This window comes from Providencia sp. wls1922 (assembly GCF_009706505.1).
Classification (GTDB): domain Bacteria; phylum Pseudomonadota; class Gammaproteobacteria; order Enterobacterales; family Enterobacteriaceae; genus Providencia; species Providencia lanzhouensis.
In genome coordinates this window covers 1-53,778 of the sequence record NZ_WLUG01000093.1, presented here as the reverse complement: position 1 = coordinate 53,778, position 53,778 = coordinate 1, and the positions used below count along the sequence as shown (strand labels likewise).

The following is a 53,778-nucleotide window of genomic DNA, read 5'->3' as shown; positions in this document are numbered from 1 at the left end:
TGTTAGGCCTGCCGCCAGCGTTCAATCTGAGCCATGATCAAACTCTTCAATTAAAAAGCTTGACGCTCAAAGAATGTTACTGTCGTTTGATTTCCGAAGAAACCAAATTACCTATTAGTTCATATATATGAATTAACGTGTTAGTCACTCTTCAAGACTTAAAATCAAATATTTTTTTGATAGTGTCCTGTGAGTGCCCACACAGATTGTCTGATAAATTGTTAAAGAGCGGTGCGACTTAATCTTTTGATTATCGACTTTAGGTCGTTGTCGCGAGGTGTCGTATACTACGTTTTTTATTTAGAAAGTCAAGCGATTATTTTCAACTATTTTCTTTCTTCACCTCTGTTATCACGGGGCTTCGAGGTTTTCTTCGAGCCGGTTTGTCGTGACAACGGATGCGCATTATAGGGAGCTCGAAAAATCTCGCAAGTGTTTTTTTACATATTTATTTCGTTCGCGTTTTTTTTAGCCAAATATGACTTAATAGCGTAAATTACTACTGTTTTTTGACTATTTCAGCAGCAATAATTGATTTACTCACGTAACATATCATTGATTAGTATCTGTATGAGATGAATTATGGAATTGAGCAAGCAACAAAATGCCTCACAAAAAAACCTCTCTTTTATTATTGCGCGGAGTCTTGGACAGCTCATATTAAAAGGCACCTACTTATCTGACTCTATTCTTCCCAGTGAATTAGAATTATCAAAGCAGTTTAATGCCAGCCGAACCGCCATAAGAGAAGCCATTAAAACATTAGCAGCAAAAGGCATGGTTTTAGCTCGCCCTCGAATTGGTACACGAGTCATGCCCTCATCGAATTGGAACTTTCTCGACCAAGACTTATTAAATTGGTGGATTAACAGCGAAGAAAAGTCAGTGGTAATTACACACTTTCAAGTTGTTCGTCTCGCCATTGAGCCTCAAGCTTGCTATCTCGCTGCACTGAATGCCACAGAAGAACAAAAACAGTCTCTACAATTACTATCAAATGAAATGGTAACCTTAGAAAAAGAGTTCGATAGACCTCACTGGATAAAAGTTGATTTTCGTTTTCATCTCACTATCTATCGGGCGTGCTGTAATCCTTTTTTAATTTCGTTCGCGAATCTGTTTAGATCGGTGTACCAGCTTTATTTTGATGCAATAACAGAAAATGATGCGATTGAAGTGGAACTTCATCAACAACTTGCTGATGCTATTATTAATGGCAATAGTCGTGAAGCTTACGATCTCTGCTATACCTTATTAACGACAATGAACAAATAAGCTAACAGAACGAATTCGCTCACCAAATTTATCAATAGGTAACGGATGTTTAAAACTGCTAAAAATATGTCGGGTTTGCCATGGATTGCCGCGATGGCTTTCTTTATGCAAGCGTTAGATGCCACGATATTGAATACGGCACTGCCTGATATCGCCAAAAGTTTGCATCACTCCCCATTAGCGATGCAATCTGCCGTGGTGAGCTATACCCTAACAGTTGCACTGTTAATTCCGGTGAGTGGTTGGTTTGCCGATAGATTTGGTACTCGACGTATTTTTATTATTGCGGTTTCTCTGTTTTCTTTAGGATCATTGCTCTGCGCTCTTTCCCCTTCATTAACAGTGCTTGTTATTTCTCGCGTTATCCAAGGAATTGGCGGGGCGATGATGATGCCAGTAGCGCGACTCGCATTAATTCGGGCGTATCCGCGCAGTGAACTTCTACCTATATTGAATTTTGTCACCATCCCTGGATTAGTCGGCCCCATCTTAGGACCTCTATTAGGTGGTATTCTCGTCACCTATGCCACATGGCATTGGATATTCATTATTAATATCCCTATTGGTGTGCTTGGGATTGTGTATGCATTAAAACATATGCCTGATTTTAAAATGCCAAAACGTAAGTTTGATACCCTTGGCTTTCTTTTATTTGGGTTTGGCTTGGTCATGCTCTCAGTCAGTCTGGATCTGTTCGGCGATAAATCATTATCTAGCTATATTCCTTTGGCTATTGTTCTGGGCGGTTTTCTTTGTCTTCTTCTTTATATACTTCACGCAAGGCGCATTAAGCACGCTATTATTCCGCTCAACTTATTTAAGACAAGAACCTTTTCCATCGGTATTAGCGGTAACATCGCCACTCGATTAGGTACTGGAAGCATTCCATTCTTAATGCCATTGATGCTGCAAGTGGGATTTGGTTATGAAGCGGTGGTGGCAGGAATGATGATGGCTCCACTGGCCATTGGCTCGATTACAGCAAAATCCGCAGTCACAAGAATTCTAACCCGATTTGGATACCGTAATACGCTATTTACTGTCACGGTGATTATTGGGTTGATGGTCTCGCAGTTTTCGCTGCAATCTCCAGATATGTCGATTTATCTGCTTATAGTTCCGTTGTTTGTTTTAGGAATGGTAATGTCCACCCAGTTCACTGCCATGAATACCATTTGCTTAGCGGACTTAACAGATAATAACGCTAGCGCTGGCAACAGTATGCTAGCGGTGACTCAGCAACTTTCGATTAGCTTTGGGATCGCGGTGAGCGCCACCATTTTGAGCTTTTTTGATAACCAGCCAAATAGTAATGTCGTGGATAACTTCCATTACACCTTTATTACTATCGGGGCTATCACGTTACTTTCTGCCTTTGTGTTTTTATTACTCAGTAAAACTGATGGTGATAATTTGATTAAAGGCAAAAGCAAAAAATCTGAGAAAACGCAGAATTAGCGTTTCCTCACTGATTGGCGTTCCACGAGTTTTGGCGTTAAAACTAAAATAGAGGGTTCCGCATCTGGGTTATCCATTCGATAAATAAGTTGGTTAACCGCTTGCTGACCAAGTTCATCCTTTGGCTGATGAACAGTGGTAAGTGGTGGGATCATATAAGAAGAGAGTGCAATATCGTCATAACCAATAATGGAAATGTCGTCAGGTACTTTCATGCCTTTTTGGTAAATAGCTTGGTAAGCACCGACCGCCATCGCGTCATTCCCCGCAAAAATAGCATCTGGAGGATTCGATAACGCCAAAAGCTTATTCATTGAATCAAATCCACCTGAAAATTCAAAATCACTAAAGATAATATATTCTTCGTGGATTTTGAGGGATGCAGCCTTCATGGCATGAAGAAAACCTTGATAACGCGCTTGTGCGGGAGATTTATCTTGAGGACCGGCAATACAGGCGATTCGAGTAAACCCAGCATCGATTAAATGACGCGTGGCGATTTCACCGCCGAGGAACGAGTTATCCTGAATAATATCTCCGGCTGATTCAAACGGAGACCAGTCCATCATTACTGTAGGAACGGAGGGATAACGAGAAAATACCGCTTTGGATGGACCTTGCGCTTCGGTGCACATAATAAGAAGCCCATCGACGCGTTTTTGCAGAAGAGTTTCTAAGCTATGATCCATCCGCTTAAAATCCCCTTCGGTGTTACACAGGATCAAACTGTAACCCAATTCGTAGCAACTACGTTCTACACCACGCACGACTTCCGCATAAAACGGGTTATTACTGGCTGTCAGTAACATTCCAATGGTATTGGTGCGGTTCATCTTCAAACTTCTCGCTAAGGCCGATGGCGCATAGTTGAGTTGTTCGATGGCACTTTTTACCCGTGAAGTAACGCTTTCGCTAACATAGCGATTTTGATTGATAACATGGGAGACGGTGGATGTTGACACGCCAGCAAGGCGAGCAACATCTTTCATTGTTGCCACAAATTTATCCTATTGAAGAAGAAACTGGTCTATTTCATTACGCCATGGAACAGAAGGTTGTGCGCCGGGACGCGTCACTGCAATTGCAGCAGCCGCATGGGCAAAGACAATCGCATCTTCATCGGACTGACCTTCAAGTAGCGCGGTTACATACGCCCCATTGAATGTATCACCTGCTGCAATGGTGTCCACCGCTTTCACTTTAAAGCCCGGAATTATTTTGCCTTGCTTGCCAGATTCACTGAACCAAACCCCTCTGGCACCCAATGTAATCATCACTTTATTAATGCCTTTTTGATGCAGTGCTTGTGCTGCTTTTTGTGCGCCTTCTTCATCATTAACAGCGATGCCCGTTAAATGCTCCGCTTCCGTTTCGTTTGGCGTGATCACATCCACCAGCGACAGTAGCGAATCAGGTAACGCTTGTGCAGGCGCAGGATTTAAGATCACTTGGGTTTGATGTTGGCGCGCAATCTCAGCGGCCATTTGGACAGTTTCAATTGGGGACTCAAGCTGCATCAATAGCGCATCCGCATCGACAATTTTTTGCTGATACCCTGCCAGTCGCTCTGTGGAGAGATGACCATTAGCCCCAGCATTAATCCCAATAATATTTTCGCCTTGCCCGTTTACGTAAATAAGTGCAACACCCGTGGTTTCGCCAGCAACTGAGTCGATGCAATCAATCTTAATCGTATCTTTTTGCAGTTGTTTTTTGATGCTGACGCCGACATCGTCATCACCGACACAAGCAATAAATGTGATATCAGCACCACTACGACCTGCGGCGACTGCTTGGTTCGCGCCTTTACCGCCGAAAGCAACTTGGTAACTATCACCTCTTACTGTTTCGCCTGGCTGGGGAAACTGCTGCACATTGAGAATGTGGTCAACGTTGATACTACCTAAAACAACCAGTTTAGCTGCTGCCATCACATTTATGTCCTTTCGCTACGCAATTAAATAAACCGCCGCAAAGTTTCACGGCGATTTACCAATCTTATTGTTTTATCAAGGATAATTACTTTATATAGATTTATTGTTTTACCACGAGTTCTAATTCAACGGGAACTGTTGCTTCAACTTTCTCGCCTTTTAATACTTTATCTGCGATCTGCACCCCAACAATACCAATTTGATCTGGGCGCTGAGCAATCGTCGCGCCTAATTTTCCGCCTTGAACTGCTTTGATACCGTCATTGGTGCCATCAAAACCAACCACTAAAACGTCATCACGACCAGCAGTTTGTAATGCTCTTAACGCACCTAATGCCATTTCATCGTTTTGTGCAAAAACAGCTTGAACTGCAGGGTGCGCTGTCAATAAGTTTTGCATAACGTTCAAGCCTTTAGTTCTGTCGAAATCCGCAGGTTGGCTCGCTAATACGTTGAATTTATGCTCTTTCGCACCCGTATTGAAACCTTCACCACGTTCACGAGCTGCCGACGTTCCAGAAATCCCTTCTAATTGAATAACTTTGGCGTCATTGCCCGTTTTCTTGGCAATAAAGTCTGCCGCCATTTTTCCACCCATGCGGTTATCAGAAGCAACATGGCTCACCACTTCACCTTTGTTAGCGGCGCGGTCTAAGGTGATCACGGGGATTTTCGCTTTGTTAGCCATCAGGATAGAGTTACCCACTGCGTCAGAGTCAGTTGGGTTGATCAGCATTAATTTGGTACCACGTACCGTTAAATCTTGGACATTCGCTAACTCTTTCGCCGGGTTATCTTGAGAATCCAAAACAATCAGTTCATAACCCAGTTTGTCCGCTTCTTTTTGTGCCGCATCTTTCATAGTCACAAAGAATGGGTTGTTCAGGGTTGAAATAACCAGCGCAATGCTCTCTTTGGCCATCGCGTTCACACTGACGGTTGCTGTTAGTGCAAAAGCGGTAAATAAAGTCGCTAATTTGTTCAGTTTCATAAGAAAATTCCTGTCATTATCGGGTAGGGGTCAGAATCACTATTTTTTGTTATCAACAAGTACAGCTAATAAAATCACAACGGCTTTTACGATCATTTGGTAGTTCGAGGAAATACCGAGTAAGTTCAAACCATTGTTTAAGAAACCAAGGATCAGCGCACCAATCAGCGTACCTACAATGCGCCCTTTACCACCAGCAAGGCTTGTGCCACCCAGTACAACCGCAGCAATCGCATCCAGTTCATAACCGTTACCCGCCATTGGCTGAGCTGAAGATAAACGTGCAACTTCAATCACACTCGCCAGCGCTGCTAATAAACCACACAAGGAGTAAACGATAATTTTAATTTTATCGACATTAATACCGGATAAGCGGGTCGCTGATTCATTTCCGCCTAACGCATAGATATAACGACCTAAGCGAGTGTGGTGTAGCATGTACCAAGCCGCCGCAAAGACGATAACCATTAACCATACTGGGGTAGGAATACCTAATGGGCGACCAATACCAAACCAACCAAATAAATCGGCGTTATCACTAAAACCCGTATTGATTGGGCTGCCATCGGTATAAACCCGGGTTACACCACGTAGTAATAGCATCATGACCAATGTGGCGATAAAAGCTTGGACTTTACCTTTTGCAACAATCACCCCTGTACATGCACCAATTGCAGCACCGAGCGCTAATGCTCCTGCGACAGCAACAAAGGCATTCACTTCAGCTCCGACCATCGATGCAGCTACTGCGCCTGTTAATGCCAATAGTGATCCCACAGACAAATCAATGCCCGACGTAAGAATCACTAATGTCATTCCCACCGCCATAATCGCATTCACAGAAGTCTGTTGCAGGATGTTAAACAGGTTGTTGACCGTAAAAAAGTTAGGGCTTAGGGTTGAAACAATCGCAATTAAGACTAATAGGGCGATTAAGGATTTTTGCTCCATTAGCCATGCTTTGCTGAAGTAGCGTTTTGATGGTGCGGTTGTTGAACTCATGCTGTTAACTCCTGAACTGAGCCGTAATTTTTACCGACTGCGGCCGCCATTAAGGCTTCCTGCGTTGCTTCTTTGGCAGAGAATTCGCCGCTGATATGCCCTTCATGCATAACCAAAATGCGATCGCTCATCCCAATCACTTCAGGCATTTCTGAAGATACGAGGATGATACTCAGCCCTTCTTTTTTAAATTGGTTGATTAGTTGGTAGATCTCTTTTTTTGCCCCGACGTCGACACCACGGGTTGGCTCATCGAGGATAAGCACTTTCGGTCGTGTCATTAGTCCACGGGCAATAGCCACTTTTTGCTGGTTACCACCAGATAAGTTGCCAATAATTTGGTCCATGGATGGGGTTTTAATATTAAATAAGCGGATAAAATCCCCCACGGTCATTTGCTCTTCGCCATGTTTTAATGTGCCGCCAAAGTGGCTGAAGTAACCTAATGCCGTTAAGGACATATTTTCTTTTACTGACATCCCCAGCACTAACCCATCGCGCTTACGGTCTTCCGAAATATAAACGATGCCGTTATTCAAACCATCTTGCGGGGTTTTTAAGGTGACGTTTTTACCTTCTAACTGGATATTGCCGGATTTTTTCGAAGCTGCACCGTAGATGATTTTCATCAGCTCCGTACGTCCTGCGCCCATCAAACCTGAAACACCTAAAATTTCACCGCTTCTTAGCGTGAAACTGGCATTGGTGACACCGGGGCCAGAAACATTTTCAACTTGCAGGCGAATATCGCCAACAGGTACATCGACTCGCGGATATTGGTCTTCCAGTTTGCGTCCTACCATCATCTCAATCAGTTTTTCTTCTTCTAATTCACTGACTGGCTTTTCACCAATAAACTGGCCATCACGAAAAACAGTCACGTCGTCGCAAATTTCGAAGATCTCTTTTAAACGGTGAGAGATATACACAATGCCACAGCCTTGGGATTTTAAATCTTCAATCACGCGAAAGAGTGAGGCAGTTTCGGTATCGGTCAGTGCGTCTGTCGGTTCATCCATAATGATGACTTGAGACTGAAAGCTGAGAACTTTGGCAATTTCCACCATTTGTTGTTCACCGATAGATAATTCGGCGATAGTTTGGTGGCTATCGTAATCAAGGTTTAATCGCTGGAGCAGTTTGTCTGATTCGCTGAACATTTTTTTCCAGTCGATTTTGCCGAATTTGTTCACAAATTCGCGACCTAAAAAAATGTTTTCAGCGATGGTAAGTTCAGGAATTAAATTCAGTTCTTGGTGAATGATCCCGATCCCCGATTCTTGGGAACTTTTCGGACCATTAAACACGACTTCTTTACCAAGGTAACGGATCGCGCCCGCATCTTTGTTGTAGATCCCCGTGAGCACTTTCATCATGGTGGATTTACCCGCACCATTTTCCCCCACCAGCGCCATCACTCGACCAGGGTAGACTTTTAAGGCGGCTCCCGAGAGAGCTTTTACTCCGGGAAAGGCTTTATCAATGCCAATAAGTTCTAATAAAGGTTGCATAGTCACCTCAGAAAGTCACACCAGAACAAAGAATGATATTAGCGTATGGTGAACATTCCCCTGTTCGGATCACGGCTTTGCTTTCATGAGTGCGTTGCTTGAAATGTTCATGGCTGCAATAGATGACTTCAATATGGTTTCCCTGTGCCGCTTCCAATTCATGAAGATGGGCTAAAATGGCTTTTTCCATTTGAGGATTTATTTTGCTGATTTCTTGAGCAAGTATCGCTTTTTCTACCTGCATCTCTTGGGTAATCACTCGCAAAACAGACATAAAATCCGGTAGTCCTTGCGTCACAGCCAGATCGATACGTTCAGCGCTGGCAGGAATGGGTAAACCTGCATCTCCCAACGTGATATGGTCGGTATGACCGAGTTTTGCAATCACGGAAGCAACATTTGAGTTAAGCAACATACCTTTCTTCATTCTTTACCACCGTTTTTAGTCTGTTTTTTCTACTTTCGAGTTTTGGCTCTGCATGAGCGAAACGTTTCGCTTATACAATAATAGTAAAGAATAGTCACAACTCAATGTTCTTATCTTGGTTTTGTGATCACTATCGAAACGTTTCGTTAGCCTATTTTTACAAATAAAAAGCTAACTTATTGAATAAGTTGTCGCTGAATCGTTCCTGCTTAATTAATACTCAGTTGTTCGCTACAACCTAAATTTGTTGCTCTTTATCCGAAATAACATCAAAGAAAAATCACAAAACTGATTGCACAATGAATAAAAGGACAGCTAACCTAGCAATAGCTTGGCCAATAACCATCTCCCTCTAACCCTTAGAAGAGTTATTTAGAGAAAAGGAACACCTTATGCAATTAGCAGAACGGATAGCCCAATTAAGCAACTACCTTGAAGGTGGTTTGTATGAACGTCAGCAAGCTATTCGTTTGTGTTTGCTCGCCACGCTGAGTGGGGAAAGCGTGTTCTTGCTGGGTCCTCCTGGGATAGCGAAAAGCTTAATTGCCCGCCGCATGAAATATGCCTTCCGCCAAGCGAATGCGTTTGAATATTTAATGACGCGCTTTTCTACCCCCGAAGAAATTTTTGGACCGCTTTCCATTCAAGCCTTAAAAGATGAAGGGCGTTATGAGCGTTTAACCAAAGGATACCTGCCCGATGCGGAAGTGGTGTTTTTGGATGAAATTTGGAAAGCAGGCCCTGCCATCTTAAATACCTTACTAACTGCCATAAATGAACGCAAATTCCGTAATGGGGATGAAGAGAAAAATATCCCAATGCGCTTGCTAGTCACCGCATCCAACGAGCTACCGGATGCGGATAATAGTCTTGAAGCGCTGTTTGATAGGATGTTGCTGCGAATTTGGCTGGATAAAGTACAAGAGAAACAAAATTTCCGTGCGCTGCTGACTGGCAAATCTCAGCAAGAAGAAAATTTGGTTCCTGATCACCTAAAAATCAGTGAAGAAGAGTACCGAGAATGGCAAAAAGAAATTCCCAAGGTTTCGCTGCCCGATCACTGTTTTGAATTGATTTACCAATTACGCCAACAAATTGATGCCACAGAGAAGAATCTGTATGTCTCTGATAGACGTTGGAAAAAAGCAGTTTATTTATTGCAGGCTAGCGCATTCTTTAATGGTCGAAACTCTGTTTCACCGTTGGATATTGTGCTACTCAAAGATTGCTTATGGCACGATATGCAGTCAATGAACTTACTGCCCCAATTGCTCAAGTCATTAGTACAAGAAGATGGTTGGCAACAACGTAAATTTACACGAGAAATTGAGCAAGTTTACCAACAGTGGATGTCATCCACCCAAGATCAAAATAACCAAGATGCTTTTAAAGTTTTAAAAAATAACGCGATGTTTGCACGAAAAGCCTCTTATATGTTGCCTGAGAATATTAGCGAAGGGCGTGTAACCCTATTTTTGCATCGCCCATTACAGCTACATAATATGAAAGTGACCTTTATTACCACCGAGAAAAAATCACTGGCAAATTTCCTTAATAAAGGCACCACCTTATCCGCTCATCTTAATGGGATTGGTTTCGCGCAAGAGCTAGCCGCTGAAGTGAATAATTTAAACCAGATCCAACTATTAGATGTTAGCCATCAAGCATCAACCTTATATTTACAAGATAAAAACCCTACAGCGGCACCGACAACCAATAATAAAGAGTGGTTGGATAAGCTTGATGCCATCCAAAATGAGATCCAAGGGGCTAAATATCAGTTTGAGAAGCAGCAACCTAACCTGTTTATCGAGGCGCACTGGCTCGCGGATGTTGAAGAGAGCTTTATTAAGCTTAGCGATAAATTGACCCAACTCCGCCAGCAAATTATGGGAAAGGTGACTAACTCATTATGATGAGCCTAGCGTCCCTCGAATTATTGCTTTCGGTGAATGAAAGCCAGCTGATTGAAGAGATTATTATTTCTCTTCTCGCCACCCCACAGCTGGCGGTTTTCTTTGAAAAGCATCCTCGATTGAAAAAGGCGCTATTAAAAGATCTCTCCAGTTGGAAAAAAGACCTTAAACAGAAGCTGCAAGATGCGTTAGTTCCTCAGCAACTTTCTGAAGAATTTGGGCTATATCAGAAGTCATTGGGCATTCCCACTGATAAGTTTTTCACGCAATTACCCGATGTGATAGCACGGCTCGAGCAGTTAGATTCCCCGTTTTACCGTGAAGCCCTGCAACTGCAAAAGGGAAAAATTGAAAATCGCAGTGCGCGACAATCTTTGATTGTTCAGCGTTGGCGTATTAGTTTGATTTTGCAGGTGACTACATTACATAAAGAACTCTTAGAACAGGAAAAAGAGCAACTGCTGGCGGAATTACAGCGCCGTTTAGCACTGAGCGGAAATCTTGAGGATATTCTAGGGGAAAATGAGCGCTCTTCTGGGCGATTATGGGATCTGAGCAAAGGGTTTAGTAACCCAGCGGCTTATAATGATCAATTAATCGCGCGCTACAGTGATTTTTTGCGCCAGCAACCCGAGCTTGAAAAAATTGCTCAGCTACTGGGGCGTAGCCAATCAGCCAAATCTATTCTGGATGATAATGTAATCCTTGAGCCGATGACGGTGATGGAAAAAGTCCCGGAAACTGTACCTGAACAAGTGAATGGCTTAAACCAGAGTGACGATATTCTGCGGCTATTACCGGCTGAGCTTGCGATGTTAGGGCTTGAAGATATTGAATTCGAGTTCTACCGCAAGTTATTAGAGAAACAGCTTATTACCTATCGCTTACAAGGGGAAAGCTGGCAAGAACGCAAAGTTTTACGCCCTGTGACCCATCATCAACATGAAGATCAGCCCAGAGGACCATTTGTGGTATGTATCGATACTTCAGGTTCTATGGGTGGAATCAATGAACGCTGTGCAAAGGCGTTCTGTCTGGCTTTAATGAAAATCGCGCTGGCGGATAACCGAGCTTGTCACGTGATGCTGTTTTCCACTGAAATTGTTCATTATGACCTTCTCTCTGCGGATGGCTTAGAACAATGCATGCGCTTCTTGCATCAAACATTCCGTGGTGGAACAGACTTGGCAGCATGTTTACGAGAAACAACGGTAAAATTAGAGTCAAAACAGTGGAGTGATGCCGATGCGGTTGTCATTTCGGACTTTGTGGCTCAACGCTTACCGGATGAGTTAATTCAGAAGATTAAGTCCCTTCAGAAGGTTGGTAAATACCGCTTCCATGCGGTATCCGTCTCAAATTATGGGAAGCCCGGTATCATGAAGATATTTGATCATATCTGGCGCTTTGATACAGGGCTAAAAAGCCGACTACTACGCCGTTTTAATCGCTAATTACAGCATATCTTCAACTGTTTCAGCCATTTCTGGTGACCAAACACCACACTGAACTTGACCGATATGTTGACGTTGCAGCAGTAACATCACTAAGCGAGATTGGCCAATACCACCACCGATAGATTGCGGCATTTCACCTTTGACTAACGCTTGATGCCATTCCAGTTCCATACGTTTTTCATCACCTGTTAATGCGAGTTGGCGAGTTAAACATTCAGGACTGACACGGATCCCCATTGAAGAGATTTCAAATGCGTCTTGTAATACTGGGTTCCAAACAATAATGTCACCGTTTAAGCCTTTGAAGCCATCTTCGTTTTCGGTTGTCCAGTCATCGTAGTCTGGTGCACGTACATCGTGGGATTCACCGCTTGACAGTTTTCCACCAATACCGATTAAGAATACCGCACCCAATTCTTTCGCAATCGCACGCTCACGACCTTTCGCGTCTAAATCTGGATAACGTTTTAGCAGCTCTTCGCTGTGGATAAAGTGAATTTGGTCTGGCAGGAACGGTGCCAGCCCAAATTCTTTACTTACGGCAGCTTCTGTTTCTTTTATTGCCTTATAGATTTTACCCACTGTCTGCTTCAGATAAGGAAGCGTACGATCCTCATCTGCCATCACTTTTTCCCAATCCCACTGGTCAACATAGACGGAGTGGATTGGGGTTAAGCGATCCTCGTCCGGACGTAACGCTTTCATGTGAGTGTACAGACCTTGACCTTCGCTGAAACCAAAACGACCTAAGGTTTTGCGTTTCCATTTAGCCAAAGAGTGAACCACTTCAAACGTTGCACCAGGAATTGATTTCACTTTTACTTGAACGGCTTTTTCGCAGCCTGATAAGTTGTCTTGTGTACCATCACCTAAACGGCTCAGGATAGGACCTTGAACTTCGATTAAGCCAAGCTCTTTTTCAAGTAAACGTGAGAAATAGGATTTAACAAAGCTGATTTGTTGCTGATGTTCGATGAATGACTTGTCCATAATTTTACCCATAATTTGTTAGCTGTAATTAGCCGATGTGTAGATTAAGCAACAAAATGAGGTATAAATTCAATATCCATCATTAAAAAAAGCCTTTACTGTTTATTTTAATTAAAAAAATGGGTATAAAAATGAATAATCATCAAAATGAGGGCTAAATAATGCCAGAAAATTATCAAATCGATAATCTCGATCGTGACATACTTCACGAATTAATGGTCAATGCACGTACACCTTATGCTGAACTCGCCAAAAAATTCTCGGTAAGTCCCGGAACTATTCATGTGCGAGTGGAAAAAATGAAGCAAGCTGGGATCATAAAAGGAACCCGTATCGATATCAGCGCAAAACAATTGGGTTTTGATGTCTGCTGCTTTATAGGGATCATTTTAAAAAGTGCCAAGGATTATCATACTGCCCTCAAAAAGTTAGATGCTTTAGAGGAAGTCGTGGAGGTTTACTATACGACGGGTCAATACAATATCTTTATTAAGGTAATGTGCCGCTCGATAGATTCCCTTCAAGATGTACTTATCAACAAAATTCAGACTATCGATGAAATACAATCAACCGAAACGCTGATCTCCTTACAGAACCCGATCATGCGAACGATCACCCCGTAGAAAAAAATGATATAACCACATTATCCACAGGTAGATCCCAGCTCATTCACAGCGTACAATAGCGGCCTGTTAATGTGAAAGAGAGTGACCATGAGCGTAACAAAAGTAACCTTAATTAGTGGCAGTACCATGGGCAGTGCCGAATATGTAGCGGAGCATATGGCAGAGATTTTAGAAGAACTCGGCTATGAAACGGATATACAGCACGGTCCTGAACTAGATGACTTACCACTTGAAGGGTTATGGCTGGTGGTGAGCTCCACACATGGCGCAGGGGATCTTCCCGAAAATATCCAACCGTTAGCGGAAGCAATTCAATCTCAGTCACCAGACCTGAGTAAGATCAAATACGGTGCAGTGGGGATTGGTAGTTCGGAATATGACACTTTTTGTGGTGCGATCCATACCCTTGATACCTTATTACAGGATCATGGTGCAAAAAGGATCGGTGATTGCTTCGAAATTGATGTTCAGCAACACGAAATCCCTGAAGATCCCGCAGGTGTTTGGGTTAAAATTTGGGCAAACGAACTCTAATCTGTTCAAATTAACAGCAAACAACTGTGGATAACTCAGGTAAGATCATGGTATTAACCGGTAGTTATCCAGATTATAAGTTTTAGGTCGTCCAAGACCTGTGCATAAGTCCCTATTTTGATCCCAGCTTATACGCAAAAGGATCACGGATCATTCACAGTATATGATCCTTTACACTTTGATGATCTTTAAAGTGAAAATTCACTTATCCACAGAAACTGTCGATCCTAATAAAAGATCTAATAAAGAGATCTTTAAATAAAAAAGATCTTTATATTATATAGGCGAGAGGCCAGGGCTTGGTCTCTCCATCAAACTTGAGTAGAATTCACTCCTCGAATGCAGAATCCGCATTTTCTAACGTTAAGGTTCACACATGTTTTATCCAGAGCAATTTGACGTCATCGTAATTGGTGGTGGTCATGCCGGTACTGAAGCAGCAATGGCAGCTGCACGTATGGGGCGTCAAACCCTATTACTGACTCACAATATTGATACATTGGGCCAGATGTCTTGCAACCCAGCCATCGGTGGGATCGGTAAGGGACATCTGGTAAGAGAAATTGATGCCCTCGGTGGCTTAATGGCTACCGCAACTGACAAAGCGGGTATTCAATTTAGAACACTCAATGCAAGTAAAGGCCCAGCGGTTCGTGCAACTCGCGCACAAGCAGACCGCGTGCTATATCGCCAAGCCGTTAGAACTGCATTAGAGAACCAACCAAACTTAATGATCTTCCAACAACCTGTTGAAGATCTGATTGTTGAAAATAACCGAGTAACTGGCGCTGTTACCCGCATGGGCTTAAAATTTAAAGCCAAAGCGGTGGTATTAACCGTAGGTACTTTCCTTGATGGGAAAATTCATATCGGTTTAGAAAATTACAGTGGTGGTCGTGCTGGTGATCCACCCGCAATTACGTTATCTCAACGTTTAAGAGAATTGCCATTACGTGTAAACCGCTTAAAAACGGGTACACCACCACGTATTGATGCAAGAACTATTGATTTCAGTCAGTTAGCTCAACAGCTAGGTGACGACCCAATGCCGGTATTCTCATTTTTAGGTTCGCAAGAGCAGCATCCACAACAAGTGCCTTGCTACATCACCTATACCAATGAGCAAACTCATGATGTGATCCGTAATAATTTAGATCGCAGCCCTATGTATGCAGGGATCATTGAAGGGATCGGTCCTCGTTACTGTCCTTCAATTGAAGATAAAGTCATGCGTTTTGCGGATAAAAATGCACATCAGATCTTCTTAGAGCCAGAAGGTTTAACTAGCAACGAAATTTATCCAAACGGGATCTCCACCAGCTTGCCATTTGATGTTCAAATGAAAATAGTTCATTCCATGAAGGGAATGGAAAATGCAAGGATCGTCCGCCCTGGTTATGCCATTGAGTACGATTTCTTTGACCCACGCGATCTAAAACAAACTCTCGAAAGCAAATTTATCGAAGGTTTGTTCTTTGCGGGTCAAATCAACGGTACAACAGGTTACGAAGAAGCCGCAGCTCAAGGTTTATTAGCAGGTCTTAACGCTGCACAACATGCATTTGACCTAGAAGGTTGGTTCCCTCGTCGTGACCAAGCCTATGTCGGCGTATTAGTTGACGACTTGTGCACATTAGGAACTAAAGAACCGTACCGTATGTTTACTTCCCGTGCGGAATACCGTTTGATGCTACGCGAAGATAATGCAGATTTACGTTTAACCGAAAAAGGACGTGAATTAGGTCTTGTGGATGATATTCGTTGGGAGCACTTCAACCGCAAAGTCGAAATGATCGAAAAAGAGCGTCAACGCTTAAAAGATATCTGGGTTCACCCTAAATCTGATAATCATGAAGAAATCGACCAAATTTTAACCGTTCCATTATCGAAAGAAGCCAATGGTGAAGATTTATTACGCCGTCCTGAAATGACTTATCAAATGCTGACTTCTTTGAATTTGTTTGCTCCAGGAGTTGAAGATCCTCAAGCTGCAGATCAAGTTGAAATTCAAGTGAAATACGAAGGTTACATTGCTCGTCAGCAAGAAGAGATCGAGCGTCAACTGCGTAATGAAAATACCTTACTCCCTGTTGATTTAGATTATAAGCAGGTGAAAGGCTTATCCAACGAAGTCATGGCAAAACTGAATGACCACAAACCAACGTCAATTGGTCAAGCTTCTCGTATTTCAGGGATCACACCAGCAGCAATTTCAATTTTGTTAGTGTGGCTCAAAAAACAAGGCATGCTACGTCGGAGTGCATAATATGGATTTACTTAGCAAACTGACAAAGCTATTGGCAAAGGCCGACATTCAACTGACTGGCAAGCAAAAACAGCAGTTAGTTGATTATGTTGGTTTATTGCACAAATGGAATAAAGCGTACAATTTAACGTCGGTACGTGAGCCGGAACAAATGTTAGTTCGCCACATCATGGACAGCATCGTGGTGAACGATCACCTTAAGGGTGACAAGTTTATCGATGTAGGAACGGGCCCAGGGCTTCCTGGCGTACCTTTAGCGATTGTACGACCTGATGCTCACTTTGTTTTATTGGATAGCTTAGGGAAGCGTATACGCTTCCTAAAACAGGTTCAGCATGAGTTAGGGCTAACTAACATTGAGCCAGTTCAATCTCGAGTGGAAGAGTACCCTGTTGAAGATGGATTTGATGGCGTAATTAGCAGAGCCTTTGCATCACTCAACGATATGCTGAGTTGGTGCCACCATCTTCCTGCAAGGGAAGGGCGCTTTTATGCGTTAAAAGGTGTGGTTCGTAACGAAGAACTCACACAGCTACCTGAAGGATTTGAAGTTGAGTCCATTACAGAGCTAAAAATTCCAGAATTAGACGAACAGCGTCACTTAGTTAAATTATTCAAAAAATAACGTAGTTTCTAGTAAAATTATTTTATCTTTTAGAGCGGTAGCCGTACATTTACAATGTTACGGCTATTTTTATATATAATTAAAATAAAGATAATTTAAATTCACTTGTTATTTACAGAATATTAACGAATATATATCAAAAATAATCACATTAATCGTAATAATATTCCTAATCTAATATTATTACTAAATCGTTTTAGCATTAATAATGAAATATCCAAATTATTTTTTCATTTTTTTGCCTAAAAAATAACAAATTTAATTATTTGATTTATGGCTTAAAAATAGGGTTCTAACCGGATAAAGAGTGTGGTTATTAATCAAGAGATTAAGATTTATTGTGATCTTAATCACATAAAGTTATTTTTAGGCGACGAATCGTTAATAAATTATTAATCCTACCTGTCTTAATTCTGCGCTATCTCGAAAAAATTAAATATTTATTCACCTTTTCGCTACTTACTGATTGAATTCATTTCGCCTGCCCGTATAATTTGCACGTTTTTGTCTCTTGACACATTTAAGCAAAGGCAGTTTTATTACAACCCTTAGCGTTTCTTAGGCTGAGAGAGCTGGGAGTACACAAAGTTATGTCTGTTTCCCTTTATGGCAGTAATGCTTCTAAGCAACTGTCTATTCAGTTAATAACTTTTGTAATCCTCAGTGGGGCTTTCTGTGCAAATAGTATAGAATGGGGGGCCTCTGCTCTTGCTGGTGGGTTAGCATGCTGGTTACCTAATATCGTATTTATGCTGCTATCACGCTTTGAAAAAGCAAAAGAAGAGGATGAACCTGTCCGCATTGCCTGGTTCTTTGCATTAGGAGCAGGGTTAAAGGTTGTGACAACTATTACTGTCTTAGTTGTTGCTTTTGGTGTGTTTAAAGCGTCAATAACACCACTGGGTTTGACCTATTTAGCGGTGCTGATTGTTCAGATTGTTGCACCAGCCGTTGTAAAACGGTAAGTATTTTTAAACTACAAAAGGGTAAGAGGCATCATGTCTGCATCAGGAGAAGTGATGACTACAAATGAGTACATAGGTCACCATCTGAGAAACCTTCAGTTGGATCTACGTACCTTTGAGTTGGTCGATCCCCACGCTAGTCCAACGTTTTGGGCGTTAAACATTGACTCGCTTTTTTTCTCAGTAGTTCTCGGGGCTTTATTCCTGTGGCTATTTAGAAAAGTTGCTGCCAATGCGACTAGTGGCGTACCCGGTAAGTTACAGACTGCAATAGAACTGATCATTGGTTTCGTTGATAACTCAGTCCGTGATATGTATCACGGGAAGAGCAAAGTTATTGCCCCTCTGGCATTAACGGTGTTCGTCTGGGTATTTTTAATGAACCTTCTGGATCTACTTCCAATTGATTTCATCCCATACATCGGTGAGCACTACTTAGGTTTACCTGCTCTGCGTATTGTTCCAACCGCAGATGTGAGTATCACGATGTCGATGGCAATTGGTGTGTTTATCCTAATAATCTTTTACAGCATCAAGATGAAAGGAATTGGCGGATTCACGAAAGAGCTCACTATGCAGCCTTTCAACCATCCGGTATTTATCCCTGTAAACTTGATTCTTGAAGGGGTTAGCCTGCTGTCAAAACCTGTATCACTCGGTCTGCGACTGTTTGGTAACATGTATGCAGGTGAATTGATCTTTATTCTTATCGCGGCTCTGCTTCCGTGGTGGTCACAGTGGTTGTTAAGCCTGCCTTGGGCTATCTTCCACATACTGATTATTACGCTACAAGCCTTTATTTTTATGGTTCTGACTGTTGTCTATCTGTCGATGGCTTCTGAAGAGCACTAATTTTATTAATCAATAATTGTATTAACTGAAACAAACTGGAGACTGTCATGGAAAACCTGAGTATGGATCTGCTGTACATGGCTGCCGCTATTATGATGGGTTTAGCGGCGATCGGTGCTGCGATCGGTATCGGCATCCTAGGTGGTAAATTTTTAGAAGGCGCTGCTCGTCAGCCAGATTTAATTCCTCTGCTGCGTACACAGTTCTTTATCGTAATGGGTCTGGTCGATGCTATTCCGATGATTGCTGTTGGTCTGGGCTTATATGTAATGTTCGCTGTTGCCTAATTAACGTTCGGCACACATTAAGAACATTAACTAACTAATAAATAAGAGGTATTGTCTGTGAATCTAAATGCAACAATCCTCGGCCAGGCTATCGCGTTTGTCCTGTTTGTTTTGTTCTGTATGAAGTATGTATGGCCACCGATTATGGCGGCCATAGAAAAACGTCAAAAAGAAATTGCTGACGGTTTATCTTCCGCAGAACGTGCTAAAAAGAACCTGGAACTGGCGCAAACCGACGCAACCGACCGACTGAAAAAAGCGAAAGCTGAAGCTCAAATCATCATTGAACAAGCGAATAAACAACGCACTCAAATGATTGATGAAGCTAAAGCGGAAGCGGAAGCAGAACGTGCAAAAATCGTAGCACAAGCGCAAGCTGAAATTGATGCTGAGCGTAAACGTGCACGTGAAGAGTTACGTAAACAGGTTGCGATGCTTGCTATCGCAGGTGCCGAGAAGATCATCGAACGTTCCGTGGATGAAGCTGCTAACAGCGACATCGTTGATAAACTAGTCGCTGAACTGTAAGGAGGGAGGGGCATGTCTGAAATCGCTACTGTAGCTCGCCCCTACGCCAAAGCAGCTTTTGACTTTGCTGTGGAAAACCAAGCTGTTGCTAAATGGCAGGAAATGCTGGCCTTCACCTCTGAGGTGACGCGCAATGAACAGGTTGGTGAGCTGCTTTCTGGTTCTATTGCACCAGAAACATTAGCTAAAACGTTTATCTCTGTTTGTGGAGATGAAATTGACGAGCATGTTCAAAATCTGATTCGTGTTATGGCGGAAAACGGTCGTTTAACAACGATGCCAGAAGTATTAGCTCAATTTATCCAATTGCGCGATACGCTGGAATCAACCGTTGAAGTTGATGTTCTTTCTGCGAACGAACTGAGTGAACAGCAGTCAGCTAAAATTTCTGCCGCGATGGAAAAACGTCTGTCACGCAAAGTTAAGCTGAATTGCAAAATTGACAAGTCTGTTATTGCTGGAGTGATCATTCGTGCGGGAGACCTCGTCATTGACGGTAGTGTCCGCGGTCGCTTAGAGCGTTTAACTGACGTCTTGCAGTCTTAAGGGGACTGGAGCATATGCAACTGAATTCCACCGAAATCAGCGAACTGATCAAACAGCGTATTGCTCAGTTCGATGTTGTGAGTGAAGCTCACAATGAAGGTACGATTGTTTCCGTTAACGACGGTATCATTCGTATTCACGGTTTAGCCGAAGTCATGCAGGGTGAAATGATCGCACTGCCTGGCAACCGTTACGCAATTGCACTGAACTTAGAGCGTGACTCTGTTGGTGCGGTTGTTATGGGTCCTTATGCTGACTTAGCAGAAGGCATGAAAGTTAAATGTACTGGTCGTATTCTTGAAGTTCCAGTAGGCCGTGGCCTGTTAGGACGTGTAGTGAATACACTGGGTCAACCAATTGATGGTAAAGGTCCTGTTGAGCACGATGGCTTCTCTCCTGTAGAAGTTATTGCTCCGGGTGTTATCGACCGTCAATCAGTTGATCAACCTGTACAGACTGGTTATAAATCAGTCGATGCGATGATTCCAATCGGCCGTGGCCAGCGTGAGCTTGTCATCGGTGACCGTCAAACTGGTAAAACAGCTCTGGCGATCGATGCAATCATCAACCAGCGTGATTCTGGCATCAAATGTGTTTACGTTGCTATCGGACAGAAAGCATCAACTATCTCTAACGTAGTACGTAAACTGGAAGAACACGGCGCTCTGGAAAACACTATCGTTGTTGTTGCAACTGCATCTGAATCAGCTGCACTGCAATACTTAGCACCATACTCTGGTTGCGCGATGGGTGAATATTTCCGTGACCGCGGTGAAGATGCTCTGATCGTTTATGATGACCTGTCTAAACAGGCTGTCGCATACCGTCAAATTTCACTGTTGCTGCGTCGTCCACCAGGACGTGAAGCATACCCAGGTGATGTTTTCTATCTGCACTCCCGTTTACTTGAGCGTGCTGCTCGTGTTAACGCTGATTACGTAGAAGCATTCACTAAAGGTGAAGTGAAAGGTAAAACTGGTTCATTGACTGCTCTGCCAATCATTGAAACTCAAGCGGGTGACGTTTCTGCATTCGTACCAACAAACGTAATTTCGATTACTGATGGTCAGATCTTCCTGGAATCTAACCTGTTTAACTCTGGTATTCGTCCAGCGGTTAACCCAGGTATTTCAGTATCTCGTGTTGGTGGTGCTGCTCAGACTAAAATCATTAAGAAACTGTCTGGTGGTATCCGTACAGCACTGGCTCAATACCGTGAACTGGCAGCGTTTGCTCAGTTTGCTTCCGACCTCGATGACGCAACTCGTAAACAGTTGAGCCATGGTCAGAAAGTAACTGAACTGCTGAAACAGAAACAGTATGCACCAATGTCAGTAGCAGAGCAGGCACTGTCTCTGTTCGCTGCAGAACGTGGATATCTGGACGATGTTGAGTTAGCAAAAATTGGTGCATTCGAAGCTGCATTAGTTTCATTTGCACAGCGCGAGCATGCTGACCTTATGAACGAAATTGGTCTGGCGGGCAAATATAACGATGATATCGAAGCTAAGTTGAATAAACTGCTCGAATCATTCAAAGCCACCCAGTCCTGGTAATACTATTCGGCCCGTGAATTTTTATGGGCCGTCTGGTTAATAAGGAGAAGCAGAAATGGCCGGCGCAAAAGAGATACGTTCCAAGATTGGAAGTGTGCAAAACACACAGAAGATCACTAAAGCGATGGAAATGGTCGCGGCGTCCAAAATGCGTAAAACGCAGGAACGCATGGCGGCCAGCCGTCCTTATGCAGAAACCATGCGCAGTGTGATTGGTCACCTTGCATTAGGTAATCTGGAATATAAACACCCATATCTCGAAGAGCGCGAAGTTAAGCGCGTCGGGTATTTGGTTGTTTCAACAGACCGTGGTCTGTGTGGTGGTTTGAACGTTAACCTGTTCAAAAAACTGCTAGCAGACATGAAAACGTGGTCTGAGAAAAACGTTCAGGTTGATTTGGCTTTAATCGGTTCTAAAGCGGTAGCATTCTTCGGTTCTGTAGGCGGCAATGTCGTTTCACAAGTAACCGGAATGGGGGATAACCCGACCCTTTCTGACCTGATTGGCCCGGTTAACTCTATGCTACAAGCCTATGATGAAGGGCGTTTAGATAAACTGTATGTGGTGAACAACAAGTTCGTCAATACAATGTCTCAAGAACCAACTATTCTTCAGTTACTGCCATTGCCTGCAAGCGATGACGAAACACTGAAGAAGAAATCTTGGGATTATTTATATGAACCCGATCCTAAGGCGTTGCTGGATACCCTGCTGCGTCGTTATATCGAGTCGCAGGTTTATCAGGGCGTCGTTGAAAACCTAGCTAGTGAGCAGGCCGCTCGAATGGTAGCGATGAAAGCCGCTACAGATAACGGTGGAAACCTGATCAAAGAGTTGCAGTTGGTTTACAACAAAGCTCGTCAGGCCAGCATTACTCAGGAACTGACCGAGATCGTTTCTGGTGCTGCCGCGGTTTAACAGCTAGGTTTACGAATTACGTAGAGGATTCAAGATGGCTACTGGAAAGATTATCCAGGTAATCGGCGCCGTTGTGGACGTCGAGTTCCCTCAAGATAACGTACCAAAAGTGTACGATGCTCTTGAGGTTATTAACGGTAAAGAAAAACTGGTGTTGGAAGTTCAACAACAGTTAGGTGGTGGTGTTGTCCGTTGTATCGCAATGGGTACATCAGACGGTCTGAGCCGTGGTTTAGAAGTTGTAAACCTAGAGCACCCAATCGAAGTACCAGTCGGTAAAGCAACTCTGGGACGTATCATGAACGTTCTGGGTGAACCAATCGACATGAAAGGTGATATCGGCGAAGAAGAGCGCTGGTCTATTCACCGTGCTGCACCAAGCTACGAAGAGTTAGCTAACTCAACTGAATTGCTGGAAACCGGTATCAAAGTAATGGACTTAATCTGTCCATTCGCGAAAGGTGGTAAAGTAGGTCTGTTCGGTGGTGCGGGTGTTGGTAAAACAGTAAACATGATGGAACTGATCCGTAACATCGCGATTGAGCACTCAGGTTACTCAGTGTTCGCCGGTGTTGGTGAGCGTACCCGTGAAGGTAACGACTTCTATCATGAAATGACCGACTCAAACGTTCTGGATAAAGTATCACTGGTTTATGGCCAGATGAACGAGCCACCAGGAAACCGTCTGCGTGTTGCGCTGACTGGTCTGACTATGGCTGAAAAATTCCGTGACGAAGGTCGTGACGTACTGCTGTTCGTTGACAACATTTATCGTTATACACTGGCAGGTACTGAAGTATCAGCACTGTTAGGTCGTATGCCATCAGCGGTAGGTTACCAACCAACGCTGGCGGAAGAGATGGGTGTTCTGCAAGAACGTATTACCTCAACTCAAACTGGTTCTATCACTTCCGTTCAAGCGGTATACGTACCAGCGGATGACTTGACTGACCCATCACCAGCAACCACCTTTGCTCACTTAGACGCAACCGTAGTTCTGAGCCGTCAAATCGCATCTCTGGGTATCTACCCTGCGGTTGACCCTCTGGATTCTACCAGCCGTCAATTAGACCCACTGGTAGTTGGTCAAGAGCACTATGATGTTGCTCGTGGCGTTCAGTCTATTCTGCAACGTTACCAAGAACTGAAAGATATCATTGCAATCCTGGGTATGGATGAACTGTCTGAAGAAGACAAACTGGTTGTTGCTCGTGCTCGTAAGATCCAGCGCTTCCTGTCTCAACCATTCTTCGTTGCAGAAGTCTTTACCGGTTCACCAGGTAAGTTCGTTTCTCTGAAAGACACTATCCGTGGCTTCAGCGGCATCCTGAACGGTGATTACGACCACCTGCCAGAACAAGCGTTCTACATGGTTGGTACCATTGAAGAAGCTGTGGAAAAAGCGAAAAAGCTTTAATCCATCTGACGAGAGGTTGATATGGTAGCTGCAATGACATACTACCTGAAAGTAGTAAGCGCGGAAAAACAGATGTTTGAAGGCTTAGTACAAAAAATTCAGGTGACAGGTAGTGAAGGTGAGTTGGGGATTTATCCGCAGCATACCCCGCTGCTGACTGCCATAAAACCGGGCATGGTACGCATTACGAAGCAGTTTGGTGAAGAAGAGCTAATTTACCTCTCCGGCGGTATTTTAGAAGTTCAACCAACAGGTGTTATCGTACTCGCTGATACAGCGATCCGTGGTAAAGATTTAGACGAAGCTCGTGCAGTGGAAGCTAAACGCAAAGCGGAAGAACATGTCCGCAAAGCACACGGCGATGTTGATTATGCTCAGGCATCAGCAGAACTTGCAAAAGCAATAGCGAAACTTCGAGTTATCGAGTTAACTAAAAAGCTTATGTAATGATAGCAATATAGAAAAAGCCAGTTAGTTTGACTAACTGGCTTTTTTATTTGTGCGAAATATGTAGTAATTTATACAGGAAATAGGTTTACTTTCACCCCAAAGTTGGAGTTTCAGGAAAATATGACTGTGCAAAGAAAAAGTGTCGTGATTTTAGCTGCCGGTAAAGGCACACGGATGTATTCAGACTTACCTAAAGTTCTGCATTTACTCGCAGGTAAACCAATGGTTCAGCATGTGATTGATACAGCGAAATCAATCGGTGCGTCGGATATTCATCTGGTATACGGACATGGCGGTGATTTACTGAAAGAAAAACTGGGTGAACAAAACCTCAATTGGGTTCTGCAAGCAGAGCAACTGGGTACTGGCCACGCGATGCAGCAAGCCGCTCCCCACTTCCAAGATGATGAAGATATTGTCATGCTTTATGGCGATGTACCTTTGATCGCTAAAGACACATTACAACGACTGGTAGAAGCTAAGCCAGAAGGCGGCATTGGCTTACTCACTGTTATCCTAGATAACCCAGCCGGTTATGGTCGCATTATCCGCGAAAACGGCGAAGTCGTTGGTATCATCGAACAGAAAGATGCCAGTGAAGAACAGCGTAAAATCCAAGAAATCAACACCGGTATTATGGTTGCAAGCGGAAAAGACTTTAACCGCTGGCTGAGCCAACTGAACAATAACAATGCCCAAGGTGAATACTACATTACCGACATCATTGCTCTTGCTCATAAAGAAGGTAACAAAATTGCGACCGTTCACCCAAGCCATCTCAGTGAAATGGAAGGGGTTAATAACCGTCTGCAATTAGCTGCGTTAGAGCGCATCTACCAAAAAGAACAAGCTGAAAAATTACTGTTAGCGGGTGTGATGTTGATTGATCCTGCGCGTTTTGATATTCGCGGAACCTTAACTCACGGTCGCGATGTGGTGATCGACACCAACGTGATCATCGAAGGTAACGTGACACTGGGTAATAACGTTCAGATCCAAACAGGCTGTGTACTGAAAAACTGCGTGATTGGCGATAACTCAGTTATCAGCCCATACTCAGTGATTGAAAATTCTGAATTATCCACGGAATGTACTGTTGGACCTTTCGCTCGTTTACGCCCTGGTGCTAAATTAGCAGCAAAATCCCATGTGGGTAACTTTGTTGAAATGAAAAATGCCACGCTGGGCTTAGGCTCTAAAGCGGGTCACTTAAGCTATCTGGGTGATGCTCAGATTGGTAGTAATGTGAATATTGGTGCGGGCACGATCACATGTAATTATGATGGTGTGAATAAATTTAAAACGGTTATTGGTGATGATGTGTTTGTTGGCTCTGACACTCAGTTAGTTGCTCCAGTGTGTGTGGCTAATGGCGCAACCATTGGTGCTGGTACCACGGTCACTCGTGATATTAACGAAGGTGAGCTGGTGGTGAGCCGAGTGAAACAGACGCACATTAAAAACTGGCAGCGCCCAGTAAAGAAAAAATAAGTAAATAAAACATAAGTAAATAAAACATAAGTAAATATAGAGGAGAGATATTCAAGTCTCTCCTATGATTAGTTATGAACGAATTAGTTATCTAAGAATTAGCAGTCTAAGCAATGTCGGTCAGTATTTTTTAATATAAAAATCGCTACAAAGTAGCAAATAGATAAAACAATAAAATTCCCCGTTTCTACAAGGCTGGGGAACAGCGAAAGCTGAACAATAATCAGGTTGCGACAATAAGAGGGGGAATAACCCCTTTATTTAGGAATAACTTAATATGTGTGGAATTGTTGGTGCTGTCGCACAACGTGATATCGCGGAAATTCTGTTAGAAGGTCTTCGCCGTTTAGAATACCGTGGTTATGACTCAGCGGGTATGGCGGTGGTTGATCATGAAGGTCATCTGCAACGCTTACGTGAAGTCGGTAAAGTGCAAATGCTGGCGGAAGAAGCAGAAAAGAACCCGGTTTCTGGTGGAACTGGTATCGCGCATACCCGCTGGGCGACTCATGGTATTCCAAGCGAGCGTAACGCTCACCCTCATACCTCGGGTTACATTGCCGTTGTTCATAACGGAATTATTGAGAACTATTTAGAACTGAAAGAAGAGCTGAAAAAACTTGGCTATATCTTTAGTTCAGACACTGACACTGAAGTGATTGCACACCTTGTTCATCATGAACAGCAGCAAGGTGGCACATTGCTGGAAGTGGTTCAGCGCGTGATCCCACAATTACGTGGCGCTTATGGCACCGTAATTATGGATAGCCGCAACCCAGAATTATTAGTCGCAGCACGTTCAGGTAGCCCGTTGGTTATCGGTCTGGGTGTTGGCGAAAACTTCTTAGCTTCTGACCAACTGGCATTATTGCCTGTGACTCGCCGTTTTATCTACTTAGAAGAAGGGGATATTGCGGAAGTTACTCGTCGCACTGTGCGTATTTTTGATAAGCAAGGCGCACCAGTTGAACGTGAGCAAATCGAATCGAATGTTCAATACGATGCAGGTGATAAAGGCGCATACCGCCATTACATGCAAAAAGAGATCTATGAACAGCCAATGGCGATTAAAAACACCCTCGAAGGGCGTTTTAACCAAGATAATGGTATCGACCTTAGCGAGTTAGGTCCAAAAGCCAGCGAAATTCTGTCCAAAGTTGACCATATCCAAATCGTTGCCTGCGGAACCTCGTACAACGCTGGTATGGTTGCGCGTTACTGGTTTGAATCATTGGCGGGTATTCCTTGTGACGTGGAAATTGCGTCTGAATACCGCTACCGTAAACCGGCACATCGTAAAGGCAGCTTGATGATCACCATTTCCCAATCAGGGGAAACGGCAGATACTTTAGCCGCTCTGCGCTTGTCTAAAGAACTGGGTTACTTAACGTCCCTAGCAATTTGTAACGTTGGCGCATCTTCATTAGTCCGCGAATCTGAATTTTCGCTGATGACCAAAGCGGGTGCGGAAATTGGCGTTGCTTCCACCAAAGCATTTACAACTCAGTTAACGGTATTGTTGATGCTGGTGGCATATATGGGACGCCTGAAAGGGGCAAACCCAGAACTGGAAGAGCGTATTGCTCATGCGCTTCACGCACTGCCTGCGCGTATTGAAAGCATGCTGTCTCAAGACAAAGTGATTGAAGCGTTAGCTGAAGATTTCTCAGACAAAAACCACGCACTGTTCTTAGGTCGTGGCGATCAGTTCCCTATCGCCGTTGAAGGCGCACTGAAACTGAAAGAGATTTCGTATATCCACGCCGAAGCGTATGCAGCGGGCGAATTAAAACATGGCCCATTAGCGTTAATTGATGCAGATATGCCAGTTATCATCGTTGCTCCGAACAACGAACTGTTAGAAAAACTGAAATCTAACATTGAAGAAGTTCGCGCGCGTGGTGGTCTGCTGTATGTGTTCGCTGACCAAGATGCTGGTTTTGTGGCAAGTGAAAACATGAAAATTGTTCCCCTGCCGCATGTGGAAGAGTTAATCGCACCAATTTTCTACACTGTTCCTCTGCAACTGCTCTCTTACCATGTTGCGTTAATCAAAGGAACTGACGTGGATCAGCCGCGTAACTTAGCAAAATCAGTGACTGTTGAGTAATCTCGTTCTGATTTAAAAATCCAGCCGGTGTTCTGTAAAAGAACACCGGCTTTTTATTGCTTCTCTATTCTTACACACCATTAAAATTTCCCTACTGAACTATAATAATCCGATGCTAATTAGTTGATTGGGTATGCATCTATTCGCTATCAATTTCACGTATACTTAATTTTCTTGATGCAGTATTGAGCAATAATAAACAACAATAAAAATCAGCAGAAGGTTACGTGGATGGCAGAGATTGAATGGTTGAGTGCGGTTGTCATCGCAATCACAATAGGGTTTTGGGCGACAGGAAAACTACCAGAATATTTAGTAGCATTACTGTTTTTAGCAGCAGCGGCATGCTTACATCTAGCGCCAACCAATGTGATTTTCTCGGGGTTCACCTCGGAAGCATTTTGGCTCGTTTTAAGCGGATTCATTCTTGGGTTTGCCATCAATAAAGTGGGGCTAGCGGAACGGATTGCGCAGCATATCTCGGGGCGTTTCACAAAATCCTGGCTCTCATTGATCATTGGCGTGGTGATCCTCGCCTATGGATTGGCGTTTATTATGCCGTCGAATATGGGGCGAATTGCATTACTGATGCCGATTGTGATGGCAATAGCAGATAAAGTCGGGCTAGAAAGTGGCAGCCGAGGGCGTATCGGGTTAGCGCTGGCGGTGGGTTTTGGTACCTTCCAACTTTCTGCAACTGTGCTGCCTGCGAACGTTCCCAACCTTGTTATGGCGGGAGCGATAGAAACCACTTACCACCTTAAACTTTCCTACTTGAATTACCTGTTCCTGCATATGCCAATCTTAGGGCTGATTAAAGGCGCAATGGTGGTGCTGTGTATCTATTTTCTATTTCCTGCCAAATTGCAGCCGGTGGCTGAACAAAAAACCTTGCCGCCAATGAGCCGCGATGAGAAAAAGCTCGGTGTTGTGCTGGCAGTCACATTGCTTTTCTGGATCACGGATACCACACACGGTATTTCACCAGCATGGGTGGGATTAGTCGCGGCATGTTTCTGCTTGCTGCCTAAAGTCGGTTTTGTCACCAATGACGAGTTTGTTAAAGCGGTGAATATCCGTACTTGTATCTATGTGGCAGGGATTTTGAGCCTAGCAACATTGGTGAGTTATTCCAACGTTGGAATGGTGGTTGGTACTTACTTACAAAAGATGCTGCCACTGGATCCAAATAGCCCGTTTATGGATTTTGGTAGCTTAGTGGGACTGACTAGCGGCTTAAACTTTGTGGTGACGGCAAACGGCGTTCCAGCACTGTATACCCCGTTAGCAGAATCTCTCTCTAATGCCACGGGCTTACCACTAATTGCGGTTCTCATGGTACAAGTCATCGGTTACTCAACACCTTTATTGCCTTATCAAGCGTCTCCGATTGTTGTCGCGATGGGAATGGGCAAAGTGCCGTTAATGGATGGCGTAAGGCTGTGTCTGATTTTGTTTATTTTGACCTTTTTCCTCTTGGTGCCTCTGGATTATTTCTGGTTTAAATTGCTGGGCGTGATCCCTTAATCACGATTTTGGTGATTAACATAAAGTTAGCTATTTTATAAAGATAATAAAAATCCGGTAGGGTATATGCCTTACCGGATTTTGTTTTTTTAATCGATAACAATCTTATAAGAAGGCTTTATACGGCAATTCAGGTTCGTTTTTAAAGATGTCTTGGAAGCCTCTGAAATGCTGATAATGCATGCGTCCTTTATCGGTTGGGTAGGTATATTTTCCGCCAACTTGCCAGAAGAATGGGGTAAATTTATATTGCAGACGCTCTTTTTTCATATTCCATAACACTTCAATTTCACGAGGGTCATTTTGGAAGTTAGCCCAAATATCGTGGTGGAATGGAATAACTGTCGTGCAATCTAATGATTCTGCGGCACGTAAAATATCGGAAGAGGTCATTTTGTCGGTGACACCGCGCGGGTTTTCGCCGTAAGAAAGCAGGGCAACATCAATATTGTAGCGGTTGCCGTGCGCCGCATAGTAGTTGGAATAGTGAGAATCTCCAGAGTGATACAAAGAGCCGCCTGTGGTTTCAATTAAATAGTTCACCGCACGTTCATCCATACCGTCCAAAATGGCTTTGTCATAGGAAGAAACGCCTTTTGGTAAGGTCACTAGCGCGGTACGGTCGAATGAATCTAAAACACGGATTTTCATATCGCCAACTTCAATCACATCGCCCACTTTGGCCACAATGCAGCGATCTTCTGGTACACCCCAACCTGTCCATAGGTTGACGCAGGCTTGTGGACCAATAAATTTAACGTGGTCTCCGCAGTTTTGTAGCACTGCCGCCGCAACGTTGACATCAATATGGTCAGCATGGTCATGGGATGCCAAAATGGCATCGACATCTTTAATCGCAAATGGATCGAGCGGAAAAATCGCGGTACGTAAGTTGGGCTGCAGGGCTTCAACTCCGCCCATACGCATCATTTGGTGCTGCTGATTCATCAGTGGGTTTTTTTGGGTCTTTTTACCTGTACCACACCAAAAATCGATGGATATGTTAGTGTTACCTTCGCTTTTCAACCAAATACCTGTACAGCCCAGCCACCACATAGAAAATGTGTTGGGTTCTACGACGGTTTTTTCGATCTCTTCATTGAGCCAGGTTCCCCATTCAGGGAATGTGCTTAAAATCCAAGATTCACGGGTAATTTCATTTACTTTACTCATAGCAACACCTTTCCTATCCAGAATTTCAAATGTAAGGGATTAGCGCCTTATTAATGAAAATAAGGCGAAATACAGAATAAATTTGTTAATTCGTTGAATTAGATAGTTAATCTAATTATACAAGGATGACTTGCGTGCCTTGGGCTTCGATGGCTTTGATAATTTTCGGGTCGGCATTCTTACCGGTGATGAGATAGTCAATTTTTTCGGTAGGGCAAAATAACATGCCCGTTCGACTTCCGACTTTTGAGCTATCCACAACGACAACCAATTTATCAATACGATCGAGCATCTGTTGCTCCGCGACCGCAGTCAGCATATCTGTTTTGTACAACCCTGTTTCGGTTAAACCTTTCCCTGAAGTGAACATCCAGTTACCGGCATATCCCATCAATGTGCTTAATGCAGGATTGAGGAAAATACCTTGTGTTCGGTTATATTGCCCGCCAATCAGAACTACATCTTCATGTTCTTCTTCAATCAAATAACTGGCGAGAGGGAAATAGTTCGTTACTATCTGAACCCCTTTTCCACACAGTTGCTGTCCTAGCAAAAATGCGGTGGATCCACAGTTGATAACAGCGCTATCTCCCGGTTGGCAAAGTTCTGCCGCTTTCATGGCGATTTGTGACTTTTCTTCATAATGGTCGGTGCTATTGATATTCAGTGGTGACCATCTGAGTCTTTTTTCTTCAATGCGCTCTGCACCATTACGTATTTTTTTGAGTTTGCCTTGCTCATCCAGCTTGGCGATATCTCGGCGAGCAGTTGCCGGCGAAATATCAAAATGTTTTGTGATAAAAGATACGTTAATGATTTGATTTTCTTTCAATAAAGACAATATTTCATGATGTCTTTGTGTCTCATTCATGTGTAGCGCCTTATTTCTGTATAATCATTTTTCGTCTTTAGTGATGATTATTATAATCACGATTCCATGATAACTTTTGACTTAAAATGATTGAATTTGATTCTATATGATTATAATGAAAATTGTCAACTCACTAAATTCAAAAATTACCCATGCCGATTTAATTCTTTAACTATATGTAAATATTGATTTTTACTATATTTGTTGTGATCAGCTCAACAAATGTAGGGTTTTTTACTGGTCAAAAAGTGTCACTTCAAATAATCATAAATGAACAAATGGTGATTGCTTATGATTGCAAAATGTATTTGAGTGATTAAATTGATGAACTGTTTGATTATAGCGTGAGAATGCTTGTCTGTGATCAGGGTAATGTAATTTTAAATAAGATAATAATTCACACTAAATTTGATTTAGGGGTAAAAATATGGATTTTCTGTATGACTCATTCTATATTTTTTACAGCCAAGTGATGACCAAAGCCCCGTTATTACTGGGATTAGTGACATTGATTGGCTACTGGCTTCTAAAGAGAGATGGCACAACCATCCTGAAGGGAACCATAAAAACGATTGTCGGCTTTATGTTAGTGCAAGTGGGAGCCGATACATTAGTCTCCAGCTTCAAACCTGTCATTGCAAAAATGTCAGAATATCATCATCTTACCGGTTCAGTTATCGACCCTTATACCTCAATGATGGCCACCATGGAAACCATGGGGGATAACTATTCATGGGTTGGGTATACGGTGTTGATTGCATTGGCGATTAATATTCTTTTGGTGCTTTTCCGCCGTATCACGGGGATCCGAACCATTATGCTGACGGGGCATATCATGTTCCAGCAAGCGGGATTGATCGCGGTATTCTATTTTGTGCTGGGCACCAGTATGTGGGAAACCATTATTTACTCAGCCGTTCTCATGGCGCTGTATTGGGGCATTTCATCCAATATTATGTTCAAGCCAACGGAATCAGTCACGGGTGGGGCAGGGTTTTCAATTGGTCACCAGCAGCAAGTCGCATCATGGGTCGCCACTAAAATTGCCCATAAACTCGGTGATAAAAACGATAGCGTTGATAATCTTAAACTACCGAAATGGTTGCATATTTTCCATGATAGCATCGCGGCCACCGCGATTGTGATGACCGTTTTCTTCGGCATCATTCTTCTTTCCTTTGGGTTAACTAACTTGCAAGAAATGGCAGGGAAAACCCATTGGACCATCTATATTCTAGAAACCGGTTTGAAATTCGCGGTCGCCATCCAGATTATTGTTACCGGTGTGCGGATGTTTGTTGCCGAGCTTTCTGAAGCGTTTAAAGGGATTTCCGAGCGCGTTATTCCTAATGCGGTACTCGCCATTGACTGTGCGGCAATTTACGCCTTCTCTCCTAATGCCATGGTATTCGGCTTTATGTGGGGGGCGTTGGGGCAGTTTACTGCGGTGTTGATTATGTTGGGATTAAGTTCCCCGATCATGATTATTCCTGGATTTATCCCAATGTTCTTCTCCAACGCGACAATTGGGGTATTTGCCAACCATTTCGGTGGCTGGAAAGCAGTCATGAAAATCTGTTTCGTGATGGGGATCATTGAGGTGTTTGGGTCTGCATGGGCGATTTCATTGTTTAGCCAGCAAGGAACGGATTTTAGCGGTTGGATGGGCATGGCTGACTGGGCGTTAGTTTTCCCACCAGTGATGCAGGGGCTTTCCTTCTCTAAATATTTCTTCTTTGTCTTGATTGGACTGTCGTTTGTTTACATGTACTTTGCGTCGAAAAGATTGCGTGCGGAAGAAGATGCGCAAGCCGCTACGGCAGCGGAGCCACAAGCAGAGCTGAGTGTTGAAAATGCGCCGATTGAACCAACAGAACTGCCTATTTCAACAGGCGCTAGACCCGTCAGTATTCTTGCGGTGTGTGGTAATGGGCAAGGTTCATCAATGATGATGAAAATGAAAATTGCCAAGTACCTTGAAGGTAAAGGCATTCCTCATGTGATGGATTCCTGCGCGGTCTCTGATTACAAATCAAAACTGGCGAATACAGATATCATCGTCTCTTCCAAGCATCTCTCTTCTGAAATGGATGCGGGGGAAGGTAAATTCGTACTGGGTGTGCAGAATATGTTGAATCCGAACTCATTCGGCGATGAATTACTGGCGATTATTCATAATAACTTTAGTGAGTCGAAATAAATCCAATAACTAAATTTGTCATGGGGATTCAGTGATGTATGCCCATGACAATAGGAGAGCAATGCCATGGGTTTCAAACAATCTCTAATGGATAACAACTCCATTAAATTACATGCCTCAGCGGATAATTGGCAGGACGCGATTAAGATTGGCACCGATATGCTCATCGCATCTGGGGCGATTTTGCCGGATTACCATGACGCCATTATTAGCAGCGTCAAAGAGTTAGGCCCTTATATCTGTATTGCACCTCATTTAGCCTTACCTCATGCGCGCCCAGAAAATGGCGTTTTAAAAACCGCATTTGCCTTGGTGACATTAAAAGAACCGATTGTATTTGATGGGGAAAGTGAGCCTGTGGATGTCCTTATTACCCTCGCGGGAAGTTCTTCTGATGAACATATGGAAGGATTAATGGAAGTGACTCAAGTACTGGATGATGAAGAGAGCGAAACGGGGATTGATCTCGATAAAATTCGCCGATGCACCAGCGCAGACGAGGTCTATCAGGTGATTGATGCCGCATTGGCTTAAGCCGTTATTCACCAGATACCCGATTTAATCTAAAATACTAGGATAATCAAATGACTAAACCTTTAATTCAAATTGCATTAGACCAAACCAATCTGAAAGATGCGCTGGCGGTTGCTGATAATGTGGAGTCTTTTGTTGATGTGATTGAAATTGGTACTATTTTGGCTTTTGCGGAAGGCATGAATGCAGTTTCAACACTACGTAAAAATCATCCATCACACATTATTGTTTGCGATATGAAAACCACGGATGGCGGTGCGATTTTATCGAAAATGGCGTTCGAAGCCGGCGCGGATTGGATCACGGTTTCGGCAGCGGCGCATATTGCCACTATTACGGCATGTAAAAAAGTGGCGGATGAATTTGGGCGTGAAATCCAAATTGAGCTGTATGGTAACTGGACATTAGACGATGCTCAGCGCTGGGTAGATTTAGGAATCAAACAGGCGATTTACCATCGTTCTCGTGATGCTGAGCTCGCTGGCGTGGGCTGGGGACCTGAAGATCTCACCAAAATGCGCCAACTTTCTGATTTAGGCCTCGAATTGTCGATAACTGGGGGGATTGTGCCGGAAGATATTCATCTTTTTGAAGGTATCAAAGCCAAAGCCTTTATTGCTGGGCGCGCATTGGTCGGTGAAAAAGGAAAAGCCACCGCAGAAGCACTGCGTGAACAAATTGCTCGTTTCTGGTAATTGGTATTGATAAAAATCCCCTCGAAATTACGGAGGGGATTTTGTTTTTAGGTTTATAAGCGTTTACTTGGTAGTAGCATTACGGCAATACCGCCTATTACCGTCACCGCAGAGAACGCGGCAAAGTTCCAACTACTGGCGACTCCAAGACTGGCAATATAAGCGCCAAACATGGGACCAGACATTGCACCTACACGGGAAATACTCATTGTCCAACCTGTTGCAGAAGCCCGCACACTGGATGGATAGAAATGAGCGACATAGCCTGTCAAAATTAATGGCGCAGAAATACAGCCAATCCCCGCGAGGCCCACAAGTAAATAATTCATATAGATATTTTGCTTGAAGACCATCAATCCAATACCCATTGCACCTAGCATAAAGAAGAATGCAACTGTACCGCGAGCGCCACATTTATCGGCGACTTTCCCGAGGAATAACCCGCCTAGCGCAGAAGATAAACTGAACACCACTAAGAAAGTTAAGCTGGAGCCGAGATCATAACCTTCTTTACGCATAATGGATGGCAGCCACGTATTTAAGCCGTAAACGATGAAGCCACCACAGAACAGAGCGACCCAAAAACAGCAGGTTGCTCGCAGGTAATCTTTGGAAAAGATAATCGCGACAACTTCTTTTAAGCTACGGGAAGCCTGCTTTTCTTGTTTCACGGGTTCGTGATAGGTAACTTCAAGTTTCTCCGCCAGTTTTCTCGCTTTTTCGTGTTGCCCTCGGTTATTAAGGTATTCAATAGACTCAGGCAATAGGCGGGACATTGGCCAGATTAATAACAAAGGCAATGACCCGATCATCATGACGCCACGCCAACCAAATTGGCTAAGAATCGCAATCGCCACTAACGCAGCACATAAGATACCCAGAGAGTAGCCTGAGTACATAATGGCATAGTTAAACGACCGTTTTTCAGTTGGTGAATATTCAATAGTGAGAGCCGCGGCTACGGGGATCACGCCCCCAAGTCCAATTCCGCCGATAAAACGCATTAATCCAAAAAACCAAGGTGTTGGCGCTAAAGCGGTGGCTAACATGGTGGACGAAAATAGCGTAACGCAGATTAGTAGCATGCGTCGTCGACCATATAACTCGCTTAACGTTCCGATAATAAAAGCACCGAAGAACATTCCCACGAGGGTATAACTGCTCAAGGCGCCTAATTCAATAGGGGTTAAATTCCACTCTTTATATTCAGAGAGTGTGGGTAAAACTGCACCCATCACCCCCACGTCATAACCTTCAAATAAAATGCTTAGCCAGCAAACCAGCATGACTTTAAAGGTCGTGCGTTTTGAGGAGACAGATGTAATTTCAGATGTTTGTATTGTCATAAATCACTCTCTAATCGTTATTCGACCGATATTTTTTTAATGGCAAGTACGTATATTTTTAAATCTGAAAAGCCGACATTACACTTTACTTTTTTAAGTTAAATCACAATAGAAATGTTAATTAAATGTACAATAAATGCAGAAATAGGATATTTATTGCAGTTTTTGTTTTTGGATTAAATATTAATAAAACTTAAGTTTACTCGCAGTTTTTGTTTCTGTTTTTAAGAATGAAAATGTTTTCCTATATTAATTTTATGAGGAAATTAAAAATAGCAATAATTTTTCATCTAATTGATATTTATGTATTTTAAAATAAAGTAACGCGAGGTTATATTTATAACTAATAAGATAATCACTAGATTGTTAATATGTTTATAGCCTGATTTTTTATTTTAAATATTAGCGTGAAGTATTGAACGGATTAAGTGTGAATATCCAAAAAGTATAATTTAATATTTATTTGACATAAATTTAACATGTGAATAATATTCGATGAGTTTGATTTTTGAACAATGCCAAATGCAGGTAAATCGAAAATAAAATCGGAGAATTATTATGATAAAGCCATATGGTGTAGTGGGTTTAGTGCCAACAACGTGGGGAATAAAAACGCGTAGCGATATTATGAAAAATATCGACCATCTTGAGGAGCTATCTCACGGTGCGCTGTGGCTATCTTCATTGGATCTCCCTGTTCGTTTACTTGTTCTCCCTGAAGGTGCTTTACAAGGTTTCAACGATGAAGCATTGGATTTACCGATTGCTGAATTCTTAAAAGATGGCGCTATTGATATTCCAGGCCCTGAGACTGATAGACTGGGTGAATTAGCGAAATCTCAAAATGTGTACATCATGGCGCAAGCGAAAACTCGTGATCCTGATTGGCCAGGAATTATGTTTAACGTTGGGTTTGTTATTGATCCCAAAGGCAACATTATCCTGAAACACCATAAAATGTCCTCTTTGTTGCCGTGTGAACGTTCGGCATCGCCTCATGATCTGTACGATGAGTGGATAAAAAAATATGGGCGTTCATTACAATCTTTCTGGCCGGTGGTTGATACTGAAATTGGTCGATTAGGGGTAATGATGGCCATGGAAGGAAACTTCCCTGAAAACGGTCGTGGTCTGGCATTAAATGGGGCAGAAGTGGTGTACCGCGCTTCATTACCAACGCCATTTACTGAAAATGACCTGTTTGAAATTTCTAACCGCGCCCGTGCGTTGGAAAACAATTTCTATGTTGTGGCGCCTAATATTGGCTCAATGTATATGTTCCCAACCACACAAGCGCCAATTGATTGTGGTGGCGGTCGTTCACTGATTGTGGACTACAAGGGTAAAATCGTGGGTAAACAAGAGGATACTAATGGTTCTACCTATGTTTATGGGGTGATTGATATCGAAGCGATGCGCCATCACCGCGCCAATGCTTCGGTCAGTAATTGGCTGAAAGATATTCGGACTGAATGTGCTCAACTCATTTATGAAACGCCAATTTACCCGAAAAATACCTACTTACATGAGCCTCAAGGCAATCATAAACACTACCGAGAAACCATTTTAAATAAGCAAATCGAGAAAATGATCGAACGAAATGTGTTTGTACCGAGTGTGTATGATAAGTAATAACGGTCGCGATTAATCAAAAACCAACAGCGTGTATTACGTTGTTGGTTTTTTTAATTCTAAGCTAACGGATATCGTTATTTTCATAACGCTTATAGATTTTAATGGTACCTATAGACAGGGTGCGATTTAGCTGGTTAGGTTGCGCAGCAAAATCAGCATCAATTAAAAACAGATTTTTTTGCCTATCTTTTCTTACGTTGCCTTCGGAGCCATGATCAAAAAGAGTGCGTCCCCGGGATTCAACAAAACCAGAAGCCTCCTTGCCTGTTATCGATCTCCCATCAATAAACTTAGTGACTAAAATGGCATTGCCATTTGCGAGCGTAGTAGATCGTGCAAAGTTAATATCTTGATTTACCTCATTTAATACTCTGGCGCAGCGATCGTATTTCGCATATTTATTGTATTTAAAGTTTAAATCGCGATGAGGAATTTTAATCGCAAAGTTACCCACGCGATAGGCGGTTCCATATTCCCCTTTACCAAGATAATGACGCATGTTGAGGGTGAGCGTGCCATATTCCTCCTCACCAAGTTCATTGTGTTTGCTGAGGGAGCGCGCGCGACATGTCGAGTGATTTTTGACTAAAAAGATAGGTCGATGATCAGCGCCGAACGCATCATTTTTAAAGATGATATTGAGACGATGCAACTTTTCTGTGAACTGGTCTATTTCGCTTGGTACTATTTTTGCGATTATAGGCTCAATATGTACGATCGGTTCAATGTGTACTTTGTTTGGCGCTAAATTCGTATTTTTTTCTATTTTTTGCGGAGAAGGATTCTCTGGTATTGTCAGCTTTACGAAACTTTGATGGGAAGGGATGATTTCTGTATTTTTTGTTTTCTTGGGATGTTTTAACAATGTATTAAACAAGTTGGTATTAAATAACCTGTTTACTCTCTCTATAAACCCGTTTTTTTTATTTTTAGGTTTCGCCAAAGCGGATTGGTTTTGTTCAATATGTGGCTGAGATATTTTATTTGTACACCCATTACTTATTCTATTCATTGAACACTCTCCTTTTTAGATAAAAATATAAAACAGAGAGTGTTAGAGATATCAAAAATAGATTTTCACTTAAAATTTAAACGTGTTTTCGATATCGCTGAATATTGATTGCCATTCTGCATCATCAATATCCATCAAACCAAAATGGCGCAAAATAAAAGTGCCTTCAGTGGCTAAAAATAGCAATCTAGCGCGTTTGCCGCCTTCGGTTGATAAATCTAAATTAGCAATGCGTTCTCGATACCATTTACGGGTGCTTTCTAAATATTCAGGTGTTTGAAGCAGAGAAGCCATTAATGCGGCACCTTTGGCGATACTGGTTTTATCGTGATCCGCTGTGGCTTTTATGTGGGCAATCACTCGACCTTCAGGACTGTTATCTTGGGCTATCGCTTGACTGAAAATCTCATCGTAAGAGTGGCTCCAGCGCTCAAACATGGCATCAATTAAGGCTTCTTTGTTACCAAAGCAGTATTGGACTCCCCCTTTAGAAATCCCCATTGATTTGGCGACTGCATCAATCGTCAGTGCGGTAGCACCTTGATTAATGACAATCTCTTCTGCGGCTTCTAGCACTTTTTCGCGATCGATTGTTCGTTGACGTCCCATTTAAAAAAACCTCTTTTCAATACGTACGTATGGAATTATATTGTAGCACGATCATCCATCAAGGTGATCAATTAAACAAGTTGAGAAGATTTTATGATAGCAGATTATAAACGTTGGATTATTTTACTCTTAGTATCGAGTGTTTTATTTCTCATCGTCATTGATGTCACCGTGCTATATACCGCACTGCCTAAGCTCACCCATGATCTAGGTGCAACAGCGTCTGAAAAATTATGGATCATGAATGCTTACCCGCTAGTGGTTGCGGGGCTATTGCCTGCTGCGGGAATGTTAAGTGATAAAGTAGGTCATAAGCGGATGTTTATACTAGGGTTGCCCTTATTCGCATTGGCCTCTCTGTGCGCGGCATTTTCACCGAGTGCATTGAGCTTAATTTTATCTCGTGGTTTCTTAGCGGTGGGTGCTGCGATTAGTATGCCAGCGACATTAGCCATTGTTCGCCAAGTATTTTTAGATCCGAAAGAGCGGGCACTGGCGATTGGTATTTGGTCTGCAGTGGCATCGGGTGGTGCGGCAATTGGACCATTAGTCGGCGGTGTATTACTTAATCATTTCTGGTGGGGCTCCGTCTTTTTAATCAACGTACCTGTCGTGCTGTTGGTGATCCCATTTGCGCTTTCTTTAATACCAAAAAGTACGAGAAATTCGCAGCAACCGATTGATTATTTAGGCTCTTTGTTTGTCTTGGTGGGGTTGATTGGTTCAATTTACGCCTTGAAAGAACTTGGAAAAGCCAATATTGATTGGTTCACGTTACTTATTGCAGGGGCGATCGGCATTGCCTTTCTGGTTATTTTTAGCCGTCGACAGTTAGCATCAGAATCGCCCATGATTGATTTCAAATTGCTTGGCGACCCTCGATTTTTTGCGGGTATTATGATGGCGATTTTATCCATCGTGATTATCGTTGGTGTCGAGCTTTTGCTAAGTCAGCGCTTGCAGTTGGTATTAGGTTATACCCCATTCGAGGCGGCGTTATACATTATTCCGATCCCGATTGCGTCTGTGTTAGCGTCTCCGTTAGCGGGCATGTATCTACATAAAGTCGGCGCTAAGCTAATGATGATTTTAGGATTTATTTGCACATTAGTTGGCGTCATTGGGGTTGCGTGGGTATTCAAAACCTCAACCGGCTTGGTATTACTGTCATTCTTATTCTGTGTCGGGTTCGGATTAGGTGCCATTTTTACCACAGCATCAACCACCATCATGTTAAATGCGCCAGATGAAAAAGCGGGAATGGCAGCATCCATTGAAGAAGTGGCTTACGAGCTAGGTAGCGTGCTCGGTGTGACATTTATGGGTGGCTTGATGAGTGCGGTTTATACCGCAAAGCTGGTATTACCGGCAGGTTTAACGGTAGCAGACAAAGTCTATGATAGCCTTGATGAAGCGTTAATTGTGGCTGAAGGGTTATCGCAAGATAGTGCAAGTCTCTTAGTGAGTCAGGCGAGTATAGCATTTGATAGCGCATTTATGTCTGTCATGATTGCTACGGTAATCGTGCTGGTGGTGAGTATTGTAGTTCTACCTTTTTTCTTTCGCCAAAAGCGTACCGCCTAACAATATTGTTCAAATAACTTTGTCTAAAAATTAAGAACAAAGTGCGCCGAATAAAGGCGCACTTTTCATTTAATAGACAAAAAATGATTCACGGGCCTGAGTGTCTATCTCTACGGGAATTTAAAACCAATAAGGAATTTTCGAGAGAAATTCCTAACTCATTATTTTTATTTAAAAAATAATCAACAAAATAGAAAGATGCTCGTGATTGAGCATCCTTCTATGGTCTGATTATTTAACTTTGCGAATTAAAACTGCAGCCAAGAATGGGCTAATAGCAAACAGGGCAAATAACCAGACAGAGGCTTGTTGAGCACCAACTAACCCACCAGGATTAATCAATCCGCTATTATTGACCACCACGCCCACTAATGCCGCAGATAACGCGGTTGCATACAATTGGATCGTAATCACTGAAGAGGATGCTAAGTTTTCTTCCCCTTTAGGTGCCGCATTAAATACTCGCAGAACTAAATGAGGCCAGCAGATGCCAATTCCTAATCCAACTCCCATCATGGCGAGTAGGTAAAGAATAAATAATGGAATGGAGTTAACTAAATCCAGATTAGGGGTTAGAACAGCTAGAATTATCAGCGATACCAAGATGATAACGGGACCCGCTTTAAGGATGCGTAAAACGATGGCACCCGTTTTATTAGCGCTGAGTAAAGCACCCACCGTCCACCCCGCTGCCATCACGGCAGTTAAATAACCCGCCATCAACGGTGAAAACTGGTGAATGGTTTGCAGGAAGTGAGGCACATAAATTTCGGTGGTCATTCCCCCCACCAGTAAACCCATTGTCAGGAAAATAACCCCAAGCTGAGTTTTTAGGGAGTAAGCCCCTGTGGGGAGTAAACGCTTTCCATTTTTACCATCAATAAGCGCAATGGTGACGAGCAAGGCAATGCCAATGAATAACCCGATAAGATTGCTGAGCAAGCTTTCCGATAAACTGCCAATTGAGATAGCCAGCACGGAAATAACTAACAGTGAAATCGCAAGAATGGGAATTTTTGTTGTTTGCGCTTGCTGAGATTTTTTCCCTGGTAATTGGTTGATAACTATCATTGCCAGCACAACCGCCACGGGCAATAAAGCCCAAAAAGCCCAGCGCCAATGACCCCCTTGAGCAAAAATACCGCCAATGGCAGGACCACACAACGTAGCTATCCCCCACATACCGGATATCACTCCCATGGCGCGAGACCACAAGTTTGGCGTGAAGACAATACGGATCAGCGCGTAGCTAAGCGCGAATAACATTCCGCCGCCAAGCCCTTGTAAGGCGCGCCCGCCTAATAAGGTGAGCATGGACGGTGAGGATGCACACCAAATGGCGCCCAAGGAAAACAGTAACAGAGCGCTAAGGTAGGCAAGTTTAGGTCCTAGGCTGTCCAGTACTTTACTGGATAATGCAGAGCCAATAATGGAGGTTGCCACAAATAACGTGGTGTTCCACGCATAATATTCAAGACCGCCAATATCATTGACGACACTCGGTAAAATCGTGGTGACAATATAAATATTGATAGCATGAAGTGCGACGCCACCTGTGAGGGCTATCGTCAATAATGCATTAGTGCCGCTGAGTAAATCGGCCCATTTTCCTTGAGGTTCGGTGCCTGTTTCATTGAATTCGGTGACAGTTTTGTTGCTCATACGCAGACCTGCTGGACGAAAGAGTAAAGAAAAGGGTATTATCCAAGTATTGTCTTGGATAATAAAATTACACTATGAATAAAGCAAGTAAATACTTTGATAATCTAAATCTCACTCAAGCAGTGGATAAGGTGCTGTTTTGCATCAAAACCAAAGGACCCGTTTCCACAGCAGTGATTGCCCATGACCTGGGTTTAACGGGGGAAGCAGCACGCCAGCATATCCATAAATTAACGTCACTGGGTCTGGTGGAAGGAGTTCAATGCACCGCACAATCTGGCGCTGGGCGTCCTCGGCAAAATTGGGTATTAACGGAACTGGGACATCAACGTTTTCCCGATACCCATGCTCAACTCGCTTTGCAGCTCATTGATTCAGTGAAAACCATTTTTGGTGATGAGGGGCTAGAAAAGCTGATTGAACAGAGAGAAGCGGAAAGTCGCAGTAAATATTTAGGGCGCTGCCAAGGGCTGCCATTAGAACAATGTTTAGCTGCACTCGCCGAGGTTCGTAGCGAAGAGGGCTATATGGCGAAGGTTGAGCAGGAAGGCGATAGCTGGTTATTTATCGAAAACCATTGCCCTATCTGTGCGGCGGCAACCGCGTGCCAAAACTTTTGCCGTTCTGAATTGGCGCTATTTCGCGAAGTATTAGGGGAACAGGTGAATGTAGAACGGGAGCAATACCTGCTTGATGGTGCAGGGCGCTGTGTATATCGGGTTACTTTGAAAGGGTAGTCGGCGGCGTCGCTTTTAATTTTTTATTGGCTAACCACGCATAGGTAATTCCGGCGATGGCGCCGGCAATATGGGATTCTGTCGATATTTGTTGATGAACAGGCAATAACCCGCTCGCCATCGCGCCAAAATAGAACAGTACTAACAGGGCAATAATGATATCTAACAGTTTTCGGCGGAAAAAACCTTGGGCAATCAATAAGCCCCAAAGCCCAAAAATCCAGCCGCTAGCGCCAATGTGTAGCGCATTTCTGCCCACTAGCCAGACAATCAAGCCGCCAACCACAATAATAAACGCGCTGGCATAAGCATATTTTCGAATGGAATCATGCAGCAGCAGGGCGCTTAAAACCAGTAATGGCGGCAGATTACTCAGAAGATGTGCCCAATCACCGTGGATCAGAGGGGCGAAGATAATCCCCACCAGCCCGTGCAGTGTTCTTGGTTGGATGCCGAACCCAACAAGCGCGTAGCCACTTAAACTATTGGCGATTTGAATAGTGATCAGTAAACCCGCAAGGGTAATCAGTAATTTAATTCGCGGGCTTAGCCAAGTTTGCATTATCGATGTCCGAGAGATTGTACGCTTTCAACCAGTTGGGCGAGCTGAGTCACAACGCGGTCGCCCACATCGGCATTATCACCACCTAATGCTTTGTTACGCAAGAAATCTTTCTTGATTTGCTGCCAGCGTGCTGCATCTTTCTCATTCAGCCTTCCGCGTAATTCTGCCAGCTTCAATAAGTTCTCTTCAGCACCTGTCGTTAATAATTGCGCTTCCCCAAGATAATGGTCATCCAGCAATCTCTCTAATTCATCATCATTCATAACGGAAGAGACTTTCTCGCTGAGCTTGTTCATATTTCGGTAGCTGCCTTGCAGGCGGAATGCCGGCTCGGTTCGATATTTATCGGACTGTGCGGCACTGGCAATATATTGCTGGTTTACCTTCAGAACCACATCGCGCAGGCTGAGTAATCGGGAAATAACCGCAGTAATTTCATTTACTTCCGCATCGGAATACGGGTAGCTGAGTGCATTAGTGGAGACTGATTTGCCCATGGCTTTATCCACCAGCAAATACAAATCATTTAAATCGCGCAGCGCCAACGGTGCTAATACTGGGTTTGAGGTCAGGCTGTTTTCTATGTAGCTCAATGCAAAGGCATCATCCATCCCACCGAGCACTTCACCCAGGTTATAAATATCCGCACGGTTGGCGAGCATATCAGGGATACGGAACACTTCGCCAGATTCGGTATACGGGTTACCCGCCATGACAACACAGAATTTTTTACCGCGCATATCGTAGGTTTTGGTTTTGTCTTTCCATACCCCTTCGATGCGACGGGTTCCATCACACAGGGAGATAAATTTCTGTAAAAATTCAGGGTGAGTATGTTGAATATCATCCACATACAGCATCACGTTGTTGCCCATTTCGAGGGCGAGGTTTAGTTTTTCCAGCTCTTGTCTGGCGGTAGCATTCGGGGCTTGCTCTGGGTCGAGGGACAGCACATCATGCCCAAGCGCAGGACCATTAATCTTCATAAAGATCAAACCAAGGCGGTCAGCCGCGTACTCCATCAGGGTCGTTTTACCGTAACCTGGCGGGGAGATCATCAGTAACAAGCCCATTAAATCGGTACGCTTGTTTTCGCCTAGAGCGCCAATTTGCTTCGCCATGTTGTCACCGATAATCGGTAAATAGACGTCATTGATCAGCTTGTTACGCACAAATGAGCTCAGTGGCTTAGCTTTGAACTCATGAAGTTTTAGGCGGCTGCGCTCTTCACTCACAATGCGCTGACGCAGTGCTTGGTATTGACGGAAGGCTGGAATAAATTGCTTGCGCTGTTCGCGCATTCGACTGAAAAAGTCATCCAAACTTAACGAGAGAGTTTGGTTGTGGATTGTCGGGTGATCCCCCAGTAATCCAGTAACTTTAAAGTATAAATCGGCTTCGCTATAACGTGCCGATGCCATTTTATCTAAGATAATAATGGCGATGGCGCCTGGAATGTATGGACGTAAATGTGCAAATTCGTCAATCGAACACAGCCCTTGCAGCCAATTTTGCAACAGCGCCCAGCGCTGAGCATAGCGAGTGCCAAGGTTTTGCTGTGAATGATTGAAATCCAGCCACATATGGGCTTCTTCTAAGCGCGTTTGTAGTGCTGCCACTAAGTCCCGCGCATATTTGCTGTACACCAATTCAATCGGCGTTCTGGCTAACGCAAAACTGAGGTATTCCGCAGCTTGAGCTTGCTCATGAGCTTGGCAATTAATTGGATTATCTTGTAGGAATAAGCTGACATCTGCCTCGATCTCCGCTTGAAGATCTAAAAGGGCATCATCGTTATTGAATAGCTGGCGGATATTCATCGCGGTTCTGGCTCGTTCTGGCCATTGGGCAGGGTATTCGTTGCTTTGAATGTGATGCCAAAAAATCGCCGCAATGGCGCGAGCTGTTGGGTTGAAACGCAGTAAATCCGCGCTTTCACCAATCGGGATCAGCTTTTTCAATATCGCGATAGCGTCGTGGTCGTGGATCCCTTTTTCGTAGCCTTCTTTGTAGCGTGGAGCCGCAAAATCACGCACCAGTTTGTCGATTTTTTCAGGGGCAGACAGCGTACTTTTTAGGGTATCGAAATTCAAACCATCTTGGCGTTTTGCTGCGGCATAAATGATGGAATACGCGAGGTATTCAGCGCGATAAACGGTATCAGATTCGGATTCGAGGTTGGCTGTCCAATAAGGCTGCAACTGTGCAAGTTCGGCGTTCTCAATGGGTTCTTGGAAATCCGTTCCGGTGAGGTATACCCACAGCTGGTTATCTTTTGGCAAGATAGTCAGGTCAAGCTCTTGGGTGTTAACACTGAAACGGTGGCGACCCAGCTTAATAATGTTGCCGCCATCTTCAAAGATATCGGTTTTATCCCGCAAAATGCGAATGGCTTGGTCACGAGAGGCTTTGAGTCTGGCATCGATATCGTCAGCTTTGACGTTATCGTTGATTTCTCGTAGTTTCTCGATGATTTCACGGGTTTTTTGTGCGAGCGGGTCGGTAGCAAAAAACGCATTCAGTTCATCTTGGTTTTGCAAGCGTACAGTACGGCGTTGAAGGCTTTCTAATAAGCGGTCGGCGGCCGTTAATAAATTCTGCGAACGGCGCTGGCGGTCATCAATCAGGATTTGTTTATGGGATTCAAACGTTTCCAGTAATTCTTCGCGTTTTGCCAGAATATCATCAAGAAATTCATCGTGATGGCTAAACTGACTTTCTAGCTCTTCTAACTGAACCAGTAATCGGGATAACTGATCATCACAACGTTCTGGGTCAGTCGCGAGGGATAATGCGTTGGTGATACCTTGGCTAAATAGGCGGAACTGCGCCCCAAATTGCGCCACGCTCTCAATGCTAGTTTGAGATTTACGTTTTTGCTGCAAACGGGCGCGGGACTGGTTTAACTGGGCATAAATGTGCGAAATGGCATCGATGATATGGGTCTGTAAGGTGACATCATCAAAACTCAATGAAGCCATTAAATTAGATAGCATGTCCAAATCCGCTGACATTTTTTCCATGTCATTCATTGGGACATCTAACTGCGCGCTGGTTTGTGCTTTTTCAATTAACTCTTCAAAGGTCGCGAGCTGAGTTTTAAACGGTTGCAGAGCTTTGTCGCTGGCAAGAAATTGCGCAGTGCCTTGGGAAACGCGTTGCTGTGCTTCGGTGATTTCATTTTCCATCTCACTGAGTTTTGTGAGATCCATATAGCGGAATTCTCGCAATGAAATCAGATGCCCTTGTTGGGCATTTAAGGCGTTTAGCCCATCTACAAATTGTTGAATATCCGTCCATCCTTCAGGCAATGTGAGGGACAGTAAGGAGCGTTGGCGAGTGACCGCCTCATTCATTGATTTGACGGATTGCTGGCGGATGCTTTCGACTTTCTCGTATTCGTCGAGTACCAACTCACTGGTTTGGGCGATCTCTTTTAAGAGTTTGCCAATACCTAAGCATTGTTCGTCATTAAACCAATAGAAAATATCCAGCAAGTTTTTAGGTTGCTGGCTGAGCTGTTCATAGCGGGAAACGGAAACTTGGTTGCCTTCAATCTCTTTGGCGACATGGAGAATTTCGGAGATCCCGCGGACTAAATCGGCATTACCGATACGCCCAAGAAACCCACCCCGTGGCGGCTGCTTATCGGCAAATTCGTCAGAATAGAATGGGGTTTGCCACACCTGCATAGGGTGAACGCGAGTGGCTTCGTCACCTTCCCCTTCGAACAGCACCATTTTGCCATCTTCGAGCATGGCATAACCATGACCGATTAATGGTACGGCAAGTTTACGTTCAATTAAATTGTAATTGAAAAGGGCGATACGACCTTGGTTCGGGGAATAAAACACATACAGCACATCTTCCCCGTTGGGTGAGCGGCGCAGACGACGAAAACGCATGCCATCCATTGGTTGCTCGAAGGTTTTGTACTCCCCGTTTTGCAGGTAGTAACCCCCTGGGAAGATAATTCCGTGATCTTCCGGCAACTGCACGCACGCTTGCCCTATGGCATCAATACGGTGAACGGTTTGATTCAGAATGTTGTAAACCAGATAGCGCCAGCTCTCTTCGCGGTATGGCAAGATTTTGAGTAAAATTAGGCTGCCAGTCTGAGCATATTCAATTTGGGCGTCATCGAGGGATTGGTTTTTATCGAGTACCGCTTCGCGGTATATGCCCAACCCATCTTCGGTATTATTTTCACATTTGATGGTTAGGTCGCCGCCGATGGTTTCCACAAAGACGGTATCGAGAATATTAATGTGAGGATAGCGTCCATTAACGGTATTTTCCCGCGTAGTACGTACCCATTCGAAATCATTGGTGGGGGGTAGGGCGATATCACGTTCACCCCGGTTATCGATGTATTCGATGCGGGATTTATCGCTGGAAATTGACCAGCGGAAAACACGCACGTCGGTTAACCGATCACCAATTTGGAAGCTGGCTAACAGCTTGCCATCACGCTCGACCAATTGCAGTAATTGCGTGTTTTTGTAATAGGTATATAGCTCAGTAAAATCCTGAACAAAGCGCGTATCATTGAGGAATGTCTCTTCGTAAGGGACAGAGATTACATCAAAATCACCTTCATTTTCAGTGAGTTGATATAAGGAAAAAACATCTTCAATGTGAGTTTCTTTTTTCAGACCCAGAAAAACGTTATAGCCAAATAGCAGCCAGTCACCGACACGGACAATGTCCCTTGCTTGGCAGTTATTTTCGGTACGAATACGGATACGCCCGATAATGTCCATCTGGCTTTGACCAAATTCAGTCAACCGGCTGTCGTTGAGTTGAGCTGCTTTTTGGTGAAGTTGCTGCCCTTGTTCGGTTAAGCGCTTGCGTAATATTTCGTACGCACCACCTTCCGCGACGGCACTGTCGAGAATTTCCTGTTCGCGATTCACATCTTGGGTTTCTGACATGTTTAACGAATTTCCTTGGTCTTAAAAAAAGATACGCTCATAAACCGCTAAGTTGCCTATGTGCTGCAACTTGGCGGGATGAGGTATAAAACTTACTTGAAAAGCCTGAATATTGATAAATTAGCTTTGATTATCATCGTAAGACACGGGTTTGTTCACGATGTTTTTCGCTGTTTGTGGTGCGCTTTTTGCAGCCATAAAACCATTGATTAAATCTTTGACTTCAGGGTGTTGCAGTAAGGACGCGATATCAATTTTCTTCTCTTCTGTGACTCGATTGACTAACTTTTCAAGGTTATCTTTGGCAAAGCTACTTTTATCCATAAACCCATCAACGGCTTTACCCAAGCTCAGCGCTTTGGAGAAGGTGTTAAAGAAGTCGCCATCACCGCCCACAATTTCGATGTTGGTTTTGCTCAGTGCCGCAGCCAGGACATCCGCTTGCTCGCGAGCAATTTCTTTATTCGCTTCAATGGATGCCATGGATTGCTCGAACTCTTTCTCAAGGCGCATACGGAACTCTTCATGTGAACGAGCCGTATCACTGAGGTGATCCATAGATTGGAATTTATCAGTCAGACCGTCAGCTTCCGCTTTCAGACGCTGGCGAATCACTTCGGCTTGCGCTGCCCCTAATTGACCTTCACCGCGAGCTTGGGCTGCCAGTTTTTCTTCCAAGACTTTTGCATCTGCCAAGCCCAGTTTTTCTTTCGCGTTGGCTTGTTGTTCTTCACCACGAGCCTGCGCTGCCAATTTTTCTTCCAGAATTTTCGCTTCGGCAAAACCTTGCTCGCGTTCGGCGTTCGCTTTAGCTTCCATCACTTGCGCTTCGGTTAAGCCTTTTTCTTTCAGACCACGAGCTTCGGCTAACAGTTTTTCCGCGGTGATATTGGCTTGAACCAGACCTTCTTTCTCTTCAGCTTCGGCAGTGGCTTGGCGAACACGGGCTTCTGCTAAGCCTAATGCTGCATGTTCTGCTTCAATCCCTTCCGCTAAGCGTTTTTTGGCTTCAGCTTGTTTGGCGGAAGCTTCCAGTTCTGCTTGTGCCATAGTGCTGATTTCTTCTGCACGGTGCTTGGCACTTGCTTCATCGGCTTCGGCTTTTTTCACCTGGCGGACTAAGGCTTCTTCAGCTTCCGCTTGGGCGTTGATCACGGTGACTTGCTTCATACGCTCAGCTTCTGAAATTTCGCGGACTTCCTTGATACGTTCCTCTTCCTGCGCGACGGTTTTTTCGACGGCAACACGTTCGCGGATCACGTTAGAGATGTTTTTACGTTCTTCTTCTAGCGCTTTTTCTTTTTCAATACGTTGCAGCTCAACTTCACGTTCACGGGCGACAATTTCTAGCTCGCGAGCACGGTTGACACGCTCTTCTTCGATAGCCACGGCGCGGGTGCGGTTCTGTTGAGCCACTTCCACTTCACGCATGCGGTTTTCTTCACGAATTTCAATTTCTTGCTGAGTTTGAATACGCGCTTGCTCTGACTTGAGGCGCTCTTCTTCTTGAACGCGTAGGGTTTCAGCTTGTTCTCGTGCACGGATATTATCAATTTCACGTTTTTGACGGGCTTCAGCGTCGGCTTGTTGGCGCTCTAATGCTAAGCTCGCTTCGCGGGTTTCCACGTTTTTCTTTTTGATAGCTAACTCTTGGTCGCGCTCTTTTTGGTTAGTTTCGATATTGTGGATAGCGGTAATTTCAGTGATTTTGCGAATACCTTCGGAGTCGAAAATATTATTCGGATCGAGGGCAGATTTCGGTGTTTGTTCTAAATAGTCGATTGCTACGTCTTCTAGCGCGTAACCATTAAGGTCTTTACCAATCACATCAACAATACGGTCACGGAAGCTTTGACGGTCTTCAAACAGTTTGGCTAATTCTAATTGCTTACCAACCGTTTTCAGGGCTTCAGAGAATTTAGCGCTGAATAGGGCGCTGACGGCTTGATGGTCAGAGGCGCGCTCAACACCGATGGCTTTTGCTACTTTTAATACGTCTTCAGTGGTTTCATTAACACGCAGATAGAAGGCAACAGTGATATCTGCACGTAAATTATCTTGGCAAATTAAGCCGTCTTTACCACGGCGATCCACTTCCAGCGTCAGCAGCGAAATGCGCATAAACTCTTTCTTGTAGATAACGGGATACACTAACGCACCCGTGAAATGCACTTTTGGTTGTGACGACATGTCGTTGACAATCAGAGCGGTACCTTGAGGGACTTTGATGTAGAAGGCTTTAAATAAACCAAAGAACCCAAGAATGATGATGATCACTCCCCCAACAACCGTTAAAAAAGGCATGTATTCAGCCAAATCCATATTTCTTCTCCATGGGTTCTGACGATGTCGTCATTCTTTATTAATTAGCAAAGTAGGTAGTTTATTTTTTGTGTTTACTGCCTGAATTCGTTCTCGGTGACAATTTGGTAACTGTGGGATTGAGGGTCATAACTGATGATAACGACGCGATCCCCGCGTTTAATATTTTCGGCGCTAGGTGCTCTAACCTGCAAAATCAGCCCCGCACCGCCATCTTCTAAGGTGGCTTCCCCATTTTGTTCTGTGACAGTCCCTGAGCGCACGGTTGCCAATTTTCCCATTAGCTGATGAACCGTTTTGGGTTTATTAATATTAACCAGTCGGCTACGGATGGGTTTTAGGCAAATGGCGGTTAAGTGCAGGGAAATAAAGGCGGTGATCACTAGCGACGTGACTCCAACGGCGTAACGCAGCAAGGTCATATCAATAAAGCGTAGGAATAAATGCGCAGCAAAGTAACTAATCAGCCAGCCGAAGAGGGTGAATAGCGTCAAGATAATGGTGACGGGAATTCCGGCTAAACCAAGTTTTGTCAGCCAGCCGGCAAAGCCAGTGAGATCGAGGCCGTCAGCATCTAATTCGGTATCGATATTAAATAAATCAATATCTAACAGACCAAAAGCGGCACAAAGCCAGTAAAACAGGACAATAATCAGTAAACCGCTAAAGATAATGGTCGGGAAAGCCAAGCAATTTTCTAAAAACAAATTCATTTATTTTTCTCTTTAGTTAAGTGGCTGAATGTGACTTTAGCGGGTATCTGTCTGTTACGTGTATGGCCTTTAACTGTGTTTTTATCGCGAATTTATCTAAAAATGAGCAAAACCACGTTAATCATAAGCTCTTTTCGCGTTAACAACATAGGACTAGTCTAAGTCTAGTTTCTAGATTATCTCGCTGATTTTTATGGTTAATTTTCTGTTGTTAATCTGAAAAAGAAAAAAGATTTAACTTTTTGATTATTAGCCAATTTAATTAAAAATAACAAAGATGATAATTATTCTCAATTATATTTTGGTGATTTTGAGGTATTGGTCATCTCTACTCTCGATAAGTCGAAAGAGTAGAGATGCGATTGCGGAATAATGTGCGGAAAGAGCAGTTTGCGGACATTAAGTACGGGTATTAATGAGTGCGGAAAATTAATCGACCAGGTTCAAAAATGCAGCACCACGGGCACCACCAGAGGCACCATAACGGGCTTTTTCGATAACGGGCATTTTCGCAATACCATAAAGATATTGAGGTACCATTTCCGGTAATAGGCGATAAATTTCATCAAATTGTGACAAGCCGCCGCCAATCACCACTAAGTCAGGGTCAAAGACAGTAATAACTTGCCCCATAAACATCGCCAGCACCATCATATAGCGTTCAACATGCTGTTTCGCAGCGATGTCACCGTTGTGATAACGTTCAATAATCTCGATAGCAGAGCGTTTCTCACCGGTAAATGCGGCATAAATACGTTCGAAACCGGGGCCTGAAAGGTAGGTTTCAAAACAGGCTGTTTGACCGCAACCACAGACAATTTCAGGTACGGTGTCCCCGAGATATTTTGCAGCACGAACACTCATGTTCATGTGTCCGATTTCCCCAGCAATGCCATTTTTCCCTGATAAGACCTTGCCGTTGATGACGAAACCGCCACCAACACCAGTGCCCAGAATCAAACCTAACACGCTAGGGTAACGCTTGAATTCAGGATCCCACGCTTCTGATAAGGCAAAGCAGTTGGCATCATTTTCAACTCTAACGGGGCGATTTAACAGCTTGGTTAGGTCATGAATGAAAGGTTTATATTGTGCGCTTGGGACATTGGTCGTAAATACCACGCCTTCTGCGTGATTGACGATCCCCGGAACACCAATGCCAATTTTACCTTGGCAGTTAAACTGCGCATCGGCTTCAGCCGTTAAATCACGAAAAGCATTGAGCAACGCGAGATAGTCATCTTTGGGGGTTGGAACACGTTTTTGCCACACTTGATTGAGCGCTTGGTCGAACACTGCTAATTCAATTTTGGTGCCGCCCATGTCAAAGCCGTAATACATTTCATCTTCCTCAAATTGGTCTATTTCATTAAATAGAAATGTATCTATTTGATAAATAATGACAGAGAGTCAGTAATGGCTTAAGTATACAAAAGTTTCCCAAAAAATGATTGCGGGATGATTTTAATTCGATTATTGTCATATCCCATGAGTGTTATATTATAACATTACATTGTATTTTATTT

Annotated in this window: 44 protein-coding genes; 26 read left to right on the top strand and 18 right to left on the bottom strand. The window is 43.6% G+C overall.

Annotated features, from left to right (window positions below):
* Positions 1-582: 582 nt before the first annotated feature.
* A complete protein-coding gene (locus tag GKR71_RS12225; RefSeq protein ID WP_036950581.1) occupies positions 583-1,275 on the top strand; it encodes a FadR/GntR family transcriptional regulator in 693 nt (230 codons plus the stop codon).
* 45 nt (positions 1,276-1,320) lie between these two features.
* A complete protein-coding gene (gene mdtD, locus GKR71_RS12220) occupies positions 1,321-2,733 on the top strand; it encodes a multidrug transporter subunit MdtD (protein ID WP_036950583.1) in 1,413 nt (470 codons plus the stop codon).
* On the opposite strand, the gene rbsR is transcribed toward mdtD, so the two are convergent.
* The 6 genes from rbsR to rbsD form a co-directional block, all read right to left on the bottom strand.
* Entirely contained in the window at positions 2,730-3,731 is a 1,002-nt protein-coding gene (gene rbsR, locus GKR71_RS12215; RefSeq protein ID WP_410431404.1) for a ribose operon transcriptional repressor RbsR, read from the bottom strand. The two genes, mdtD and rbsR, sit on opposite strands and share 4 nt — an antisense overlap.
* A 9-nt stretch (positions 3,732-3,740) precedes the next feature.
* Positions 3,741-4,664 (bottom strand): ribokinase, encoded by a 924-nt coding sequence (gene rbsK, locus GKR71_RS12210; RefSeq protein ID WP_036950585.1) that lies wholly within the window; start codon positions 4,662-4,664, stop codon positions 3,741-3,743.
* A gap of 103 nt (positions 4,665-4,767) precedes the next feature.
* The gene (gene rbsB / locus GKR71_RS12205; protein ID WP_108479110.1) at positions 4,768-5,658 is read right to left on the bottom strand and encodes a ribose ABC transporter substrate-binding protein RbsB; all 891 of its coding nucleotides are present in this window, start codon (positions 5,656-5,658) and stop codon (positions 4,768-4,770) included.
* Between the two features lie 39 nt (positions 5,659-5,697).
* Positions 5,698-6,660: a ribose ABC transporter permease gene (gene rbsC / locus GKR71_RS12200; RefSeq protein WP_036950589.1), complete on the bottom strand. Its 963-nt coding sequence runs from the start codon at positions 6,658-6,660 to the stop codon at positions 5,698-5,700.
* Complete coding sequence (gene rbsA / locus GKR71_RS12195) at positions 6,657-8,171, bottom strand: ribose ABC transporter ATP-binding protein RbsA (RefSeq protein WP_154634340.1); 1,515 nt, start codon at positions 8,169-8,171, stop codon at positions 6,657-6,659. Before rbsA ends, rbsC begins: the two co-directional genes overlap by 4 nt.
* Positions 8,172-8,178: 7 nt before the next feature.
* Positions 8,179-8,598, bottom strand: a complete 420-nt coding sequence (gene rbsD / locus GKR71_RS12190) for a D-ribose pyranase (protein ID WP_108479112.1) — start codon at positions 8,596-8,598, stop codon at positions 8,179-8,181.
* 392 nt (positions 8,599-8,990) lie between these two features.
* Here rbsD and ravA point away from each other — a divergent pair, with 392 nt between their 5' ends.
* Both ravA and viaA read left to right on the top strand, forming a co-directional pair.
* Positions 8,991-10,514 carry an ATPase RavA gene (ravA, locus tag GKR71_RS12185; RefSeq protein ID WP_154599608.1) on the top strand — a complete coding sequence of 508 codons (1,524 nt, stop codon included), beginning with the start codon at positions 8,991-8,993 and terminating at the stop codon, positions 10,512-10,514.
* Positions 10,511-11,968 (top strand): ATPase RavA stimulator ViaA, encoded by a 1,458-nt coding sequence (gene viaA, locus GKR71_RS12180; protein WP_036950597.1) that lies wholly within the window; start codon positions 10,511-10,513, stop codon positions 11,966-11,968. Before ravA ends, viaA begins: the two co-directional genes overlap by 4 nt.
* Here viaA and asnA read toward each other — a convergent pair whose 3' ends face one another.
* The gene (gene asnA, locus GKR71_RS12175; RefSeq protein WP_036950599.1) at positions 11,969-12,961 is read right to left on the bottom strand and encodes an aspartate--ammonia ligase; all 993 of its coding nucleotides are present in this window, start codon (positions 12,959-12,961) and stop codon (positions 11,969-11,971) included.
* A gap of 161 nt (positions 12,962-13,122) precedes the next feature.
* On the opposite strand from asnA, the gene asnC reads away from it, so the two are divergent.
* The 16 genes from asnC (at position 13,123) to GKR71_RS12095 (ending at position 29,660) form a co-directional block, all read left to right on the top strand.
* On the top strand, positions 13,123-13,584 hold the full coding sequence (asnC, locus tag GKR71_RS12170; protein WP_154634339.1) for a transcriptional regulator AsnC: 462 nt from the start codon (positions 13,123-13,125) through the stop codon (positions 13,582-13,584).
* 90 nt (positions 13,585-13,674) lie between these two features.
* The gene (gene mioC, locus GKR71_RS12165) at positions 13,675-14,121 is read left to right on the top strand and encodes an FMN-binding protein MioC (protein ID WP_036950602.1); all 447 of its coding nucleotides are present in this window, start codon (positions 13,675-13,677) and stop codon (positions 14,119-14,121) included.
* A gap of 376 nt (positions 14,122-14,497) precedes the next feature.
* Complete coding sequence (gene mnmG, locus GKR71_RS12160; protein WP_036950604.1) at positions 14,498-16,387, top strand: tRNA uridine-5-carboxymethylaminomethyl(34) synthesis enzyme MnmG; 1,890 nt, start codon at positions 14,498-14,500, stop codon at positions 16,385-16,387.
* Position 16,388: 1 nt separating this feature from the next.
* Complete coding sequence (rsmG, locus tag GKR71_RS12155; protein ID WP_036950606.1) at positions 16,389-17,012, top strand: 16S rRNA (guanine(527)-N(7))-methyltransferase RsmG; 624 nt, start codon at positions 16,389-16,391, stop codon at positions 17,010-17,012.
* Between the two features lie 590 nt (positions 17,013-17,602).
* On the top strand, positions 17,603-17,977 hold the full coding sequence (atpI, locus tag GKR71_RS12150; RefSeq protein WP_036950608.1) for a F0F1 ATP synthase subunit I: 375 nt from the start codon (positions 17,603-17,605) through the stop codon (positions 17,975-17,977).
* Between the two features lie 33 nt (positions 17,978-18,010).
* Positions 18,011-18,829, top strand: coding sequence for a F0F1 ATP synthase subunit A (atpB, locus tag GKR71_RS12145; RefSeq protein WP_006660652.1), 819 nt, complete (start codon positions 18,011-18,013; stop codon positions 18,827-18,829).
* Positions 18,830-18,876: 47 nt separating this feature from the next.
* The gene (atpE, locus tag GKR71_RS12140; protein WP_004246596.1) at positions 18,877-19,116 is read left to right on the top strand and encodes a F0F1 ATP synthase subunit C; all 240 of its coding nucleotides are present in this window, start codon (positions 18,877-18,879) and stop codon (positions 19,114-19,116) included.
* A 57-nt stretch (positions 19,117-19,173) separates the two neighbouring features.
* Positions 19,174-19,644, top strand: coding sequence for a F0F1 ATP synthase subunit B (gene atpF / locus GKR71_RS12135; protein WP_036950611.1), 471 nt, complete (start codon positions 19,174-19,176; stop codon positions 19,642-19,644).
* 12 nt (positions 19,645-19,656) lie between these two features.
* On the top strand, positions 19,657-20,190 hold the full coding sequence (atpH, locus tag GKR71_RS12130; RefSeq protein WP_036950613.1) for a F0F1 ATP synthase subunit delta: 534 nt from the start codon (positions 19,657-19,659) through the stop codon (positions 20,188-20,190).
* A 14-nt stretch (positions 20,191-20,204) separates the two neighbouring features.
* Positions 20,205-21,746 carry a F0F1 ATP synthase subunit alpha gene (atpA, locus tag GKR71_RS12125; RefSeq protein WP_006660649.1) on the top strand — a complete coding sequence of 514 codons (1,542 nt, stop codon included), beginning with the start codon at positions 20,205-20,207 and terminating at the stop codon, positions 21,744-21,746.
* A gap of 55 nt (positions 21,747-21,801) precedes the next feature.
* Positions 21,802-22,665 carry a F0F1 ATP synthase subunit gamma gene (gene atpG, locus GKR71_RS12120; RefSeq protein WP_006660648.1) on the top strand — a complete coding sequence of 288 codons (864 nt, stop codon included), beginning with the start codon at positions 21,802-21,804 and terminating at the stop codon, positions 22,663-22,665.
* Between the two features lie 34 nt (positions 22,666-22,699).
* The gene (gene atpD / locus GKR71_RS12115; protein WP_006660647.1) at positions 22,700-24,082 is read left to right on the top strand and encodes a F0F1 ATP synthase subunit beta; all 1,383 of its coding nucleotides are present in this window, start codon (positions 22,700-22,702) and stop codon (positions 24,080-24,082) included.
* Between the two features lie 21 nt (positions 24,083-24,103).
* Positions 24,104-24,529, top strand: a complete 426-nt coding sequence (locus tag GKR71_RS12110; protein WP_006660646.1) for a F0F1 ATP synthase subunit epsilon — start codon at positions 24,104-24,106, stop codon at positions 24,527-24,529.
* 123 nt (positions 24,530-24,652) lie between these two features.
* The gene (gene glmU / locus GKR71_RS12105) at positions 24,653-26,023 is read left to right on the top strand and encodes a bifunctional UDP-N-acetylglucosamine diphosphorylase/glucosamine-1-phosphate N-acetyltransferase GlmU (RefSeq protein WP_036950618.1); all 1,371 of its coding nucleotides are present in this window, start codon (positions 24,653-24,655) and stop codon (positions 26,021-26,023) included.
* A 277-nt stretch (positions 26,024-26,300) separates the two neighbouring features.
* Positions 26,301-28,133, top strand: a complete 1,833-nt coding sequence (gene glmS / locus GKR71_RS12100; RefSeq protein ID WP_036950619.1) for a glutamine--fructose-6-phosphate transaminase (isomerizing) — start codon at positions 26,301-26,303, stop codon at positions 28,131-28,133.
* Between the two features lie 231 nt (positions 28,134-28,364).
* Positions 28,365-29,660 carry an SLC13 family permease gene (locus tag GKR71_RS12095; RefSeq protein WP_154634338.1) on the top strand — a complete coding sequence of 432 codons (1,296 nt, stop codon included), beginning with the start codon at positions 28,365-28,367 and terminating at the stop codon, positions 29,658-29,660.
* A 105-nt stretch (positions 29,661-29,765) separates the two neighbouring features.
* Here the strand turns inward: GKR71_RS12095 and ulaG are convergent, their stop codons facing one another.
* A complete protein-coding gene (ulaG, locus tag GKR71_RS12090; RefSeq protein ID WP_108479116.1) occupies positions 29,766-30,833 on the bottom strand; it encodes an L-ascorbate 6-phosphate lactonase in 1,068 nt (355 codons plus the stop codon).
* Positions 30,834-30,948: 115 nt separating this feature from the next.
* Positions 30,949-31,704 (bottom strand): HTH-type transcriptional regulator UlaR, encoded by a 756-nt coding sequence (gene ulaR, locus GKR71_RS12085; RefSeq protein WP_154599604.1) that lies wholly within the window; start codon positions 31,702-31,704, stop codon positions 30,949-30,951.
* Positions 31,705-32,131: 427 nt separating this feature from the next.
* On the opposite strand from ulaR, the gene GKR71_RS12080 reads away from it, so the two are divergent.
* The 3 genes from GKR71_RS12080 to GKR71_RS12070 all read left to right on the top strand — a co-directional run bounded on the left by GKR71_RS12080 (position 32,132) and on the right by GKR71_RS12070 (position 35,133).
* Complete coding sequence (locus GKR71_RS12080) at positions 32,132-33,904, top strand: PTS ascorbate-specific subunit IIBC (RefSeq protein ID WP_154634337.1); 1,773 nt, start codon at positions 32,132-32,134, stop codon at positions 33,902-33,904.
* A 66-nt stretch (positions 33,905-33,970) separates the two neighbouring features.
* Positions 33,971-34,438, top strand: coding sequence for a PTS sugar transporter subunit IIA (locus GKR71_RS12075; protein WP_036950629.1), 468 nt, complete (start codon positions 33,971-33,973; stop codon positions 34,436-34,438).
* 50 nt (positions 34,439-34,488) lie between these two features.
* Positions 34,489-35,133 carry a 3-keto-L-gulonate-6-phosphate decarboxylase UlaD gene (locus tag GKR71_RS12070; protein WP_154599602.1) on the top strand — a complete coding sequence of 215 codons (645 nt, stop codon included), beginning with the start codon at positions 34,489-34,491 and terminating at the stop codon, positions 35,131-35,133.
* Between the two features lie 53 nt (positions 35,134-35,186).
* Here the strand turns inward: GKR71_RS12070 and GKR71_RS12065 are convergent, their stop codons facing one another.
* Entirely contained in the window at positions 35,187-36,479 is a 1,293-nt protein-coding gene (locus tag GKR71_RS12065; protein WP_108479118.1) for an MFS transporter, read from the bottom strand.
* 558 nt (positions 36,480-37,037) lie between these two features.
* Here GKR71_RS12065 and GKR71_RS12060 point away from each other — a divergent pair.
* On the top strand, positions 37,038-38,111 hold the full coding sequence (locus tag GKR71_RS12060; RefSeq protein WP_154634336.1) for a nitrilase-related carbon-nitrogen hydrolase: 1,074 nt from the start codon (positions 37,038-37,040) through the stop codon (positions 38,109-38,111).
* Between the two features lie 64 nt (positions 38,112-38,175).
* On the opposite strand, the gene GKR71_RS12055 is transcribed toward GKR71_RS12060, so the two are convergent.
* A complete protein-coding gene (locus GKR71_RS12055) occupies positions 38,176-39,126 on the bottom strand; it encodes a hypothetical protein (protein ID WP_154634335.1) in 951 nt (316 codons plus the stop codon).
* A 69-nt stretch (positions 39,127-39,195) separates the two neighbouring features.
* Positions 39,196-39,735: a TetR/AcrR family transcriptional regulator gene (locus GKR71_RS12050; RefSeq protein ID WP_154634334.1), complete on the bottom strand. Its 540-nt coding sequence runs from the start codon at positions 39,733-39,735 to the stop codon at positions 39,196-39,198.
* 93 nt (positions 39,736-39,828) lie between these two features.
* Between GKR71_RS12050 and GKR71_RS12045 the strand changes: the two genes are divergently transcribed.
* On the top strand, positions 39,829-41,319 hold the full coding sequence (locus GKR71_RS12045) for an MFS transporter (protein WP_154599601.1): 1,491 nt from the start codon (positions 39,829-39,831) through the stop codon (positions 41,317-41,319).
* 231 nt (positions 41,320-41,550) lie between these two features.
* On the opposite strand, the gene GKR71_RS12040 is transcribed toward GKR71_RS12045, so the two are convergent.
* Complete coding sequence (locus GKR71_RS12040; protein ID WP_154634333.1) at positions 41,551-42,981, bottom strand: MFS transporter; 1,431 nt, start codon at positions 42,979-42,981, stop codon at positions 41,551-41,553.
* A 74-nt stretch (positions 42,982-43,055) separates the two neighbouring features.
* On the opposite strand from GKR71_RS12040, the gene GKR71_RS12035 reads away from it, so the two are divergent.
* A complete protein-coding gene (locus GKR71_RS12035) occupies positions 43,056-43,718 on the top strand; it encodes a helix-turn-helix transcriptional regulator (protein ID WP_036950643.1) in 663 nt (220 codons plus the stop codon).
* Here GKR71_RS12035 and GKR71_RS12030 read toward each other — a convergent pair.
* The 5 genes from GKR71_RS12030 to nagK form a co-directional block, all read right to left on the bottom strand.
* Positions 43,702-44,280, bottom strand: a complete 579-nt coding sequence (locus tag GKR71_RS12030) for a rhomboid family intramembrane serine protease (protein WP_036950645.1) — start codon at positions 44,278-44,280, stop codon at positions 43,702-43,704. The two genes, GKR71_RS12035 and GKR71_RS12030, sit on opposite strands and share 17 nt — an antisense overlap.
* Complete coding sequence (locus GKR71_RS12025) at positions 44,280-49,217, bottom strand: DNA repair ATPase (RefSeq protein ID WP_036950647.1); 4,938 nt, start codon at positions 49,215-49,217, stop codon at positions 44,280-44,282. The genes GKR71_RS12030 and GKR71_RS12025 overlap by 1 nt, the downstream gene beginning before the upstream one ends.
* A 120-nt stretch (positions 49,218-49,337) precedes the next feature.
* Positions 49,338-51,539, bottom strand: coding sequence for a flotillin family protein (locus tag GKR71_RS12020; RefSeq protein ID WP_154609361.1), 2,202 nt, complete (start codon positions 51,537-51,539; stop codon positions 49,338-49,340).
* Positions 51,540-51,613: 74 nt separating this feature from the next.
* Positions 51,614-52,252, bottom strand: coding sequence for an OB-fold-containig protein (locus GKR71_RS12015; RefSeq protein ID WP_036950652.1), 639 nt, complete (start codon positions 52,250-52,252; stop codon positions 51,614-51,616).
* A 429-nt stretch (positions 52,253-52,681) separates the two neighbouring features.
* Positions 52,682-53,593: an N-acetylglucosamine kinase gene (nagK, locus tag GKR71_RS12010; protein ID WP_036950654.1), complete on the bottom strand. Its 912-nt coding sequence runs from the start codon at positions 53,591-53,593 to the stop codon at positions 52,682-52,684.
* Positions 53,594-53,778: the final 185 nt, after the last annotated feature.

Coding starts and splice junctions, on each gene's coding strand:
- atpD (WP_006660647.1), top strand. CDS start 22,700: ATGGCTACTGGAAAGATTATCCAGGTAATCGGCGCCGTTGTGGACGTC.
- GKR71_RS12070 (WP_154599602.1), top strand. CDS start 34,489: ATGACTAAACCTTTAATTCAAATTGCATTAGACCAAACCAATCTGAAA.
- asnA (WP_036950599.1), bottom strand. CDS start 12,961: ATGGACAAGTCATTCATCGAACATCAGCAACAAATCAGCTTTGTTAAA.
- asnC (WP_154634339.1), top strand. CDS start 13,123: ATGCCAGAAAATTATCAAATCGATAATCTCGATCGTGACATACTTCAC.
- atpE (WP_004246596.1), top strand. CDS start 18,877: ATGGAAAACCTGAGTATGGATCTGCTGTACATGGCTGCCGCTATTATG.
- GKR71_RS12045 (WP_154599601.1), top strand. CDS start 39,829: ATGATAGCAGATTATAAACGTTGGATTATTTTACTCTTAGTATCGAGT.
- GKR71_RS12020 (WP_154609361.1), bottom strand. CDS start 51,539: ATGGATTTGGCTGAATACATGCCTTTTTTAACGGTTGTTGGGGGAGTG.
- atpI (WP_036950608.1), top strand. CDS start 17,603: ATGTCTGTTTCCCTTTATGGCAGTAATGCTTCTAAGCAACTGTCTATT.
- rbsC (WP_036950589.1), bottom strand. CDS start 6,660: ATGAGTTCAACAACCGCACCATCAAAACGCTACTTCAGCAAAGCATGG.
- mdtD (WP_036950583.1), top strand. CDS start 1,321: ATGTTTAAAACTGCTAAAAATATGTCGGGTTTGCCATGGATTGCCGCG.
- atpG (WP_006660648.1), top strand. CDS start 21,802: ATGGCCGGCGCAAAAGAGATACGTTCCAAGATTGGAAGTGTGCAAAAC.
- rbsK (WP_036950585.1), bottom strand. CDS start 4,664: ATGGCAGCAGCTAAACTGGTTGTTTTAGGTAGTATCAACGTTGACCAC.
- ravA (WP_154599608.1), top strand. CDS start 8,991: ATGCAATTAGCAGAACGGATAGCCCAATTAAGCAACTACCTTGAAGGT.
- GKR71_RS12015 (WP_036950652.1), bottom strand. CDS start 52,252: ATGAATTTGTTTTTAGAAAATTGCTTGGCTTTCCCGACCATTATCTTT.
- GKR71_RS12110 (WP_006660646.1), top strand. CDS start 24,104: ATGGTAGCTGCAATGACATACTACCTGAAAGTAGTAAGCGCGGAAAAA.
- GKR71_RS12030 (WP_036950645.1), bottom strand. CDS start 44,280: ATGCAAACTTGGCTAAGCCCGCGAATTAAATTACTGATTACCCTTGCG.
- glmS (WP_036950619.1), top strand. CDS start 26,301: ATGTGTGGAATTGTTGGTGCTGTCGCACAACGTGATATCGCGGAAATT.
- viaA (WP_036950597.1), top strand. CDS start 10,511: ATGATGAGCCTAGCGTCCCTCGAATTATTGCTTTCGGTGAATGAAAGC.
- atpB (WP_006660652.1), top strand. CDS start 18,011: ATGTCTGCATCAGGAGAAGTGATGACTACAAATGAGTACATAGGTCAC.
- mioC (WP_036950602.1), top strand. CDS start 13,675: ATGAGCGTAACAAAAGTAACCTTAATTAGTGGCAGTACCATGGGCAGT.
- GKR71_RS12225 (WP_036950581.1), top strand. CDS start 583: ATGGAATTGAGCAAGCAACAAAATGCCTCACAAAAAAACCTCTCTTTT.
- GKR71_RS12065 (WP_108479118.1), bottom strand. CDS start 36,479: ATGACAATACAAACATCTGAAATTACATCTGTCTCCTCAAAACGCACG.
- GKR71_RS12025 (WP_036950647.1), bottom strand. CDS start 49,217: ATGTCAGAAACCCAAGATGTGAATCGCGAACAGGAAATTCTCGACAGT.
- rbsB (WP_108479110.1), bottom strand. CDS start 5,658: ATGAAACTGAACAAATTAGCGACTTTATTTACCGCTTTTGCACTAACA.
- ulaR (WP_154599604.1), bottom strand. CDS start 31,704: ATGAATGAGACACAAAGACATCATGAAATATTGTCTTTATTGAAAGAA.
- ulaG (WP_108479116.1), bottom strand. CDS start 30,833: ATGAGTAAAGTAAATGAAATTACCCGTGAATCTTGGATTTTAAGCACA.
- GKR71_RS12075 (WP_036950629.1), top strand. CDS start 33,971: ATGGGTTTCAAACAATCTCTAATGGATAACAACTCCATTAAATTACAT.
- mnmG (WP_036950604.1), top strand. CDS start 14,498: ATGTTTTATCCAGAGCAATTTGACGTCATCGTAATTGGTGGTGGTCAT.
- GKR71_RS12050 (WP_154634334.1), bottom strand. CDS start 39,735: ATGGGACGTCAACGAACAATCGATCGCGAAAAAGTGCTAGAAGCCGCA.
- GKR71_RS12040 (WP_154634333.1), bottom strand. CDS start 42,981: ATGAGCAACAAAACTGTCACCGAATTCAATGAAACAGGCACCGAACCT.
- rbsD (WP_108479112.1), bottom strand. CDS start 8,598: ATGAAGAAAGGTATGTTGCTTAACTCAAATGTTGCTTCCGTGATTGCA.
- atpA (WP_006660649.1), top strand. CDS start 20,205: ATGCAACTGAATTCCACCGAAATCAGCGAACTGATCAAACAGCGTATT.
- GKR71_RS12080 (WP_154634337.1), top strand. CDS start 32,132: ATGGATTTTCTGTATGACTCATTCTATATTTTTTACAGCCAAGTGATG.
- GKR71_RS12035 (WP_036950643.1), top strand. CDS start 43,056: ATGAATAAAGCAAGTAAATACTTTGATAATCTAAATCTCACTCAAGCA.
- atpH (WP_036950613.1), top strand. CDS start 19,657: ATGTCTGAAATCGCTACTGTAGCTCGCCCCTACGCCAAAGCAGCTTTT.
- GKR71_RS12095 (WP_154634338.1), top strand. CDS start 28,365: ATGGCAGAGATTGAATGGTTGAGTGCGGTTGTCATCGCAATCACAATA.
- GKR71_RS12055 (WP_154634335.1), bottom strand. CDS start 39,126: ATGAATAGAATAAGTAATGGGTGTACAAATAAAATATCTCAGCCACAT.
- rsmG (WP_036950606.1), top strand. CDS start 16,389: ATGGATTTACTTAGCAAACTGACAAAGCTATTGGCAAAGGCCGACATT.
- nagK (WP_036950654.1), bottom strand. CDS start 53,593: ATGTATTACGGCTTTGACATGGGCGGCACCAAAATTGAATTAGCAGTG.
- GKR71_RS12060 (WP_154634336.1), top strand. CDS start 37,038: ATGATAAAGCCATATGGTGTAGTGGGTTTAGTGCCAACAACGTGGGGA.
- rbsA (WP_154634340.1), bottom strand. CDS start 8,171: ATGCAACCTTTATTAGAACTTATTGGCATTGATAAAGCCTTTCCCGGA.
- glmU (WP_036950618.1), top strand. CDS start 24,653: ATGACTGTGCAAAGAAAAAGTGTCGTGATTTTAGCTGCCGGTAAAGGC.